The organism is Thermophilibacter sp. ZX-H3, from assembly GCF_052599055.1.
Map to the genome: position 1 here is coordinate 122,739 of NZ_JBQXES010000001.1, position 56,614 is coordinate 179,352.

Consider the following 56,614-nt stretch of genomic DNA (forward strand, 5'->3'; position numbering starts at 1 on the left):
CCTTCTCGCCCGCCGCCATGAGAAGCGCACCGACCGCAAGCAGCGCCGTCCCCGCCAGCTTGAGCGGCAGCCCGTCCGTCTCACCAAAGAGCGCGATGGCGAGAAGGACGGTGAGCGCCGTGCTCGACTTGTCGATGGGCGCCACGCGGCTCACGTCCGCGAGCGCGAGCGCCCGGAAGTAGCAGAGCCAGCTCGCGCCGGTTGCGAGCCCCGAGAGCACGAGAAACGTCGCCGCGCGAGGCGTGACCTGCGCAAGCGTGCCCTGCGAGCCCACCACGAGAACCATGAGCCAGGAGAAGGCCAGCACCACGCAGGTGCGCAGCGCCGTCACCAGATCGGAGTCCGTCTCGCGCACGCCGAGCTTGGCGAGAACCGCCGTCGCGCCCGCAAAGAGCGCCGAACCGCACGCCGCCAGCAGCCACATGTCGCACCTCCCCCAACGAGTCCATCCCGTTGAAACGCGTGGAAAAGGGACTGTCTCTTTTCCACGCGCGTGTTAATGCTCTGGCTACCTCCTGCCGCGCCTCACCGTCGACATGACTATGCCCCATCAATCCCGCGATATGGAAGACAGATACCCATTCACAGCGTAGAGCGGCACGTTCGTGAGCCAATCGCGCTCTTTCCATCCAAGAAGCGAGAACCGCACCGCACGCTCGATACCGTACGTTCGCGCGAACGAGGCGATGCTCCCGCCAGCAGTGTTCTCACCCGCCTTCACCTCGATGGGCAGCGGGCCTCCCGCCCCTTCGACAACGAAGTCAACCTCGCCCTTCTTCTGTTTGCCGTCGGCCGACCAGTAATAGGGCGCAAACCCCTCGGCTACGAGCTGCTGGCAAACGAATTGCTCGGCGTAGGCGCCCTTATATTCCGTAAAGAGACGATTCCCCTTCACAAGTGCGCGTGAGGTAAGTCCGGTCGCCGCACCCAAGAGTCCCACATCGAGCAGGTACAGCTTAAAGTACGTCTCGTCGGCATAGCCCGTGAGGGGAATCCCCGGCTTCGAGACACGCGGCACCTTGGTCACCAGCCCCGCATCAACCAGCCATGCCACCGCATCACGATAATCACGGCCGCGCGCGCCATTGCGAATCGCGGCATACGAAAAACGCTTTAGGTCGCTCTCGCGTGCCAGCTGCACCGGCACCGATCGCCACGTCTGGCGAATGTGCTCCACATCAAGGGCGCTCACCACATGCTTTGAGAAGTCGTGCTCGTAATCGGCAAGAAGCGTCCTCTGAACGGCTCGCGCCTGCGCGAAATCCTTCGTGTCGCTATAGCGCTGCACAACTTCTGGCATGCCACCTACATACAGGTACTCGCGCAAAAGTCCCTCAAGTCGTCCGGCAAACGCCGTGACAAGGTCGCACTCGGCAGAGCGGGTAATGTCTGCGAGGTTTTCGTTGGCAATCTCGCGGACGAACTCATCGAACGTCAGCGGGTGCAGATCAAGATACTCAACCTTACCCACTGGCCACGACGTACCCATGCCGTCTTCCGCGCGCTGCCTGTTGAGCGCCACCCCCAGCAAAGACCCCGCCGCGATAACGGGAACATCGGGACGCTGTTCGCAGAACATCTTGAGCGCAGTGATGGCGCGCGGACATTCTTGGATTTCATCGAGAAACACGAGCGTGTTGCCATCGCGCGGATTCGTGCCCGTTTCCGCCCCAATGAGCATGAGAAGGCGATCGGCGTCCAGACTGCCCTCAAAGGCGCGCTTCATGTCCTCGTTATCAAGAAACACCACATGTGCGAGAGCGGCGAATTCGGCCTGCGCAAAGGCCCTCACCAGCCAGGTCTTGCCCACCTGCCGCGCACCGTTAACGATAAGCGGCTTGCGCGTAGGCGCGTTTTTCCACGCTTTCAGCCTGTCCATGGCATTGCGGTACATGACCCCTCCTCCTGGCGGATACCGGCATCGGTTTACACAATTTTTTGGCGGATACCGATGCCTGCTTCAACCGTATTATGGTCGATACCGACATCGGTATCAGCCAAAAAATGGCGGATACCGAAAACGGTATTCGCCATATCTCATCGTTTACGCAGCTGATCTACAGCGAGCGCCCCAGCTCGAAGGCGCGCCGCGGGGCGTCCGTGGCGCGCGTCATGGACGGCGTGCCACAGCCGCGTCCGAACACGCGCCCGCAGTCGCGCAGTTCGAGGTAGCGGACCAGCGTGTCGTAGTGCGCCTCGAGGGCGTCGAAGGTCCAGCCGTCAGCGTTCCACGCCACAGCGAGAAGGACGGAGCGCAGCCGCCGTGCCGTGATGGCGGAGTTCTCGGAGCAGAAGCGGTCGATCACGGCCTTGAGCTGGGCCGACATACCGTAATAGTACAAAGGCGTCGCCAGGACCAGCACGTCGGCCGCGAGGATCTTCTCCAGGATCGCGGCCATGCCGTCGCGCTGGACGCACGGACGCGCGCCGTAGCCGCAGGCCACGCAGCCCGTGCACGGCCTCACGTCCGCCTGCGCCACGTCGATGCGCTCGACCGCGTGCCCCGCCTGACGCGCCCCACGCGCGAACTCCTCGCAGAGGATGGCAGTGGAGCCGTCGCGGTTGGGGCTCCCCCGCAGAATGACGATGTTCATGATCTTCTCCCTACAGCGCCAGGCCGGCCGCCCAGTCAGCCGCCTCGTCGCCGGCGCCGGACGAGAAGCGCTCGCCCTCGAGCCAGTCGCCGGCACCCGCCGCCTCAGCCAGAAGCTCGCCCGAGCGGCCGATTCCCGAGGAGGCGGAGGTGCAGAACGGCACCACGGTCTTATCGGCAAAGTCGTTGCCCGCCACAAAGGTGCGCAGGGGCCAGGCGGCCTCGCCCCACCAAATCGGGTAGCCGAGAAGGACCGTGTCGTAGTCGGCCCAGCCGTCGGGCGTGACCTGCGCGAGCTCGGGATTGGTCCCGTCCGCGCGCTCGACGCTCGTGCGGGAGGCGTCGTCGTTGTAGTTGAGGTCCTCATCTGTGTAGGGATCTGCCGCCTCAATGGCAAAGATATCCGCGCCTAGGCGCTCGGCTATTGCGGTAGCCACACCCTCCGTATTTCCCGTCGCCGAGAAGTACGCGACGAGGGTCGAGCCTGCCGGCGTCGCCTCTTCGTCGGCGTTGCCACCGGTGTCGGCCGCGGGCTCGTCGCTAACCGTCGGCTCGTCCTGGGCCTGCGGCTCGGGCTCAGGGTCCGATGCGCACCCGGCGAGCAGCGCGGTCGCACCCGCGGCGGCTATGGTCAGGAAGTTCCTTCTTGTCAGCATGATTCCCCTCATTCCAATCCACTCGATTAACATACAGAATCCGATTTCATTTCATATATCGGCAGGAAAGAATTTCGGTAAGGTCTGATTTTGTACGTTAATCCTGACCGCACTACGCGCGTGTCACCGTGATCGCACCGGACATGCCCGCAACGTTCTCCGCACCCGCCGTGGCATGCCCCAGCTCGAAGAGGCTGCCGTTGCCGGAGAAGTCGTCGTAGAACATCACGACGTCACCCCACGGCTCATAGTAGGCAAGCACGCCGGCTCCACCCTCGGCGAGCGGGGCGTCCGAGCAATCGAGCTCCTCGGGCGGGTAGAAGGTCTGCTCGTTGCTGCCGAAAGGCTCGACGTCACAGGTCAGCGGCAGCTGCTCGTAGAGTGCTCGAACCGCCGCGGAGCCGTTGAGCTCGTAGGTCACCGTTGCGCCCGCGCAGGTCACGTTGATGGTCATGGTCTCCTCCTCGGTCGTTTCGACGTCCAGATCAACCAGGTTGTAGGTCTGAGTACCAAGGCCGATGACCTCCGCGTGGTCGAGCGTGTGGGCGCCATTCCTGCTCTCGATGCGCTCCACGAGCGCCGCACCGTCCCCAGCCGCGTACACGAGGTCAACGCAGGCGCGGTCGAGCGCCACCGGGTCCAGCGACGCCAGGATGCCGATGTCGGCCATCTCGGGCTCGGCGGGATGAGAATCGCAGTCGCAGTCCACCGAGAGGCGGTTCATCACGTTGACGTACGCCATCGCACCGCCCACGCCGCCAAAGTGGTCGCTCACGGCCTTGGCCGCCTCGGCCATGGACTCCAGGAAGTCGTCCTGCGCGGGGCTGCCCCAGCTCGTGGTCGAGGCACCCGCACTGTGGATGAGCATCTTGCCCTCGCGGCTGGCGATGCCGATCGAGCAGTTCTTGATGGCACCACCAAAGCCGCCCATCGCATGGCCCTTGAAGTGCACGAGCGAGACCACGGAGTCGTAGTTCGCCAGGTGCGCGCCCACGAGGTCCTCCGCGAGGTGCGTCCCGCCCGCGACGGGCAGGCTCATCGAGCCGTCGGCGTCCATGATGTCCACGTCAGCGATGGCGGTAAAGCCGTGGTCGGCGGCTGCTTGAAGGTGGCTCTCCGTGGTGCCGCGCGCCCCGCCATAGGCCGTGTTGCATTCCACGATCGTGGCGCCCAGGTCTTGCACCAGGCCGCCGATGAGGTCCGGCGAGAGGAAGTTGTGCCCGCCCGGCTCGCCCGTGGAGAGCTTCACGGCCACGTTGCCCGCGGGCGAGAAGCCCAGGGCGTCGAAGGCCCGGCGCAGGCCATCCGGCGAGATCTCGCGCGTGAAGTAGACGGGCGTCGCCGCAGGGGTCGCAGGTGCCGGGGGCTCGTCGGGCTCTGGCGAGGCCGCCTCGGGCGCATTCCCCGTCGCCCCGCAGCCCGCGAGCGCCGCCGTTGCCGCGGTCGCGGCCAACGCGTTCACGAACGTTCTTCTCGTCAGCATGTTCTTCTCCGTCCTCCCTTGGCGAGAAGGACCGCAGGCTCGAGGTCCTTCTCGCCAGTTCGGGCTAGTCCATGACGTCCTTCGCCTTGCGCGCCTTGGCAAGGCTCAGGCAGTCGGCGATCTTCTCGCCCGCGGCCAGGTAGGCGTAGGTAGGCATCTCAAAGAGCACGGGTCTGAGCGCCACCACGTCCACCTTGCCGTCCTCGGTCACGATGGAGTCGTCCGCGTAGGTGCCCGCGATCGAACAGATGAAGTTCTCGAAGTGGTCGATCTCGTAGACGTCCTCCACGCGGCACTCCATGGAGAGCTTGGCATCGTCGATGAGCGGGGCGCCGGCCTCGCCCGCGGTCCAGGCGAAGACGTCAGCCTTGCTCTGGCGCGCGCCGCTCACGCTGCCGCAGAAGTCCGCACGATCGAGCCAGGACCCGTCGACCACGTTCACGGAGAGCACGCCGGCCTGCTTGATGTGCTCGTTGATGAAGTGAGCGCCGGCGAGGCTCACCATGATCTTGCTGTGACTGGGGATGCCCGTGTGCGCCACGAGCGTCCAGGTGGGCTCGTCGCCGTTCATGGCGCCCACCACGATCACGGGCGCGGGATAGAGCGCGGGCTTGGACCCGATGTTCCTCTTCATGGCTCTCCTTCCGAGAGGCAGGCTCGGTCGAGACCTGTCCCATCTTTCCTGAGAGAAAAAACCTGTCCCCTATTTGCGCGCCGCTTATAGGTTACGTGACGTCACGTATCTTGTAAAGGGGTTAGATGAGATTCGGGAAATTTTTCCGAGGAGGACGCTATACTAGGCAGAAGGAGACACGCGGAGGGTTCCATGGCCGATTTCATACGGGCGCGCAGCGCCGAGCAGAAGGAGCAGCGCCTCGAGGAGATCAAGGGGGCCGCCCGCAGCCAGTTCCAGACGCACCCCTATCATGAGATCACCCTCACCACGATCGCCGACGAGCTGGGCTGGTCGCGCGCCAACCTCTACAAGTACGTGACCACCAAGGAGGAGATCTTCCTGCTCCTCGCCGGCGACGAGTGCGCCAGCTACTTCGAGGCCCTTCTCGCCGCGCTCCCCGAGGGCTGTGGCCTCGCGCCCGACGTCGTGGCCGAGGTCTGGGCCGGAATCGCCAACGCCCATCAGGAGTACTTCCGACTGGGCGACCTGCTCACCACGATCATCGAGACCAACGTGACGGTGGAGCGCCTCGCCCGCTTCAAGAGCGGGTACTACGCGCACGTCAGCCCCATGGAGGAGCGCCTCCCCCGCATCCTCGACATCAGGGCGGAGAGCGTCGAGCCCCTGCTTTTGGCCATCTACTATCATGCCGTCGGGCTCGTCAGCGGATGCTGGCGCAACCCGCTCGTTGCACAGGCGCTCGAGTCCATCGGCAGGGAGCGGCGCCAGGTCGACTTCCGCGCCGAGATGTGCGACTTCATCGGGATGTGCCTCGCGCACTACGCGGGGTAAGCGCGCGATTCCGGCGACTCCCGGGGCACCCCGCCGCCTGAGTGACTGATTTCGAACAGACGGGGGCCCTCAGGGCGGCCCATCCGTTCAAAACGCGTCACTCGAACGCAAGGGAGGGCGGGGCTCACCCAGGCGCGAGGGGGACACAGAGCGTCCCCGCCCCTGTCGTTCTTGGGGCGGGGACGTACTTCTCGCGACGTTCTTCTCGCCAGGATCTTCTCGCCGGGCTCTTCTCGCCGGGCCCCTGGCTCGCGACTATGCGACGGCGGCCTCGTAGCCCGCCTCGACGACGGCTGCCACGAGCGCGTCGTCGGCCACGGAGTCGGCGGCCTCGACGGTAGCGGTGCCGGCCTCGAGGTTCACGTCCACAGCGCTCACGCCGTCGACGCCCTCGAGCGCCTTCTTCACGTGCGCGACGCAGTGCTGGCACATCATGCCGGTGACGTTCAGGGTCTTGGTCATGGTTGGTTCCCTTCTCTCGGTCGCGGGCGCGGGCGCGCCTGCGACGCTCTCAACGGACACGGCCACGTCAGCGGCCGGGGTTGCCTCGGACGCCGGGCGCTCGCTCGGCTTCCAGGTGCGCAGGCGCAGGGCGTTGCTCACCACGAAGACGGAGCTGAAGCCCATGGCGGCCGCGCCGATCATCGGGTTGAGCGTCACGCCCCAGGGCGAGAGCACGCCCGCCGCCACGGGGATGCAGATGGCGTTGTAGAAGAGCGCCCAGAAGAGGTTCTGCTTGATGTTTCTCATCGTGGCGCGGGAGAGCTCCATGGCGGTGGCCACGTCGGCCGGGTCGGAGTGCATGAGCACCACGTCGGCCGAGGAGATGGCCACGTCCGTGCCGGCACCGATGGCGATGCCCACGTCGGCGCGGGCAAGCGCCGGCGCGTCGTTGATGCCGTCGCCGACCATGGCAACGGTGCGCCCCGCCTCCTGGAGCTCGCGAACCTTGGCCTCCTTCTGCGCGGGCAGCACCCCGGCGATGACCTCGTCCACGCCCACCCGGCGCGCCACGGCGGCCGCGGTGCGCTCCTGGTCGCCGGTGAGCAGCACCGTGCGGGCACCCATCGCGCGCAGCCGCGCGATGGCGGGGGTGCTCGTGGGCTTGACGGGGTCGGCCACGGCGATCATGCCCAGCGCACGACCGGCAAGCGAGAAGAACAGCGGGGTCTTGCCGTCGTCCGCGAGCGTCGCGGCCGCCGCCTCGAGCTCGCCGAGCCCCACTCCGCGCGCGGCCATGAGGCGCGCGTTGCCGGCGAGCGCCGGAGCGCCGTCCACCGTCGCGGAGAGACCGCCGCCCGCCACCTGCTCAAACCTCTCGACGCGGGCGCCCTTCTCGGCATCCGGGCCCTTCTCGTCGGCATAGGAGCAGATGGCGCCGGCCAGCGGGTGCTCGCTCTTGCGCTCGATCGCCGCGGCCACGCGCAGCAGCTCCGCCTCGGGCACGCCCGGGGCGAGAAGGACGTCGGTCACACGCGGCTCGCCCGCCGTCACGGTGCCGGTCTTGTCCAGCACGACGGCGTCCACGTTGCAGGCGGTCTCGAGCGCCTCGGCGGACTTGATCAGGATGCCGTTGGCGGCGCCGCGGCCCGTGCCCACCATGATGGCCGTGGGCGTGGCCAGGCCGAGCGCGCACGGGCAGGAGATCACGAGGATCGAGATGGCGTGCGTGAGCGCCGTGGCAACGTCGCCCGCGAGCGCGAGCCACGCCACGAACGTCACCGCGGCGATGGCGATGACCACGGGCACGAAGACGCCGGCGATCTTGTCCGCCATGCGCTCGATCGGGGCCTTGGAGCTCGTGGCCTCGTCGACGAGGCGGATGATGCCCGCGAGCGTGGTGTCGTCGCCGACGGCGCGAGCCTCCATCGCAAACCAGCCGCGCGTGGAGACCGTGGCGCCGGTGACGCGGTCGCCCACGCCCTTCTCGACGGGCACGCTCTCGCCGGTGATGGCGGACTCGTCCACGGCGGCCGCGCCCTCCACCACCACGCCGTCCACCGGGACGGACTCGCCGGCGCGCACGATCACGCGCTCCCCCACCTGCACGTCCTCGGTGGGGACCTCGACCTCCTCGCCGTCGCGCACGACCGTGGCTGTCTTGGGAGCCAGGTCCATGAGGGCGGTGATGGCGTCCGTGGTGCGGCCCTTGGCGCGGGCCTCGAAGAACTTGCCCAGCGTGATGAGGGTGAGGATCATGCCGGCGGAGTCAAAGTAGAGGCTGTGCGCGGCGTCGTGCAGCGTGGCCACGTCGCCCGCGCCCGCAGCCCACGCCATGCGGTAGAGCTGCGCGACGCTCCAGACGGCGGACGCGGACGAGCCCAGCGCGATGAGCGAGTCCATGTTGGGCGCGCGGTGTGCCAGCGTCTTGAAGCCGGTGATGAAGTAGTGACGGTTCACAAAGAGGATCGGCGCGCAGAGCAGGAGCTGCGTGAGGCCGAGCGCCACGAGGTCGGTCTCCCCCGCGAGCGCGGGCGGCTGCGGCCAGCCGAACATCGGGCCCATGGCCACGTAGAAGAGCGGGACCGAGAAGACCGCGGAGACTATCAGCTGGTTGCGCTTCTCGCGGATGGCCCTCTCGGCGGCCGCGCCGGGGCGCTCGGCGGGTGCGGAGCCGCGGCCCTTCTCGCCCGATCGCGCGCGACGGGCGGCGCCGTAGCCGGACTTCTCGATGGCCTCCACCACAGCCGCCGCCGTCTCGGGCGAGCCGTCGTAGTCGAGCTCCATCGAGTTCTTGAGCAGGTTCACGTTGGCGCAGGCGACGCCGGGCACCTCGCCCGCCGCCCTCTGCACGCGTGACGAGCACGCCGCGCAGGTCATGCCCGTTATGTCAAAGGTCTCTCTCATCGCACCTCCCAGCGTGCAAAGGGGACAGTCACTTTTGCACGCATCACATGAACTTCTTGAAGAGGTCCATGACCTCGTCTGTGACCTCGGTGTCGCCGGCCTGGATGTGCTCGACGACGCAGGTCTCCAGGTGGTCGCGCATGACCTCGCGCGAGATGGCCTTCACCGCGGACTCCACCGCCGCGAGCTGCGTGAGGACGTCTCCGCAGTAGCGGTCCTCCTCAACCATCGCCCGGATGCCGTTCAGCTGCCCGACGGCACGGTTGATGCGCCGCGTGACGCTCGCCTTGAGCTCCGGCGAGCGCGGCGTGTGCTTGAGCTCGCCGCAGTGCGGGCAGGCGCGCTGGTCGACGTCCTTATCGACGCTTCCCTCGGTCATGGCTTCCCTCCCTGTCAGATACCCCCTCGGGGTTTCCGTCTCGATGCACTCTATACCCCATGGGGGTACCTGTCAAACGGCAGATTGGCGATTGGTGGCGAATCGTCGCGAATCCGACGCCCGTGGCGAGGCCGACGCCCCGCCTCCATACGCCCGGGGCGAGAAGGACGCCGCCCGCCGATTGCGCCCGGCTCGCCGCAGGCCGGGCCGGCCCCGCCACCTGCGCCGTCAGCGACCGGTCAGCAGGCGGGCAGACAACGCCGCGACCAGGGCTGCTAGGCTCGTCTCCCACGGGAGAAGGGAGCTACGATGTACCGCAACTACGACGACTTCGACCTCGACTTCGGAAGCGGCTACGGATACGGCCTCGAGTGTGGCCGCGGGCGCGGCCCTGGGTACGACCGAACGTCCGAATCCGCACATGGCCGCAGGTCCGATACGCTGAACGCCCGCCTGGGTGACATCTTCACCCTCGTTCTGCTCTATCTGAATCCCGACTACGAGCTCTCTTGCTTCGACACCATCGTGTCGCCGCGCACCCACGCGTTCGGCTCGCTCCAGCGCCTCGCGGAATGCGGCCTCATCCACCGCCTCCCCGACGAGGCGAACGTCTCCCTCACCGGGGAGGGCATGCGGGAGGCACGGGGGATTCTCAAGTTTCTGCAGCTCGCCCTGGGGCCGCACATCGGGGCGAGCCTCGACGACATACGGGACGCGGAACCCGAGCTCCTCGCGCACGAGATCGTCGACGGCGCCGGCCCCCTCACGATGGACGAGATCGCCCGCGCCCTCTCAGGCAGGCCTGTCGCGGAATCGCCCGCGCCCCCAGACCCGACCATGCTTGCCGATCCGCCCGCGTCCTACCATCGCGCGACGGGCGACGAGAGGGCCTTCCTCCTCATGGTCCGCCTGCCCCTCGTGGCCGGCGGGCCCTACGGCAGGAGCTTCACGTGCTGGAGGAAGATTCTCGTACCGGCGGGCCTCACCTTCCTCGACCTGCACATCGTGATACAGCGCTGCTTCTGCTGGCTCGACACGCGCCCCTTCGGGTTCGAGCTCAGGCACGGGGGGAAGAACCACCTCATCGGGGAGCCCGAGGTCCTCGGCGAGGTCCCGAGGGTGGAGTCGCGCCGCCACGCGTTCCTGCACGAGGACGCCTCGGAGACGCGGCTGGGCGACCTGCTCGCCCGCGCGTGGGGAACGGTGACGTACTGCTATGGGCTCGGGGGCCTATGGCGCCACGATATCGAGGTCCTCGACGTCGCGGACGGCCTCGCCGCGGCGGGCCCCCAGCTGCTCGACGGCATCGGCGACGCTCCCGGCGACTGGATGCGCAGCGCCGACGAGCTCGTCGAGTTCACGGAGGGCCTCCTCCGGGACGAGCCGAGCCAGCTCAAGGCGCTCGCGGATGCGGGAGAGCGAGGCTTCGAGCCCTTCGAACTCCCGGGCGCGCGAAGGAGGCTCATGGGCTTCGAGGAGCACCGCGCGCGCTGGCAGGAGCGCCTCGACGCGAGGGGCGAGCCCCCGTCCCCTGACCCGGCCGCCTAAGGCGACCCCGCCCTCGGCCCGAGATCCCGCCCTCGCCGGGGAGCGCTCACGCGCCGAACGGCCAACTCTGCGGGCACGAGGGGCGGCGGATGTGCGATGCTGTGGTGAGCCGATTGGAGGCAGCCATGACACAGCACCTCGAGACCACGCGCCTGACCCTGCGGCCCTGGAGGGAGTCCGACGCCGACGCGCTCTTCCGCTACGCGCGCGACCCCGACGTGGGCCCGCGCGCCGGATGGGCCGCGCACGAGAGCGTCGAGGAGAGCCGCCGGGTGATCCGCGAGGTGCTCGCCATGCCGGAGAGCTACGCCATCGTGCTCAAGCGACGCGCGGGGGACCTGCCCGTGGGCGCGATCGCCCTCATGCTTGGCGCGGCATCCGACCTCGCGCGGTCGAGCCGGGAGGCGGAGCTGGGCTACTGGGTCGGCCGGCCCCTCTGGGGGCAGGGCATCGTGCCCGAGGCGGCTGCGGCCCTGCTCGAGCACGCCTTCCTAGACCTGCGCCTCGATGCGGTCTGGGCGAGCTACTACGAGGGCAACGAGCAGAGCCGGCGCGTGCAGGAGAAGCTCGGCTTCATCCCCGACCGCGTCATCGAGTCGCTGCCCCGGCCGCGCCTCGGCGACGCGGCGCGTGCCCACGTCAACGTGCTCAGCCGTGACCGCTGGGCCCACATGCGCCACGCGCACCGCGGCCTCATCGACGAGCAGCAGGCCGAGAAGCACGACATCGTGGGGAACCTGTCACTGGTGGCCCTCGTCCGCTCGGGAGGCCAGACCGGGGCGGACCGCGGCGCGCTCGACGCCGCCCGCGAGATGGGCGTCGCCCTGTGCGGCTGGTGCCCGGCGGGCGGCCTCGCGGAGGACCTCCCCGAGGCCCCCGGCCTGCTCGGCCCCTACCCCGAGCTCAGGGAGACGCCGAGCGCCGGGTACATCCAGCGCACGGCGTGGAACGTCCGCGACTCCCATGCGACCCTCATCGTGTCCCCGGGCGGCCTCGAGCCCAAGAGCGGCACCGAGGCCACGGTCGACTTCGCCCGCGCGTACGGGCGCCCCGTGCTCGTGATCGAGGGTCCGGGTGAGGTTGCGCGGGCGCGGACGTGGCTCGAGGGCATCGGCCGAGAGCTGACGCTCAACGTGGCGGGCCCCCGCGCCTCCAAGGTGCCCGAGGTCTACGAGGTCACGCGCGGGGTCGTCCGCGAGCTTCTCTCCTAGGCGACGCCCCCTCGAGAGGCCGGCGAGAAGAACGGCGAGAAGAACGGCGGGGGGTCAGGCGCCCCGCTCCGCGCGGCTCAGCGCGGCGCCGCATCCCGCGACGAGGGCGCTCGCGGCGGTGGCGGCGAGCGCGTCGGCGGAGGGCGAGAGAAGGAGCAGCCCGAGCCCCAGCGCCGCCCCGGCGCCACAGAGAAGGGCCGCAAGCGCGCCGAGCCTTCGCAGGTACGATGCGTTCCTGCCAAGCAATGCCTCAGCCATGCCCCTCAGCCTCCTCCTGCGGCAACCCCAATGCTGCCCTTACGATAGACGTGCCGCGTAACGCGCGCGTAAGCCGCGCGGCAGGAGACGGCAAGCTCGGCGGGAGCGGGGCGCAAGCGCTAAGCTCTTCTCGACATTCCGTCGAAAGGACCGCCATGAACGACTTCACGTTCCTCTGCCCCACCAAGTTCGTCTTTGGCCGGGGCGTCACCGACCGCGTGGGCGCGGAGCTCACGGCACTCGGCAGGCACCGCGCGCTCGTGGTCTACGGCCAGGGCTCGGTCGTGCGCACCGGGACGCTCGGCAGGGTGCTCGCCGCGCTCGACGCGGAGGGGATCGCCCACGAGGAGCTCTCCGGCGTCCGGCCCAACCCCGAGGTCGGCCTCGTGCGCGCGGGCGTCGAGCGAGCCCGCGACATCGGGGCGGACGTCATCCTCGCCGTCGGCGGCGGGTCGGTCATCGACACCGCCAAGGCAATCGCGCTCGGCGTCCCCTACCAGGGCGACGTCTGGGACCTCTTCTCGAGGGCAGCCGAGCCCGTCGCCGAGGGCAAGCCTCCCGTCGCCTGCGTCCTCACCATCCCCGCCGCCGGCTCCGAGGCCTCGGCGAGCTGCGTCATCACCAACGACGAGCTGCGCCTCAAGCGCGGGCTCTCGAGCGAGCTCCATCGCCCCGCCGTCTCCGTCATGGACCCCGAGCTCACCTTCACCCTCCCCTCCTACCAGACGGCCGCCGGGGTCACGGACATGATCGCCCACGTCATCGAGCGGTACTTCTCCTCGGCGGGGCCGGTCCCGGTGACCGACGGCATCGCGTGCGCGATTGTGCGCTCGCTCGTGGAGGAGGCGCCGCGCGCCCTCGCCGACCCCGCTGACTACGACGCCCGCGCCAACATCATGTGGGCGGGCATGCTCGCGCACAACGACATCGCCGGCCTCGGCAGGAACGCCGTCGCCGGCGGCCGCGCGGGAGGCTGGGAGAGCCACGCCCTCGAGCACGAGCTCTCCGCCCACGACGCGCGCATCACGCACGGCGCCGGGCTCGCCGTCATCGTGCCCGCCTGGATGCGCCACGTGTGGCGCGAGAACCCGGACCGCTTCCTCTCGTTCGGCCGCGACGTCTTTGGGATCGAGCCCGTCGACCCCGCCGAGGACGCCGTGGACGTGACGGCCGAGGAGGCCGTCGCCGACGCCGTGGGCGCGACGATCGACGAGCTGCAGGGCTTCTTCGTCTCCCTCGGCATGCCGAGGACGCTCTCGGAGCTCGGCGTCACGAGAGGGCAGATTCCGGCGCTCCTCGAGACCCTGGAGAAGAACAAGGGGCCCGTCTTCGGCGAGTTCAGACGCCTGACGATGGAAGATGCGCGGCAGATCTACGAGTCCGCGCTGTAGGCGAGAAGGACGACGCATGGCGGCCCTCCGTCCCGGCAAATGGGGCGGAGGGCCTTTTCCATGGCTTTGAGCTGCAACGATACGAATCCTTACAAAAACGACGCCCATGTCTGCAGAGACGGTGAAGGCCCTCCGCCCACAGGCGAGAAGGACGCGCCTGCCGATAGGTTCTGAAATCGATTGCCGTTGACGGCCGCCCTCACCTGCCCCGTCAGCAGCCCGTCAGAGGGCGGGAAGACAACGTCGCGAGGCCCCTTGGTACGCTCGCCCGGCCCATCGGAAATCGATTGAGAGGAGCCTGCATGGAGCAGTTCAGGACAGCCATCGGACGTCGTCGCGAGGGGGTGACGGGCGTCGCGAGGGTCGCAACCCTCGTCGCGGCGCTCCTTCTCCTGCTCTGCGTCGCGTGCGGGGCGGCGCCGCGGGAGGCGCTCGCCATCGGCGACGCCGTGACCGTGCGCAGCGTGACGTCACCCAGCAACGAGGACGGCTTTGACGCCGGCACCCACTACTTCGACGTCATGGACGGCACGGGCACCACCGTCGCCGTGGGGTACTGCATGAACCTCGGGCGCGTGAACCCGGAGACGCTCTCCTACGACGCGGGCTGGGAGTACGCCACGGGCGCGCTCGCCTACATCGCCTACCACGGCTTCCCGGGCACCAGCGTCATCGCCGGCCACCAGCTGAGCGAGCTCGGGGCGCGCACCGCCACGGCGCTCGCGGTGTACATGCAGCAGGGCTACATCGAGCCCGGCGTGGAGTGCTACGTCCCCGTGGGCGCCTGGGAGGGAGGCGGCGGCTACAGCTTCGCCGACCGCGGCCCCACCAGCGCCGAGGTCCGTCAGGCGGCGCTCGACCTCTACCTCGAGGCGCAGGCGCACGCCGGCGAGGACGGACCCTGGAACCACGCGGTCCGCGTCTACCACGCCCCGCGCGGCGACGTGCAGAACATGCTCGTGATCGAGCGCAGCGCCTCCGCGACGCTCGTCAAGCATGACGCCGAGAGCGGCGAGGCCCTGGCGGGCGCGGAGTTCGACGTCGTCGCGAGAGGGGACGTCGTCGCCCCCGACGGGACCGTCCAGGCAGCGGACGGCCAGGTCGTGGCGCATGTGAGCACGGGCGCCGACGGCGCGGCGCGCGTGGGCGGGCTGCCGCTCGGGTCGGGCACCGCCACCTACGCCTTCGTGGAGACGAAGGCGCCGGACGGCTACGTCCTCGACGGGACGCCCCATGAGTTCACGGTGTCGACGGGCGGCGAGCAGACCTCCGTCGTCACGGTGACCGTCGAGGCCACGAACGAGAAGAACTCGCTCGTCGTGACGAAGTCGGAGTTGGGAAGCGAGGACGCGACCCTCCCCGGGACCGAGTTCGCCTGGTGGAACGCCGCGGAAGGCGACGACCCCGCGGCGGCGGCGAGCGCCCGGACGCTTGTCGTGGGCGATGACGGGACCCTGAGGATCGAGGGGCTGGCCCCGGGAGACTGGCACCTCATGGAGACCAGGCCCGTCCCCGGGCACCTGCTCGACCAGACGGTGCGGACCGTCCACGTCGACGAGGCCGGGCTCGTGTCCGGGGACTGGCTCGCCGGGGGCGCCCATGCCAGCGCGAGGCTGGAGAACGACTACACCAAAGTCGACGTCTCCAAGCGCTCCGCGACCGGCGAGGACGAGGTGCCCGGGGCGACGCTCACCGTGCGCGACGGGGAGGGGAACCTCGTCGAGACGTGGGTCTCGGGAACCGAGCCGCACCGCATCGAGCGCCTCGAGCCGGGCACCTACACGCTGACGGAGGAGATGACGCCCCGGAACTACGACCGGGCGGAGACCGTCACCTTCACCGTCGAGGGGACAGGTGAGGTGCAGACCGTCGTCATGCGGGACGACCCCATCGAGGTGTCCGGGCAGATCGACAAGCGGCAGGAGATCGCCGACCCCGTCGCCGCGCGCACGGAGGCCAACGGCGACGGGGCCAACCGCGCCGCGCTCACCGTCTCCGACGACGGGTCGTACGAGTACGGGATCGACTTCAGGAGCACGAGCGCGACCTGGGCCGACGAGCTCACGATGACCGACCGGATCGACGCCGCGGCACGCGGCCTCGCCGTGCTCACGTCGATCGTCACCCCACGCGCGAGCGGGGACTACGACGGCCTCATGAACGTCTGGTACCAGACCAACCTCACCGACCCCGCCCGCGTTGACGAGAGCGGCGCCAACGCCACGCGCTCGGACGGGCATGAGAACCCCTGGCTCGAGGGCGAGGGAAGGCAGCTCGGCTACGAGGGATGGAGGCTCTGGCGCGCCGACGTGCCCGCCGACGAGGCGGTCGAGCTCGCGGTCTCCGAGCTCGGGCTTGACGAGGGCGAGGTCGTGACCGGCATCCGCCTCGAGTATGGGCGCGTCGAGGCGGGCTTCACCACCCGGACGGGCGACTGGGACCGAAATGGCCTCAAGGACGCGCACGATGACGTCGACGACCTCGCGGCATCTCATGACGATGGCCTCTCCCCCGCCGTCCTGCGCATGCGCGCCACGGAGTCCTACGTCGAGGGGACCTCGCTCGACAACGCCGCTCGCGTCGACCTCTACCGCAACGGAGGGGGCGAGGGGCTCGAGGCGCACGACGAGGACGCGGTGACGCAGACGGCCGCCACGGCGCCCGAGTCCCCGGAGGGCCTGCCCGGCACCGGCGAGGACGCGCTCCCCGCGCTGCTCGTCGTCCTTCTCGGCGCGAGCTGCGTCGCCGTGCCCCTGCTGCGCGGGCGCCATCAGCGAAGATAGATCCCGGCGCCCCGGCCTCCCGCGGCCGGGGCGCAACAAAACATTAGCAGTGCTAATATCTGAGGTGATTCTTCTCGGCCAAGAGGCGAGGCCTCGAGCGCGAGCTCACCCGCGCGGGATGGGTCAAGCTCGCGGGCAGGGGGTCCAAGCATGACAAGTTCCGAAAAGGGGAACGTGTCATCACCGTTCCCCGACACAGGGAGCTGCGAGACACGACCGCCCTCGGAATACTGCGCGAGGCGGGTCTGAGATGATCGGGGGCATGGCGTTGGTCTACGTCCAGGAGTTCGAGTTCGTGGAGGAGGAGGGGGCCGTCATCGCCCTTCCCTGCGGCCTTCCGGGAGCAACCGAGGGGGCGGACCTTGCCGACGCGGTGGGCATGGCCGCGGACTGGCTGTACGAGCACGTGATCTCCGACCTCGCTGCCGGACGCGCCCGGCAGCCCGCAAACGTGGGCAACGCGCCGGAACGGGGTGGCACCGTGATCGCCGTCGCCGTGAGGGCGGGCATCGAGGACGTCCCGGCCATCACTGCCGCCGAGGCGGCGCGCCGCCTCGGCGTGAGCACCGCCCGCGTGGCGCAGCTCTGCCGCGCGGGGGAGCTGGACTCCTGGCGCGTCGGCTCGGCGCGCATGGTCTCCATCGAGAGCGTCGAGTACCGTCTGGCGGCGCGCCCCCACGCCGGCAGGCCGCGAAGGGCGGCGCTCGCCTGACCTCCCCGAGCCAAGCCGCCGCGAGGGAGGGCCGACGTCCGCGGTCCCAGTTCTGTGCAATCGTTGATTATTCCTCCGAGCTGGCCGGGGACTGGGATAATGTCCTCGTTTGTGCCGTCGAGCAGAAGGAGCCCCATGGAGGACGTCTTCACCAACCTCATCAGCCAGTTCGGCTACATTGGCGTCTGGTTTCTCATCTTCTTCGAGAACGTGTTCCCGCCCATTCCGTCCGAGCTGATCTTGCCCCTCTCGGGCTTCTTCACCACGACGACCGACCTCACGCTCCCCGGCGTCATCATCGCCGCCACCATCGGCTCGATCACCGGAGCCTACATCCTCTACGGCGTCGGCCGCCTCCTCTCCCGCGAGCGCCTCATGACGTTCTTCGGCACGCGCCCGATGCGCCTTCTGGGCTTCAAGCCCGAGGACATCTCGAGCGCCGTCGACTGGTTCGACCGCAAGGGCCAGGCAACCGTGCTCATCTGCCGCTGCATCCCCGTCGTGCGCAGCCTCATCTCCATCCCCGCCGGAACCGCCAAGATGGGCGTCGTGCGCTTCTCGCTCTACACGCTCGTCGGATCTGCCGTCTGGAACAGCGTGCTCTGCTCGCTCGGCGCGGCTGCCGGCAGCGCCTGGGAGACGGTGACCGCCCAGGCGGAGTGGGTCTCCGACGTCGTCAAGTACGTGATCATCGCCATCGTCATCGTGGCCGTGATCTTCTGGGTCGTCAAGCGCATCATCCCCGCCCTGCGCGAGCATAAGGACAACGAGGGCCAGCAGGAGTAGCCCCCGCACCCCGCACGCACCACCGACCTGGGCGGCTCCCGGACGCTCCCGCGAGGGCAGTCCGGGAGCCGCCCTCTTCGTCCGTCCCGTCCTCCCGCCCGGATACATGCCCTTGCGTCGCCCCTCTCCGGCCTTAAAATGAACGTGTTCATAAACGCCCGGCGAGAAGGGCGCTCATGCCCAAGATCATCGAGAACCTGCGGGAGCGCGTCCTCAAGGCCGCGCGCGAGACCCTCGTCACCGAGGGCTACCAGGCCCTCTCCATGCGCTCCCTCGCCCGACGCGCGGGCGTCGCCCCCGGCACCCTCTACAACTACTTCCGCGACAAGGAGGAGATCGTCGCCACGCTCGCGCTCGCCGACTGGCAGGGCGCGCTCGCGCGCATGGGCGCCGCCGCGGCCCGCGCGAGCGACCTCGAGCGCGGCCTCGCCGCCCTCTGTGACGAGCTCAATTCCTTCTCGGACGCATACCGCCCCACCTGGGAGCAGTACGAGGGCGGGCGCGCCGCAGGCTACCTCGCTCGCCATCACCGCATGCTCCGCGAGCAGGTCGCCCGCCCCGTCCGCACCGTGCTCGAGCGCTCGGGGCGCGCCGACCTCGCGCCCCTCGCGGACGTGCTCGCCGAGGTCCTTCTCGCCTGCTCGGTCAACGCTGACCTCGGCACCGCATCCATCGGCAAGCTGGCGGCCGCCCTCGCGGCGGGCGCCCCGCACACAGAAGGAGGACAAGAATCGTGAGCAGCTTCAAGGACCTGAGGATCGTCGACAACTTCTACCAGACGTCGGCCTTCTTCCCCATGCCGACGGTGTGCATCTCCACGATGAACCCCGACGGCTCCCTCAACATCGGCTCGTACTCGCTGTGCTTCCCGTACTACATCGCCGGCAAGGACCGCTACGCGATGCTCCTGGAGTGCCGCAACACGTCCAACACCTGCGCCAACCTGCTCCGCACGCACAAGTGCGCCCTGAACTTCATCCCCGACGACCGCGAGAGCTTCAAGGAGGCCGTGCGCCTGGGGTTCCCCGGGCCCTCCGCAGAGAAGATGGGCGACCTCAAGTTCGAGATGGAGCCCGGCCAGGCCGACCCCGCAGACCCGCTGCGCCCGCCCGTGATCAAGAGCGCGTTCCAGGTCTTCGAGTGCACCTGGGCCGCCAAGCTTGAGGGCGCGGACAAGTTCCGCGTGGAGGACATCGACGACGGCCACCCCGGCCCCTACAACGACTTCAACGGCATCACGTCCAAGTACGGCGCGCACTTCATCCTTCACATCGACAAGATCCTCATGAAGGAGCGCTACTACGACGCCATCGTGAACGGCGTCAACAAGACGAGCTTCCCGCCTGTGCCCGTGGACTACGGCTACCGCGACTCCACCAACTTCTGGTACACGCGCTTCCCCAAGCTCGCCAGGCCCATCGCCGAGCCCGTCCCCGCGCCCAAGGAGGTGGACATCGAGTCCATCCGCTACGCGGCCAACCGCGCGGACGACACGGTCAAGTTCACCGACGAGGCGCTCAGGAACTTCGTCAAGGTGCCGCGCCCGTTCCTCAAGACCGTCCTCAACGGCTGCGTGGCCTGGGCCAAGGAGAACGGCGTCACGCTCATCACCGACGAGCACGTCAAGATCATCAACGACAAGCGCCGTGCCGAGAAGGACAAGCGCTGATGGGCGCCAGGGGGACGGAGCGGCGGCAGCCCCTCCGTCCCCCTGGCACGCGTGCAGCTTACGCCGCCCATCCGACCGCTTGTGACAGGTCGGCCGCCCTTCTCGCCCCGCGCGTCTACGCTAATGGCGTGAGGGCGAGCGCCAATCGTGTCTGCAGACGCGCCAATCGTGTCAGTGCGCCCGGGGAAGGGCTCGGCCTCAATATATTTGAGATGATGCCGAGCCTGTCGAAGGGGAGAGACATGAAACACGAGGACATCATCAGGAAGCTCTCGCTCGCCGAGAAGTGCGCGCTGCTCCAGGGCGGCACCACCTTCGGGAGCTGGCCCAACGAGCGTGCCGGCATCCCGGCCATCGAGTTCTCGGACGGCCCCTCGGGCGTCCGCCACCAGGCCGGCGCGGCCGACCACCTCGGCCTCAACGGCTCCGAGCCGGCCACGTGCTTCCCCACCGCCGTGACGATGGCCAACACGTGGGACACCGAGCTCGAGGAGCGCGTCGGCGCCGCGATGGGCCAGGAGGCCGCCGTCCAGAAGGTGGGGACGCTGCTCGCCCCCGGCCTCTGCATCAAGCGCAACCCGCTCTGCGGCCGCAACTTCGAGTACTTCTCGGAGGACCCGCTCGTCTCCGGCAAGATGGCCGCCGCCTTCGTCCGGGGCGTCCAGTCCAACGGCATCGGCGCCTGCCCCAAGCACTACGCCGTCAACAGCCAGGAGGCGCGCCGCCAGGCGTCCGACTCCGTCCTCGACGAGCGCACCCTGCGCGAGATCTACCTCGCCGGCTTTGAGACCGTGGTCCGCGAGGCCGACCCCATGACCATCATGAGCTCGTACAACCTCGTGAACGGCGTCTACGCCAACGAGAACGAGCACCTGCTCCAGGAGATCCTGCGCGACGAGTGGGGCTTCGACGGCTCCGTCGTCACCGACTGGGGCGGCTCCAACGACCACGCCGCCGGCGTGGCGGCGGGCTCGACCTTCGAGATGCCGGCCCCGGGCCTCGGCTCCACCCGCGAGCTCATCGCCGCCGTCGAGGCGGGCACCATCTCCGAGGCCGACGTCGACGCCCGCGTGGACGAGGTCATCGACCTCGCGCTCAAGGTGACCCCGGCCGTCGAGGCGGCGCCGGCATCCTTCGACGTCGACGCGCACCACGCGCTCGCCCGCGAGGCCGCCGCGGCCGGCTGCGTCCTGCTCAAGAACGACGGCCCCATCCTGCCGCTCCCCGCGCACGCCAAGGTCGCGCTCATCGGCGACTTCGCCAAGACCCCGCGCTACCAGGGCGCCGGCTCCTCCGCCGTCAACTGCACCAAGGTCGACAGCCTGTTCGACCTCATCGGCGAGACCGACCTCGACCTCGTGGGCTACGAGCCCGGCTTCGAGCGCCACGGCGGCGAGAACGCCTCCAAGCGCGCCGCGGCGCTCGACCTCGCGCGCCACGCCGACGTCATCCTGCTGTGCCTCGGCCTCGACGAGATCGCCGAGTCCGAGGGCGCCGAGCGCCTCACCATGCGCCTGAACGAGAACCAGGTCGAGCTCGCCCACGCCGTGGCCGAGGTCAACCCCAACGTCATCGTCCTGCTCTCCGCCGGCTCCTGCGTGGAGACCGACTGGGTCCAGGACGCACGCGCCGTGCTCTACTGCGCGCTCGGCGGCCAGGCGGGCGCGGGCGCCGCGCTCGACGTGGTCACCGGAGCCGTCTGCCCCTCGGGCAAGCTCGCCGAGACCTGGCCGGTGCGCCTCGAGGACGTCCCCTCCTCCGCCAACTTCCCCTCCGAGGAGAAGAGCGCCGAGTACCGCGAGGGCCTCTACGTGGGCTATCGCTACTTCGACACCGCCAAGGTGCCGGTGGCCTTCCCCTTCGGCTTCGGCCTCTCGTACACCTCCTTCGCCTACTCGGGCCTCAAGGCCACGGCGGACGCGGTGAGCTTCACCGTCACCAACACCGGCGCCGTGGCCGGCGCCGAGGTGGCCCAGCTCTACGTGGCCAAGCCCGACCACGAGGTCTTCCGCCCGGAGCAGGAGCTTAGGGGCTTCGCCAAGGTCGAGCTCGCCCCCGGCGAGTCCAAGGTCGTCACCATCCCGCTCACCGAGCGCGCCTTCAGCTACTTCAACGTCAAGACGAACCGCTGGGAGGTCGAGGCGGGCACCTACGAGCTGCGCGTGGCCGCCGCCTCCGACGACGTCCGCCTCACCGCCGAGGTCGAGCTCGCCGGCACCGGCGCCCCCAACCCGTACGCCGGCGTCGACGTGGCACCCTACGAGTCCGCCGACGTGCTCCGCGTGGACGACGCGCACTTCGCCGCCCTCCTCGGCCACGCCATCCCGAGCAACGAGGCCAAGATCGAGCGCAACATGTGCTTCCGCGACCTCAACCACGGCCGCTCCCTCATCTTCTGGGTCGTGTGGCTCGTCCTGCGCGCCCTGAAGAACGCCGCCGACAAGTCCGGCCACCCCAACCTCAACGTCCTCTTCATCTGGAACATGCCGCTGCGCGCCCTCGCCAAGATGACCAACGGCATGGTGGACATGGGCCTCGTCGACGCGCTCGTCCGCGAGGTCAAGGGCTACGGCTGGGCGGGCATCGTCCTTCTCGCCCTCTCGATCGCCCTCGGCTGGGGCGTCGGCTTGGGCATCCTGCTCTGGCTGCTGTGGGTGCTCGCGCCCATCCTCTTCGCCTTCGTCATGAACCTCGTGCGCAACAACGCGCTCGCCAAGCAGATCGCCGACGCCTCGCGCGCCCGCTAGCCCCCGTCAACGACCGTCAGAACGTCACAGAAAGGACCCGCCATGAGCTTCAAGACTTGGACCGAGGAGCACCAGGGAATCTGGGAGTTCATCAAGTTCAACATCCTGTCGAACGTCTCCACCATCTCCCGCTTCGTCTTCACGTGGATCGGCACCGCCATCTTCATCAACGCGATGCAGATGACCCAGCCCTTCCAGTTCCTCATCTTCAACTACACCGAGCCGAGCTCCAACGGCCTGGGCGGCTTCATCACCTTCCTCATCGCCGAGGTCGTGGCGCAGGTCGTCAACTTCTTCGTCCAGATGAAGTGGGTCTTCAAGTCCGATGCCTCCTTCAAGGACGCCGCCTGGAAGTACGCCATCCTCGCCGTGATCATCGTCGTGGTGAACCTCATCCTCCCCGGCTACGTGATGAGCTTCTGCCAGACCACCTTCGGCTGGGACGCCGGCCTCTCCGGCACCGTGGCCTCCGTCGTGAACACGCTGCTCGCCGTTGTCGTGAGCTTCCCGCTCCTCAAGTTCTGGATCATGCCGAGCAAGTAGTCCCCAAGGGACACGGCCTTCCTCCTGGCGCCCCGACCACCCCGAGGTCGGGGCGCTCTTCTGTGCCGGGGCGCCGCGGGCCGGCGCGACACGATGGCGAAGCCGCCCTTGCACCATCGCGGACGCTCCGCACCGCGGGTTCTTCTCACCCGAGGGATAACGTGTGCAAAAGTGCCTGTCCCTTTTGCACGCTTTTGCACGACGCCCCTCCCCCGCTGGCTCCGCCCGTATGTGTGTTTTGCCAGATGTCACCATCAACTAACTTTTCTCAGCTCCATCAAGTTCTCATATCTGGTAGTTTGAAGAGTGCCGTTATCCCGCGGCGGGCGCAACGCGCCCAACCTCAGATAAAGGAGCGTGAGCAGTGAGTCAGCAGGAGGCCTGGGCCGGCTTTGTCGGCGGCAACTGGGAGCACGAGATCGACGTCCGTGACTTCATCCAGAAGAACTACACCCCCTACGACGGCGACGAGTCCTTCCTCGCCGACCCCACGGAGAACACCACCAAGCTCTGGGACGAGGTCATGGGCCTCTTCGCCAAGGAGCGCGAGGCGGGCGGCGTCCTCGACATGGACACCGACCTCGTCTCCACGATCATCTCGCACCCCGCGGGCTACATCGACCAGCCCCTCGAGAAGATCGTCGGCCTGCAGACCGAGAAGCCGCTCAAGCGCGCCCTCATGGTCAACGGCGGCATCCGCATGGCCGTGGCCGCCTGCAAGCAGAACGGCTACGAGGTCGACCCGGAGATCGTGAACATCTACACGAACTACCGCAAGACCCACAACGCCGGCGTCTTTGACGCCTACACCCCCGAGATGCGCGCCTGCCGCCACAGCCACATCATCACCGGCCTGCCCGACGCCTACGGCCGCGGCCGCATCATCGGCGACTACCGCCGCGTCGCCCTCTACGGCGTCGACCGCCTCATCGAGGAGAAGAAGGCCGAGCACGCCGGCACCCAGAAGACCATGAACGAGGCCACGATCCGCCACCGCGAGGAGCTCGCGGAGCAGATCCGCGCCCTCCAGGAGCTGGGGCAGCTCGGCAAGATCTACGGCTTCGACATCTCCAAGCCGGCCAAGAACTTCCAGGAGGCCGTCCAGTGGCTCTACTTCGGATACCTCGCCGCGGTCAAGGAGCAGAACGGCGCCGCCATGTCCATCGGCCGCAACTCCACGTTCCTCGACATCTACGCCGAGCGTGACCTCAAGGCCGGCGTCATCACCGAGGCCGAGGCCCAGGAGATCATCGACCACCTCGTCATGAAGCTCCGCATGGTCAAGTTCGCCCGCACCCCCGAGTACAACGAGCTCTTCTCCGGCGACCCGCAGTGGGTCACCGAGTCCCTCGGCGGCATGGGCGTCGACGGCCGCTCCATGGTCACCAAGACCGCCTTCCGCTACCTCCACACCCTCGAGAACATGGGCACCAGCCCCGAGCCCAACCTCACGGTGCTCTGGTCCACGCGCCTGCCCGAGGCCTTCAAGCGCTACTGCGCCAAGATCTCCATCACCACGAGCTCCATCCAGTACGAGAACGACGACCTCATGCGCGTCTACCACGGCGACGACTACGCGATCGCCTGCTGCGTGTCCTCCATGCGCATCGGCAAGGAGATGCAGTTCTTCGGCGCCCGCGCCAACCTCGCCAAGTGCCTCCTCTACGCCATCAACGGCGGCCGCGACGAGAAGACCGGCGAGCAGGTCGGCCCGAAGTTCCGTCCGGTCGAGGGCGACTACCTCGACTACGACGACGTGGTCTCCAAGTTCCGCGACATGATGCAGTGGCTCGCCGAGGTCTACGTCAACGCGCTGAACATCATCCACTACATGCACGACAAGTACTGCTACGAGCGCCTGCAGATGGCCCTGCACGACGAGCACGTCCACCGCTGGTTCGCCACGGGCATCGCCGGCCTGTCCGTCGTGGCCGACTCCCTCTCCGCGATCAAGTACGCCAAGGTCAAGGTCATCCGCGACGAGACCGGCCTGGTCACCGACTACGAGGTCGAGGGCGAGTTCCCCAAGTACGGCAACGACGACGACCGCGTGGACCAGCTCGCCCACGACGTGGTCGAGGTCTTCATGAAGTACGTCCGCGAGACCGACACCTACCGCAACTCCGTCCCGACGACCTCGATCCTCACGATCACCTCGAACGTCGTCTACGGCAACGCCACCGGCAACACGCCCGACGGCCGCCGCGCCGGCGAGCCCTTCGCCCCGGGCGCGAACCCCATGCACCGTCGTGACACCCACGGCGCCGTGGCGTCGCTCGCCTCCGTCGCCAAGCTCCCGTTCAAGGACGCCCAGGACGGCATCTCCAACACGTTCTCCATCGTGCCGAACGCCCTCGGCAAGGGCGACGCCGTCATGTTCGACGAGCTCGACCTCGACGCCCTCGGCGTGGACATCCAGATCGAGAACCCCGCCCCCGACTGCGGCTGCTGCTAGCCACCTGCGCATCGGGGACAGCCCCGACGCGCGGAGCCGTTCGGGCGGATTCGATAAATGTCACTGACTTGGTGACACTTATCGGGTACACTGTGGTTACAGGAGGGTCGCCCCGCTCCGGGGCGACCCGTACGAGAAAGGATTCCATCATGAGCGCAACCTCTTCCGCCGAGCAGGTCGACAACCTCGTCAGCATGATCGATGGCTACGTCGAGGAGGGCGGCCACCACCTCAACGTCAACGTCTTCACCAAGGAGACCCTGCTTGACGCCCAGGCCCACCCCGAGAAGTACCCGCAGCTGACCATCCGCGTCTCCGGCTACGCGGTGAAGTTCAACTCCCTCACCAAGAAGCAGCAGGACGACGTCATCTCCCGTACCTTCCACGAGGCGATGTAAGGTCAACATGACCTGTTAGGCCAACGGCCCGGGCAATTGCTCCGCAAAGTGCTTCGCGCTCCGCGCTCAGGAACTTTGCTTCGCAATTGCCCGGGCCGTTCGCTCTATCATGGTTGTAATACGTGTCCGGGTGGAAGGTGCGGATGTGAGCGATCGAACCGACGGGATGAGCGAGAAGAACCTTGCGGTCGTGGGGAGGCTGCACTCCATCGAGTCCTTCGGGACCGTCGACGGTCCCGGGACGCGGCTCGTGGTGTTCTGCCAGGGCTGCCCCATGCGCTGCCAGTACTGCCACAACCCTGACACCTGGGAGTTCGGTCGCGCCGGCGGCACCGGCCCCGGCACCGACGTCACCGTGGCGGAGGTGCTCGAGCGATTCGAGCGCAACCGCCCCTTCTACAAGTCGGGCGGCATCACCGTCACGGGCGGGGAGCCCATGGCCCAGCCGGACTTCGTGGCCGCCCTCTTCGAGGAGGCCCACAGGGCCCCTGCCGGGCGCATCCACACCTGCCTGGACACCTCTGCCGCCACCTTCTCCGCGGAGCACGCAGAGCGCTTCTCGCGGCTTCTCGATGCCACCGACATGGTTCTTCTCGACATCAAGACCTCAGACCCCGTCCTGCACGAGTCGCTCTGCGGCATGTCTGCGAGCCACGCCCTCGAGCTGGGCGGCGAGCTCGCGCGGCGCGGCATACCCACGCTCATCCGCCACGTCATCGTCCCCGGCCTCACGGACTCCGAGGAGGAGTGCGCCGACGTGGGCCGCATCATCGGAGACTGGGACAACGTCGTGGGGCTCGACTTCCTCCCCTACCACACGTTGGGAAAGACGAAGTACGAGAAGCTCGGCATCCCCTACCCGCTCGAGGGCGTGAAGGCCATGGAGGCCGCGCGCGCCAAGGAGCTGCGCGAGGTTGCGCTGCGCGCCTTCGCGCGACGCCGCTCGGAGCGCCGGGGAGAGCGGCGACCCGAGCGGCGGGACTAGCCTCGGAAGTTACGCGGCGGGCTCGAGCGTGGCCGCATGAGCGGCCTCCCCGGAAATCGGGTCGCCCGTCGTCCCCGAGACCTCCACGCTCACGACCTCGGAGGTGCCGACCAGGCGCGTGAACGTGTAGTTCGAAGAGCCGTCGTCGAGCAGGTTGGCGGTGTAGTAGCCCATGGTCATGGCCTTGTCTTCGGACACGACCACATACGTGCTGCCGTCCGCGAGGTGCAGCGCAACCTCGTCCACGCTGGAGTCCCCCGCCTCCTTCCATGACGGGTCCACGTGGATGCTGAAGGGGCTCACCGTGACGACGCTCCCGTCCTCGGCGACAAACTCGCGCGCGCCCACGACCTTGCTCGGGATGAAGACGTCCGACTGCGCGTCGCAGTTCTCAAAGTCAGCGGACACGTTCCCCTCCTCGTCGACTGCCCCCGTGTGCCACGAAAGCGACCACGAGACCCCGGAGAGCACGTTGTCGAGATTCCCAAAGGCCGAGAAGTACACGGTCCCCCTGGCGAGCGTGTCCGTGGACAGCTCCTGATCGTAGATCCATTTGTAGTCGAGCAGCGTCGAGGTGCCCTCTCCGGTCGCAGACATGCCGAGCGCGTCAAGGGGGGCGTCGTCGTCGGGCACGAGCTCCCCCGGAAGGCCGTACTCCGGGTTGTTTCTGATGCCCTCCGGATTCTCCAGCGTGAAGCTCGCGACGCCGCACCCGTTCTCGTCCACGAGCATGTCCTCGATGGTGAGGGTATAGCCATTGCCCGTGACGGAGAGCCCCACGTGCTCGACGGAGGCCGCCAGGTCGTCGGACACGGCCCCAGGGTCGAGCGTGCCAAGCTCCAAGCTGAAGTCATTGCCCGCGTAGCTCCACTCCACGCGCTCGCCCATCCCGTGGTCTCCCCAGGCGGAGAAGATGTCGCCGCCGGACACGGCATACGCCACCCCTCCTGTGACGAGCACGCCCGCCATCGCCGCGCCCATCACTGCGGCCGCAGGCAGCGGCCCCCTGCGGGAGCGTCGGCGCCCCGCCTGTGCCCGCTCCATCACGCGCTCGTACGTGTCTTCGGACGCATGCATGTGCTCCATCGCCTCATGCAGCTCATTCTTCCTCATCGCACGACCTCCATCTCCCTATTGGAAATGTCATCAGCTTCCAGCATCTTCCGCAGACGACCGCGCGCCCGGGCGAGCCTCGTGCGCACCGTCGCGGCGGGCACGTGCAGCATGCTCGCGACCTCGCCGGTCGAGAAGCCCGCATAGTAGTGAAGCACCAGCGGAACGCGGTACTTCTCGGGCAGACGCATCACGCTCGTGAGCAGCTCGACGTGCTCGCGGCTCGGCATCTCGAGCGTGTTCGCGTATCCCTCGATGTCCTCAACGCGCCGCCATGGCCGCCGGAAGAGCGACCGGCACTCGTTGACGCACACCCGGACGAGCCAGTTGCGCAGGTGGGCGTCGCTTGCAAAGTCGTCATCGTGCCGTAGGAGCTTGACGAGCACGTCCTGCGTCACGTCATCTGCGTCCGCCGCATCGCGCAGGTAGGTGTACGCGACGCGGAACACGAGGTCGCGGTTCTTCTCGACGGCTCGTCGGAACTCATCGTCCTGCACGCCCCCTCCTCTCTCTTGTGTGCCATTGGAAAGGCGCCTATCAGTAATACTCGCGAGGGGGCGGAAATGTTTCAGCACGCAAAAAGGGCGGGCCCGAAGACCCGCCCCGTCAGAAGCTCGCGCTCTCACGCCTATGCGCGCTCCGCGATCTCCCTCACCAGGCGCTCGGTCTTCTCCCAGCCAAGGCAGGCGTCGGTGATGGACTTGCCGTAGACGGTCCCGCCCACCGGCTGGTTGCCGTCCTCGAGGTAGGACTCCACCATGAAGCCGCGCACGAGGCGGCGAATCTCGGGCGCGCGGTGCATGGAGTCGAGCACCTCGTGGCAGATGCGAATCTGCTCGAGGGGGCGCTTGCCCGAGTTGTCGTGGTTGCAGTCGATGATTGCCGCCGGGTTGGAGAACTTGTCGGCAGTGTACTTCTCGGCCAGGCGCTCGAGGTACTCGTAGTGGTAGTTGGGGTAGTTGATGCCGTCGAGGCCCACGTAGCCGCGCAGCACGGCATGGGCGAGCGGGTTGCCCGTGGTGTTGACCTCCCAGTTGCGGAAGATGAAGGTCTGGCGCTGCTGCGCGGCGTAGATGGAGTTGAGCATGACGTCGGTGGAGCCGCCGGTGGGGTTCTTCATGCCCACCGGCATGGGGACGCCCGAGGCCACGAGACGGTGCTCCTGGTTCTCCACGGAGCGCGCGCCCACCGCGATGTAGGCGAGGAGGTCGATGAGGTACTGGTAGTTGGTGGGATAGAGCATCTCGTCGGCGGTGAACAGGCCCGTCTCCTCGACCACGCGCACGTGCATGCGGCGGATGGCCTTGACGCCCTCGAGCAGGTCGTCGCCGGACTCGGGGTCGGGGTTGTGGAGCAGTCCCTTGTAGCCGATGCCCTTGGTGCGCGGCTTGTTGGTGTAGACGCGCGGGATGACGAGGATGCGGTCCTCGACCGACTCGGAGAGCTTGGCCAGGCGGACGGCGTAGTCCAGCACCGAGTCCTCGCGGTCCGCCGAGCACGGGCCGATGATGAGCAGCAGGCGCTCGTCCTCGCCGCGCAGGATCGCGGAGACCGCCGCGTCGAAGCCCGCCTTTCGCTCGGCCATCTCGGACGAGAGCGGCATCTCGGCGCGGATGTCCTTGGGGATGGGCAGAAGGCGCTTGAACTTCATCGACATGCAGGCTTCCTCTCACGATTGGGCGAACGCCAACGAATTATTGCGCTCGTGCGCCCCTGAGGCAACGCGTGGCGCGACTTCGTTACACAATGATGCCCTTCGCGCAGCGTCGTTCGGACTCCCCAAAGATGCAATCAGGGGGATAGTGCGAAGAAATGCCGCTGATCCCTGCAATCACCGGGATAGTGCGAAGCCCTTTCCCGCATGGGTCGCGTATCGCGCCTCTCACGAGCAGGGAATATATTCAATCTAATTAGATGCTACTCGGCAAGAGGGGCATTTGAGGCCAAAAACGCTTCGCACTATCCCGGTGATTGCAGACGAGCGCGCCGTTTTTTCACACTATCCGCCCAACTGCACGCGAGGGGCCGACTCGGCCTCGCGAGACGCTACCATGAACCCGGAACAAACCCGTCCCCCGAGGAGGCACCATGCCCTGCACCACCATTCTCATCGGCAAGAGGGCGAGCTACGACGGCTCCACGATCGTGGCCCGCAACGAGGACTCCCCCAACGGCGAGTTCTCCCCCAAGCGCTTTGTCTCCCGTCCCGCGCCCAAGGCCGGAGACGTCTACAAGAGCGTGATATCGCACCTGGAGATCGAGCTTCCCGAGGGCGGCGTCCGCTACACCGCCGTCCCCAACGCCGACCTCAAGGAGGGCCTCTGGGAGGAGGCCGGCTTCAGCGCCCGCAACGTGGGGATGAGCGCAACCGAGACCCTCACCTCCAACGAGCGCGTGCTCGCCGCAGACCCGCTCGTGCGCTACGACAAGGACGCCGGCACGCCCGGCGGCATCGGCGAGGAGGACATGGTCACGCTCGTCCTCCCCTACATGACGAGCGCCCGCGACGGCGTGCTGCGCATGGGGGCGCTGCTCGAGCGATACGGCACCTACGAGATGAACGGCATCGCGTTCTCTGACGCGGACGAGATCTGGTGGATGGAGACCGTGGGCGGCCACCACTGGATCGCCCGCCGCGTGCCGGACGACTGCTACGTCACGATGCCCAACCAGCTCGGCATCGACGACTTCGACCTCGAGGATGCCTGCGGGCGACAGGAGGAGCACCTCTGCTCCGCCGACCTGCGCGAGTGGATGGCGGCCAACCACCTGGACCTGACGATCGGCGTTGCGGCCGGGCACTTCAACCCGCGCGATGCCTTCGGCAGCCACTCCGACTCCGACCACGTCTACAACACGCCGCGCGCCTGGGCCATCCAGCGCGCCCTCAACCCGCACGCCGGCCCCTGGGACACCGCGGCGCCCGCGGCCGACTTCGGTCCCGAGAGCGACACCATCCCCTGGTGCCGCGAGCCCGAGCGCAAGCTCACCGTCGAGGACGTGAAGTACGTGCTCTCGCTCCACTACCAGGGCACGCCATACGACCCCTACGCCGGCGGCGAGAAGGCCGGCCTCTACCGCCCCATCGGCATCAACCGCAACAGCCAGCTTGCCGTGCTGCAGCTGCGCCCCTACGTGGCTCCGGAGCGAGCCGCGCTGCAGTGGATCGCCTACGGGTCCAACGCCTTCAACGCGCTCGTGCCGCTCTATGCCAACGTCGACGAGACTCCGGCCTACCTCGAGGACACCACCACGCGCGTGACCAGCGAGAACTTCTACTGGGCCAACCGCATCGTCGGGGCGCTCGCCGACGCCGCCTATGGGCCGTGCCTTCCTCACGTGGAGCGCTACCAGGAGGCGCTCACCTCACGCTGCGCCGCGCTCGTGCGCGCGTGCGACGCCGAGGGCGGCAGCCTCGCGGACTGCAACCAGGCCATCGCCGACGAGTGCCGCCGGCAGACCGAGGCCCTTCTCGACAAGGTCCTCTTCGAGGCGAGCATGCACATGAGAAACGGCTTCTCCCGCAGCGACAACTAGCCGGCGGGCCCTCGCAAAGACAAGGGGCGGGGCGAGAAGGACCAGCGTCAGGTCCTTCTCGCCCCGCCTTTTGCTACGTCAGGAGACGCCCCGGGGCTACTCCATCACGCGGATGGCGTGGTAGCCCTCGTGGACCGCGGTGAGGATCTTGCGCGGCGCCACGGCGTCGCCCACCACGGACAGGTCGTCGACGAGGCCCTCGAGCTGGTCCTCGAGCTCGTTGTTGGAGCGATAGCCCGCCGCGATGATCACGGTGTCGGCCGGGACGCTCACGGTCTGCCCGTCCTTCTCGTAGACGACGGCGTCATCGGTGACCTGCGTCACCTTGGCGCCGCACGCCTTGTTGACGCCGCGCTCCTCGAGCATCGCCTTGAGCGCCTGATCGTTGTTCAGGCAGTGTCCGGCCGTGAGCAGGACGTCATCGAGCATCTCGACGATGGTCACGTTCTCGGCCTTCTCGGCCATGAACGCCGCGGTCTCGCAGCCCACGAGGCCTCCGCCGATGACCACGACGTCCTTGCCGGGCTCGCGCGTCCCCAGCAGGTAGCCGTCGGAGACCTCGGCGCGCTCGATGCCCGGGATGGGCGGCACGACGGAGTGGGAGCCGCAGGCCAGGACGACCTTGTCGGCGCCGTAGGCCGCGATCTCGGCCGCGCTGGCGTCCTTGTTGTAGACCACGCGCACGCCGAGCTTGTTGACCTGCGTCTTCATGTAGTCGATGAGGCGCAGCACGTCGTGCTTGAACGTGGGCGAGCCGGCGGCCCAGAGGTTGCCGCCGAGCCGCGAGCTCCTCTCCCAGAGCTCGACGTCGTAGCCGCGCTCGGCCGCGGCGATGGCGGCCTCCATGCCGCCGGGGCCGCCGCCGACCACGAGGACGCTGCGCATGTCGTCGAGGTCCTCGACGGGGGCGGGCAGCGCGTAGTCGCGCTCGGCGTAGCACTGCGGGTTCACGGCGCAGTAGTAGTGCTTGCCGGAGAAGCCGGCCAGCAGGCACTCGTTGCAGCCGATGCAGGGGCGGATGTCGTCGACGCGGCCCTCGCGGACCTTGTTGGCCCATGCCGGGTCGGCGAGCGTCTGGTGCGCCAGCACCACGTAGTCGAGGGTGCCGTCCTCAACGGCGGCCTCGGCGCGGGCCGGGTCGAAGAGCTTGCCCTGGCCGAAGACCGGCACCTTCACGGCGTCCTTGATGGCGCGGACCACGCGCAGCTGGTGGCCCTCGGGCGCGTAGACGGTGGAGATGGCCTTGTACCACGCCTCGTAGCAGCCCACGTCAACGTGGAGCGCGTCCACGCCGGCGCCCTCGAGGATCTTGGCCATCTCGACGCCCTCGTCAAGCTCGCGGCCGCCGGGCACGCCGTGGTACGGCGTGAACTTCACCTGGACGGGGAAGCCCGCCGGGACGTTCTTCTTGATCGCGTCGATGCACTCGAGCGTGAAGCGCATGCGGTTCTCGAGCGAGCCGCCGTACTCGTCCGTGCGGTCGTTCCACATCGTGGACTGGAACTGGTCGAGCAGGTAGCCGCCGTAGGCGTGCAGCTCGAGCGCGTCGGCGCCGGCAGCCACGGCCAGCGAGGCGGAGTAGCCCACGCGCTCCACCAGGTAGGCGATGTCCTCCTTGGCGAAGGGCTTGCAGATGAGGCTCGGGAACCAGAACGAGGAGCACGCGCCCGCGGAGTACGGCGGCGTGAAGGGGTCAGTGAACTGCTGGCGGCCGAGGCCCGGGGAAAGCTGCACGCACACCTTGGCGCCCCAGTGGTGGCAGCGGTCGACGAGCATGTTCAGGCGCTCCACGTGGTGGAAGTTGCTGAGCTCGGTGCAGGGGCGCGGCTCGTACTTGGTGGAGACCACGTTGGCGCCGGTGATGATGAGGCCGCAGCCGCCCTTGGCGCGCTCCTCGAAGTAGTAGACGCCATCCATGGTGTAGGCGCCGTCCGCCTCACCGGTCGTGCCCATCGGGCCCATGACGATGCGGTTCTTGAGCCGCATGCTCCCGATCTGGGTCTTCTCGAACAGCCTGTTTGCCATGCGTTCCTCTCGCTTTCCCCTCGGTATTACCACGGTAACGCCTTTCGTTACCCGAGTTAAAGTTACACCCCGCGGGGCGAGGGGGACGTGGCGAGGGCCGCTTTTCGGCGGGCGTCGCGTTTCGCGCCGCAGCCGTCTTCTCGAGGGCGACCGCGGACGGCCACGGTGTAAAGTAGGTCGAACGACCCGCCGCGTGACCGGCCCCCACGACGCGAGGAAGACGCATGAACCGCACCATCATCTCCGCCCAGGCGCTCCGGCTCTTCCAGGAGCGCGGCTACGAGAACGTGACCGTCCAGGACATCTGCGACGCGTGCGAGATAACCAAGCCCACCTTCTATCGCTACGTGCCCTCCAAGGAGGAGCTCGTTCTGGAGGTCTACGACGACATCACGATCCGCCTCTCGCAGCGGCTGCTCGCCGTGGCGGGCTCGGGCAACTACTGGGAGCAGCTCGTCACGTGCTTTGACACCCTCTACCAGGAGAGCTCCAAGCTGGGGGCGGGCCTTTTCAGCCAGGCCATGATCGCCAACCTGCAGGAGGATCGCCACACCTTTGACATGCGCCCCTACCTCACCGAGGTCGCGGTGGACATCATCCGCCACGCCCAGGAGGCCGGCCAGGTGCGCAACCCCGCGCCCGCCGAGCGGCTCTACGAGGCCGCGTCGCACATGTTCAGCGGCTACGAGCTCCTCTGGTGCATCCGGCGCGGTGCCACCGACTGGCGCGAGGACCTTCTCGCCAGCCTCGAGGCGATCTTCGAGGTCCCCGAGGAGTGGCGCGTGAGATAGCCCTGGCGCGCTTCCTGCCCGCGCGCCCTTCTCGCAAGCGCGTCCTTCTCGCCGGCACCCCCCTCGCCGAAACAGAGCCAATCGACAAAAACGTGCCCTCGGGGACGTCATTTTGCCGATTGGCTCTGTCTGGGCGCCGGGGCATGCCCGGACGCCCGCTACGCCGCCACGAGCTCCGTCGCCAGCACCCTCCACCCGCCAAGCTGCATCAGCTCCGCGCGCCTAGTCGTGAACGGAGCCGGGACCGCCGGGTCGCCCGATTGCCTCGGAACGCCGAACGAGTCGAGCAGCGAGCCGAGAAGGGCGGGGTCGCGCGCCACATCGTAGCCAAATCGCACGACCGCGGGGCGAAGCGCCGAGAGGTGAGACTCGCGCAGGCGCTCGTCCTGCAGCACCCGTACCGCGCTGCGGCCACCCATGAGCTCGGGACGCTCGGTCTTCTGCCTGCCGTCCATCTCTCCGATGATGACGGACCCATCAGGAAGCAGCCAGAGGAAGTCGACGCGGAACCACGTTCCCGGCTCAACGGGATCCTCAATCCACACCTGCAGCTCAGGAGGCTCAAATCCGGCTTCGAGCATCGTCCAGCGGGCGATTGACTCCCCTCCGCTCTCGGCACGCGCGTCGGCGAGGGCGGCGACGCGCACCGCCCCGCGCACCCCGCGTCGGCCACGGTGCGCCGAGCGCAGGTAGTCGACGACCTGGCGTGCAGACGCCTGGCTCAGCCGGAGCGCTCGATCAGCGATTGCCAGCGCGTCAGGAGGAGGAAACGCCACGAGACAGTCGAAGACGGTCCTCCAGAACGACGTCACAGGAAGACCTTGGGCGAGTGCGGGACCCTCGGGATCGCTCACACAGCGTCGGATGACGCCCGGAACGGACTTGTCATGTGAGCCCCGCCCCGCCGCCACCCACACGTGCGTGAGCAGCCCCCACGTCACCGGAAGGCCATATGCGACCGCGGCCGACGCCCCGCAGAAGCGCCAGCCCGGATGGCGCGCGGCAAGTCCCCGCATGAGCCAGAGCGACCGCTCCGCAGGGTTAAGCCGCCTCCAGGTCCCTCTGCGGACGAACTGTCCGGCAAGCGGCTGCACCAGCTCGAGCCCGCGGCGCAGGAGCGCCTTGCGGCCCTTCTCGTCCGACGGCACCAGGGGGCTCTCCCCGCGCTCCGCCGCGTCCAGCAGCGCATCAATTCGTCGTCTCACTGCCTCGCCCATCGCCCCTCCCTCGTCCAGGCAACCGGACCTCCATTGTTCCTCCGGACGAGGGAACATCCGCGACTCGACAAAAAGAACGCGGGGTCTCTGGTACGTTTCCGGACAGCATGGGAATTCGAGCGCGCTTTTCCGCCGCGACGCGCACCGCCGTCGGCGCGACGGCGGCCCTTCTCGCCTAGCGCGACGACGGCCCTTCTCGCCGGCGGCGCCTCGCCGAAACAGAGCCAATCGACAAAAACGTGTCCTCGGGGACGTCATTTTGTCGATTGGCTCTGTCTGGGCGCCGGGGCATGCCCGGTTACGACCGGCCGAAGAACCGCCTCAGCAGCTCGGGATAATCCCGCGCCATCAGGTCCTCGTCCAAGGCCGCGCCGAGCCGCACGCGCTTGCGCTCCGTCGGGACCATGCCGAGAAACGCGCAGCCAGCCCGCAGCGAAGTCTCGTAGTCCCGCCGCGTGTCGCCCACGAAGACGGTCGTCTCCGGGCGGCCGCCCATCAGCTCGAGGACGCGCTCGACGCTCCACGTGCTGGGCTTCAGGCGCTCCGGATGCGCGCCGTCCCGGCCCACCACCGGAAGCCGCCCGATGGACAGGCGATCGAGGAAGGCGTCGACCGCGCGGGCGGAGTTGTTGGTCGCCACGCCGACCCGATACCCCGCGGCCCTCCAGAAGTCGATGGCCTCGGCCACGCCCGCGACCGCGGGGCCCGTCCCGGCGGCCAACACCTCTGCGTCGGAGAGGACCTCGTCTGCCTTGAGCAGGGCCTCCGCACGAGCCTCAGGGCGGTCGGCGGTCTGCGCCAGCACGGCGTCGAAGGCATCGAACGCATCCAGTGCCTCGTCGAAGTCGATCGAGAATCGCCTGAGCTCCTCATGCATCCTGCGCCTCGTCGCCGCGAGGTCATGGTTCTGGAAGAGCAGGCACATCGTCCCGTCAAAGTCCAGAACCACGCTTTCGCAGCCCGTGCGGTCAACCCTGAGGTCCACGGCCTACCTCCCCTCTCCCTCGACGTCTTCCGGCGAGATCGGGGCCACGAGGTCGCGCTCCGAAACCTCGCGCAGCACGCGACAGGGCACGCCGGCCGCGATCACGCCGGCAGGCACGTCGCGCGTGACCACGCTTCCCGCCCCGATCACGCTGCCGTCCCCGATGGTGACGCCGCCGCAGACGGTCACGTTGGCGCCCAGCCAGACGTTGTTGCCCAGCGTGATGGGGGCCGAGGTCTGGATGCCCTCCTCACGCTGGGCGGGATGCACCGCATGCCCCGCGCAGGCGAGCACGCAGCCGGGAGCGATGAACGTGCCCTCGCCGATGTTGATGGGAGAGGTGTCCAGGAACGCGCAGTTGTAGTTCACGAGCGCGAAGCCGTGGAAGTGAATGTTGAAGCCGTAGTCGCAGCGGAACGTGGGCTTGACGTTTGCGCGCGGGTGCCACGTGCCGAAGAGCTCGGCCAGGATTTGAGCCCGTGCCTCGGTGTCCGCCGGGTCCAGCTGGTTGAAGCGCCAGCAGAGACGCTGAGCGCGTGGCTGCAGGTCGTTGGGCATGTCGAGGTAGCTCACGGCGTACGGCGCGTCTGAGCGCATGAGGTCGAGCGCGGTCATGGGGGTCCGTTCTTCTTGGCGTGTCCGGCGCGGCCATTGTACAGCGCGCTGCGGGCGACGTAACGGCAGGCGTATCATTGGCGCAGGAAGACAGGTGAGCCACGACCAAGGAGGAGTGACCGAGATGGAGTTCAGGGACGTCATCGCCAAGCGCTACTCGTGCAAGAAGTACGACGAGACCCGTCAGGTGGAGCCCGGGGCGCTCGAGAAGATCCTCGAGGCGGGCAGGCTCGCCCCCACCGCCAAGAACCTGCAGGAGCAGCACGTCTACGTGCTCCAGAGCTCCGAGGCGCTCGCCATCGTGGACGAGCTCACGCCCTGCCGCTACGGCGCGCCCACGGTCCTGGCCGTGGCCTTTGACGCCACGAACGTCTACACCTACCCCGGCGGCGCGCGCGACTCAGGCATCGAGGACGCCGCGATCGTGGCCACGCACATGGTCCTGGCCGCATGCGACGCGGGCGTGGACAGCTGCTGGCTCAACCGCTTTGACCCTGACGTTGCCAAGGAGCGCCTGGGCCTGCCCGAGAACGAGGAGCTCCTCATACTGCTCGACCTCGGCTACGCCGCCGAGGGCACGGGACCGCTGCCCAACCACGAGAGCCGCAAGCCTCTTTCGGAGACGGTGACGTACCGATAGGGGCGAGCCCAACGAGATTGAGAGATACCATGGATAGGCGCATCAGCTCCCAGCAGGCAGAGGACATCTTCGACGAGGGCGGGGACGTCCTTCCCTACGCGGATGATTCGACCTTCGAGCGGCCCCACCAGTCCCCGCGACGTGTGAGCGTTGACATGAACGAGCCCATGGTCGTCCGGCTTGACGGCTACGCGAGCGAGTATGGCGTCACGCGTCAGTCGCTCATGAAAATCTGGCTGGCGGAGCGTCTTGACGAGGAGGACGATCACAAGGCGAGAAGAACGGCGCGTGCCTCACGCTAGGAGGCGCGGAGGGCGGCAGCGCCCCCTACTCCTCGTCCGGCTGCTGGCCGTCGTGGGCATCCCAGACGCACGGGCCATAGTCGAAGCCGCCGAAGCGCGCCGTGAACGACGAGTCCTCTGGAGAGCACGCATAGACGCCAAAGCTCACCGTGCCCGTCGCCGCGGCCAGGTGGCAGATGCGCATCTGCGAGAAGGCCACGCCGTCACGCGAGCACTCGATGCGGAAGTCGTCCCCGCGTCGAGAGAGCCGATACCACATCTGACGCTCGTCGGCGGGAATCTCCGTCGTGGCCCAGTCGGACCAGCCACCGTTGGTGACCACGCTCCCCAAGTGCTGAAAGCGGTCGTTCTCGTACTCCACGGACGCCTTGAGCCAGTTCTCGGAGTCCAGGTACACCACGATCCCGCACTGGTCGAAGCGGTGGTGGCTCTGCGAGAAGTCCGTGCGCACCGTGAAGCTGAAGTACTTCTCGCCCGTGCGCGCCTGGAAGACGGGGGCGTTGTCGTTGCGGAAGTGGTAGTAGGTGCGCTGCCAGAGGTCAGTGCGCGGGAGCGTGGTGACCTCGAGCGCCCCGTCGCGCGCCACGCAGGCCGCCGGCTCTCGCGTCCAGGTGAAGTCATCAAGGCTCATCGCCGCCATGGTCGCCCCCTCGCCCTCATGTCCTTTGGGAGATTGTACCGCTCGTGGGCGACGACGGAGCGACGGGGGGACGGAGCGCCGGCAAGGGCTCCGTCCCCCGTCACGTCAGGAGGCTAGAAGGCCTGGACGGAGTCGCCGAAGGTCTCCCGGAGGTACGCCGCGAAGTCGTCGCCCTTGAGGACCTCGACGAGCGCCGCGACGCACTCGTCGTCCTCCAGCTCGGGGCGTGTGGCGATGATGTTGACGTACTGCTCGCGCACGGCCGTGGAGTCGGCGTTCTCGGTCGCCACGGCGTCGGCGAGCGAGAGGCCCGCGTCGATGGCGTAGTTGCCGTTGATGATGGCAAAGTCCACGTCTGCGAGCGTGGAGGGCAGGACCGCGGCCTCCTGCTCCACGATCTCGATGCCGTGGGGGTTGTCCGTGATGTCGTTCACCGTGGCGGTGACGCCGGCAGCCTCGTCGAGCGTGATGAGCCCAAGGTCCTGCAGCAGGAGCAGCGCACGGCCCTCGTTGGTGGGGTCGTTGGGCACGGAGATCGTGGTGCCCTCGGCAACGTCATCGAGGTCGTTCGAGCGACCGGGGAAGACGCCGAACGGCTCATAGTGGATGGCCCCGACGTTCACGAGGTCGGAGCCGTTCTCCTCGTTGTAGTTGTTGAGGTAGTTGATGTGCTGGAAGTAGTTCGCGTCAAGATCGCCGGAGATCACGTCCTCGTTGGGCTTGAGGTAGTCGGTGTACTCGACGACGTCGAGCGTGATTCCCCGCTCCTCGAGGCGCGGGGCGGCGAAGTCGTTGAGGATCTCCGCATGCGGACTCGGAGAGGCACCGATCCTGAGCGTCCCGTGCTCGTGCGCGGGCTTGCCGGCATCGCATGCCGCGAGCGAGCCGGCGGCCGCAAGCGCGAGGGTGGCGAGAAGGGAGCGGCGGGAAATGTTAGCATAAGCGAACTTCATGGTTCTTCTCCTTACTCGGTAAAGTGGGGACGTCCCCCACATGAGCATGAATGTCTGGTGTTCTAGCCGTTGGTGCGGTGGTCGACGCGGCGGGCCAAAAGGTCGCACGCGCTCTGGATCAGCTGCACGATGACCACGAGGATGACCACCGCGGCGATCATGACGTCGGACTGGTAGCGGTAGTAGCCGTAGCGGATGGCGATGTCGCCCAGGCCGCCCGCGCCCACGGCGCCCGCGATGGCGGTGTAGCCGAGGACCGCGATGAGCACCACGGCCACGCCGCGCACCAGAGACGGCAGGGCCTCGGGCAGGAGTGCCGAGAAGACCACGCGGGGCACCGAGGCGCCACAGGCCTCCACGGCCTCGACGCTCTCGCGCGGGACCTCGGCGAGCGACTGCTCGACCATGCGCGCGATGAAGGGCGTGGCGGAGAGCACGAGCGGCGGGATGGTGCCCAGGATGCCCGAGCCCGTGCCCATGATGAGGCGCGTGAGCGGGATGATCGACACCATGAGCACGATGAACGGGAAGGAGCGGCAGATGTTGACCGCCCATCCGAGCACGGCGTTGAGCGCGCGCATGGGACGCAGCGACCCCGGCGCGGTGAGGTAGAGGACCACGCCCAGGGCGATGCCCAGGACGTACGAGATGAGCGTGGGCACGAGCAGCATGACGAGTGTCTCGCCGGTTCCCTGGAGCAGCAGCTCGCCGTACTCGGCGAGGAACTCTGAGAGGTTAGGCATCCCAATCAACCCTCTCCAGAAGAACCTTGGCTGCCTGCGACTGCGGGTCGGCAAAGACGTCGGCGACGCTCCCCCGCTCCACGACGTGCCCGCGCTCGAGCACCACGACGTTTTTGCAGATCTTCTGGACCACGCCCATCGAGTGCGTGATCACGATGACCGTGACGCCGGTCTCGCGGTTGATCTGGCGCAGGAGCTTGAGGACGGTGTTGGTGCTCGCGGGGTCGAGGGCACTCGTGGCCTCGTCGCAGAGGATGTACTCCGGGTCGCACGCGAGGGCGCGGGCGATGGCCACGCGCTGCTGCTGGCCGCCGGAGAGCTGGCTCGGGTAGGAGTCGGCACGGTCGGCCATGCCCACGAGGTCAAGGAGCTGGAGGGCGCGCTCGCGGTTCTCGGCCGTGACGCGGCCCGTTGCGGCCAGGTACGGGAAGCACACGTTGGCGAGCACGGTCTTCTGGGACAGAAGCCCGAAGCTCTGGAAGATCATCGCCACGCGACGGCGGTACGCGCGAAGCGCCGCGCCGGTGAGCCCGGTGACGTCCTGGCCGTCCACGAGGATCTGGCCGGAGGTGGGCTGCTCGAGCAGGTTGATGCAGCGCACGAGCGTGGACTTGCCGGCGCCGCTCATGCCGATGATGCCCACGACGTCGCCGTCGGCGATGTCTATGGAGACGTCGTCGAGGGCGTGGGGCGCATCCGGCTGCGCGCCATAGGACTTGCAGAGGTTCTTGATCTGGATCATGCGAGAGCTCCGCTCGATGAGTGGGATGGGTCTGGGCGGCCTCCCGCCGGAGGCAGCCCGCGAGGGCGCCCGGTCTCCTAGCGCCCGACCTCGCGGCATGGCGCGTCAGAGTGCCCGGGCTTGGGCATCTGCATGACCACCATGGCCATCATCGAAGTATGTGCGGCAGCAATGTTCATGCGGGCTACCTTATCAGCCCGCTCGCGGGGGCGAGAAAGACGTAACATTCTTGCAAAGTGTTACGACAGTGCCGGCGAGAGGGCAGCGGACCCCCCTACCGCACCGTGGCGCCAAATGGCAGCAGGGCGAGCTTGGCCATCTTGAAGAGCTGCAGGCCAAACGGAATGCCCACGACGGTGACGCAGAAGAGGGCGCCTTCGACGAGGTAGCAGAGGGCCGACCACCAGCCGCCGAGCAGCACCCAGACCACGTTGGCCGCGAGCGACGGGGCGCCTCCCCCGTACTCGATCGTCTTGCCGAAGGGCGCGAGCGTGAGGGAGGCCATCTTGAACGCCTGCCGGCCGAGCGGGATGCCGATGATCGTCACATAGCAGATCACGCCGGTGAGGAAGAACCCGAGCGCCGTGACCCAGCCTCCCGTGAGGATCCAGATGATGATGAAGACCACGCTGAGGCAGCCCATGTCGCTCCTATCGAACGTCCTTCTCGATGCTCGAATTCCTACCCGTCAGGCACCGACGCCAGTCACCCTCCACGAATTATCGGCGCCGCACCACTCCCCCGCGCGGCGACGATACCGCAAGAGGGCGTCACAGCATGCACTCTGCGACCGGACGAGGACGACTCCCCAGATGGCGTCTGGGGAGTCGCGCAGAATGCGTGCTGCTATCTCCTCCGCGCCCTCACGTCAGCGTCAAGGCCCGCGCGCCACGAGTCGCCCATCGCCGAGCCAGGCGCGCCGGAGCGCACGTTCGCCACCGCCATCGCCATCGCGCTGTAGAGCACCTCGGTGCCGCGCCCGTCCGCCACGTAGTCCGCCGCGCGCTCGCTCGCAATGCCGAGGTGAGACGCCTCCGCGGCCGCATCGATGTTCGCCCCGATGAAGAGGAACTCCCAGCCCCGCTCACGATGCTGCTCGATCATCTTCTTGACCTGCGGATACGTGAAGCGTCGGCTCGCGTTTTCCATGCCGTCCGTGGTGATGACGAAGAGCACCCTGTCCGCCGCGTGACCCCTTGGCTGCACGCGCTGGACAAGGTCGACGTGCCCGATGGCGCCACCGACGGCGTCGAGCAGGGCCGTGCAGCCGCAGCAGCGATAGTCGGCGCGCGTGAGCGCGGGGACCTCGCGGATGTCCAGCCGGTCGTGCAGGACGCGTGAGCCGTCCGAGAAGAGAATCGTGGAGACCGTGGCCTCGCCCGGCTCCTCTCGGTTCTTCTCGATGAGGCTGTTGAAGCCACCGACGGTATCTGCCTCGAGCCCCGCCATCGAGCCGCTCGCATCGAGGATGAAGACGATTTCCGTACGCATTGCTACCTCCTTCGTCGTGGTCATGCCCTACGACTGGGAGGTTACGCGTAGCGGCAACACGAGAGGTAAACCACGAGGCGACATTCGCTCGCCGATGGCCCACGCACCGGCGGCCTACTGGGAGCCGAGCAGCGGCTGATCGAAGGCGAAGAGGGCCTCGTTCACGGCAATGACGTCATGGACGCCGCGCATGAGGTAGAACTCCACGATCACGTCGAACTTGCTGCTGTGCGAGAGCGCGAGGCCGGCGCGGGCGAGAAGCTCCCGCGTCTGAGGGAGCGTGAGCTCGAGCGCCAGGGCGAGGGCCACCGCAGTGGGCTTGGTCGGCTGGTAGTCCGCTCGGGACCGGATCTTGGAGAAGAGCTGCCGGCTCAGATTGGCCCGCCGATAGACCTGGGCGTCGGTGAGCCCGCGCTCGTCAATCAGGGCGAGAAGCGCCTGCGAGAAGGACGCGTCGAGGTGCGACAGCCGTTCGGCGAGCTCGTCCGAGGCGGGGGCGAACGCCATGGGCGCGCATGCCGTGTACTTCCGCCCCGCCGCCGTGGACGGCAGCGGGGCACCGAGGGCCTCGAGCTCCCTCTGGCGGTCGCGCAGGAAGGGGCTCGCGTCAACGTATGCGTCGTCGACGAACTCGCACAGCTCGCCGATGAGCGCCACGCTCTCCGCGACCACGTCGCGCGAGAAGACGACGAGCGTGGCATCCACGTCAGGATGCGCGTCGAGAAAGGCCTGCGCCTCGGCGCGCGCGACGTCGAGGGCCTCGTGCACGGGGCAGCCGAAGACGCCGGCGGAGATGAGCGGGAACGCGACGGAGGAGGCACCAAGACGCGCAGCCTCGGAGAAGGCGCTCCGGTAGCAGCTGCGAAGCAGGTCCTTCTCGCCCCGCACGCCACCCCGCCAGACGGGCCCGACGGCATGGACGACCCAACGACAGGGAAGGTCGAACCCCGGCGTGGTCACGGCCTTGCCCGCGGGGCAGCCGCCGATCCGCGCGCACGCCTCCGACATGCGGTCACGCCCCGCGCCGGCAAAGATGGCCCCGCACACGCCGCCGCCCTCCATGAGCCGCTCGTTGGCAGCGTTGACAAGCACGTCCGCGCTCACGCGCGCGATATCGTCGCGAACGATGGAAAACGGCATGGCGGTCCTCCCTCGCAGAGCGGGCGTTGGGCATCGCGACCCCTCACTCGACACTATACCCCGCCCCCCTTGGGCGAGGTGGTGCGCGAGGGGCACGAATAGTCAAGCGTCCTTACGGAAGGATTGCCCACGCGGGACCAACCCTAACGAGAGCCGAGGAACCCTGACCCACAGAAGACCAGGGCGAGAAGGGCAGCTTACGGACGCGCTCAAAAATGAGGTGAGTTTTGTCCATGGGACGCGACCAAAGGGGGACGCATGGAACAGGGCACGGAGCAGGGCACGACGGGCGGGGTCTCCCGCCGCGGCTTCCTCAGGCTGGTGATGACCGCGGGCCTGGGCCTCGTGGCGACGGGGGCCGCTCAGCCGGGAATCGCATGGGCCGACGAGACGGGCCTCTCGCGCGAGGGCGTAAGGGCGCGCCTTCTCACTGGGTCCGACCTGCACGTCAACAACAACACGGGTGCCGAGCCACGCGACGCCGACAAGAAGCTGCAGTTTGCCTTCGACACGATCTATGAGATCGACCCGCAGCTCGACGCGTTCTGTCTGGTGGGCGACCTCACCGACAATGGCAGCAACGACCAGTACGAGCGCCTCATGGCCCTCATCAACGATGGCGGCGCGCACAACGCGGGCTACGCCGACGGCACGGGACACACGCAGATGATCCTCTGCCAGGGCAACCACGAGACGTACAACTGGGGCGTCACCCTCGCGCGCTCCGTCTTTGAGGACCGCACCGGCCAGGCGGCGAACAAGGTCGTGGACGTGAACGGCGTGCGCGTCATCACGATGGGGCCCATCGGTGCGAGCGACGGCGACTACCGCCCCAACTACGACTGGTTCAAGCAGCAGCTCGAGGAGCAGGGCTGCGATGACGGCGTGCCGTTCCTCGTGCTGACCCACCACCAGATGCGCGGGTCCTCCTACACCTCGCCCGAGTGGCACGGCAACTTCGGCCAGGGAGAGGCCAACGACTTCCAGAAGCTCATGGCCCAGTACCCCAACCTGATCCAGGTCTCCGGACACAGCCACGCCACGCTGGAGGACGAGCGTTCCATCAGCCAGGACCTCGGGTTCACCGCCATCCAGGACTCCACGATCGGTGCCTACTACGAGAACGAGACCGGCAAGGTCGACCCCGACTCCGGCAACGGCGCCTCCGTGCCGCCGCAGACGGCCGACGTCTTCACCCCGGGCACCAGCCGTCAGGAGGCGTCGCAGGTCGTCCTTCTCGACTTCATGGAGGACGACACCGTGCGCGCCTACCGCATCTCGCTCGTGCGTTCCCGCGCCGAGGGCGAGGGCGTCGTCTACCTGTACGAGCCGTGGGTCATCGACCCCAGCGACATGACCGCCTACACCACCGCGCGCGAGTCCACCGCCGCCCCCACCTGGCCCGCGGGCGCCGAGGTCACCGTCGACGAGGTCACCAACACCTCCGCCAAGGTGCACTTCCCCGCCGCCCAGCCCGGCTCCGAGCGCGGCGATGACATGGTCCACGAGTACAAGCTCGTCGCCGAGGCCGATGACGGCTCGACCGTCACCAAGCGCATCTTCGGGGACTACTACCGTCCCGCCGCGTACATCCGCAACTCCTGGGCCGTCGCCTTCAAGGGGCTCGTCGCCGACACCACCTACACCATGAGCGTCTACGCCCAGACCTCCTGGAACAAGGAGGCGGGCTCCGAGGGCTCCGGCACCTGGGCCGGCAGCACCGAGCCGGCGCCCAACTCCACCTCCCCGGCCATCGTCTCGGCCGCCTTCACCACCGGCTCCGCGCCCGTGACCCCGCGCGCGATCCTCGACATCGACTACCGCGAGGGCGTGACCGAGGACGCCATGGGCCACACGCCCAACCGCGAGCAGGGCATGGGGCTCGTAGAGGACGAGGAGATCGGCTTTAAGGCGCTCGAGGCCAACGGCTCCACCGGCTGGGGCTACCGCCTCTCCGCCACCGACTACGACCAGTTCGTCGGCGCCTCCACGCACGAGTGCTACTTCAAGCTCGTCGACAACCAGACCGACCAGTGCCTCTTCTCCAACCAGCAGAGCGCCGGCGCCGGCTTCGAGGTGGAGAACGGCAAGATCGAGTTCTGGTACAACAACGACCAGGACAGGCGAATCCTCGGCACCCCCGTCAACACCGACGAGTGGGTCCACGCCGTCGCCACCTATGACGGCACGAACGTCACGCTCTACGTCAACGGCGAGCAGGCCGACCAGGCGAGCGCCGGCAAGATGACCGTGCCGAGCCCCGACCGCTACTACGTCTGCTCCGACGTGAGCACCTCCAACATGCCGGAGATCTGTGCCAAGGCCGGCACCCGCGTCGCCTTCGCGCGCCTCTTCCCCTACGCCATGACGGCCGAGCAGGTCAGGACCGCCTACGCCGCCCGCCTGCTCCCGCCTGCGCCGGAGAAGCTCCTCGACGTCGACTTCGCCGCCGTCGAGCGCGCCGCCGGCATCGCGGACGCCGCCGGGCACGAGGCCGTCCACCCCGAGCTCGCCGCGACCGCCGTCATCGCCTACGACGAGGCCCTGGGCCAGAACGTCTTCGAGTGCGACGGCAAGAGCGCCTTCGGCTTTGCGTTCGACCAGGACGACTACACCTACCTCGGCAACGAGCACGCCCTCGAGTGCGTCTTCATGGCACACGACCTCGACTCCGACCAGTGCTTCATCTCCAACCAGCAGAGCTCCGGCGACGGCCTGGAGATCGCCGGCAACAGCGACACGCACGGCAAGATGGCCTTCTGGTTCAACTCCAACGGCTCCGGCACGCCCAAGCCGGCCGGAGCGGTGACCGCCGACGTCTGGCACCACGCCCTCGGCGTCTACAGCTGCGGCAAGGTCCGCATGTACATCGACGGCAGGCTCTGCGAGGAGGCCGACGCCAAGGGCGGCCTCGAGGTCCCGCCCGAGAACTGCCGGAACTACTACGTCGGCGCCGACGTCTACACCGGCGGCGGGGCGCAGCTCTTCACCAAGCCCGGCACCAAGATCGCCCGCGCGGCCATCCTCTCCAAGGCCCCGTCCGAGGACGAGATCAAGGCCATCGCCGCCGGCTTCCCGCTCGACCCCAACGCCGAGCCCGACACCGTCACGGTGAGCTTCGCCTGGGCCGGCAGCCTCGCCCCCGAGGGCGCCGCGCTGCCCGAGGACATGACCGTGGAGAAGGGCTCCTCCGTGACCCTTCCCGCCTCCCCCGCCAAAGGCGAGACCGTCAAGGGCGAGAAGGACGGCGTCGCCGGCACCTGGACCTTCGGCGGATGGGACCACGAGGACGGCTTCCTCGCGGAGGGCAACGTCATCGTGAGCGGCACCTGGGCCTTTGTCGCCGACGAGGTCATCCCGGTGGTCGACAAGACCGAGCTCCAGAACAAGGTGGACGAGGCCGCCTCGCTCATCCAGGGCGACTACACCGCCAGCTCCTGGGCCGCCTTCGCCGCCGCCCTCTCGCAGGCCAACGCAGTTCTCGCCAACCAGGGCGCCAGCGAGAAGGACGTCTCCGACGCGCTCGCCTCGCTCGACGCCGCCCGCAACGCGCTCGTGAGGAACTCTGGCACCGGCTCTGGCACCGGCAGCGGCTCTGGCACCGGCAGCGGCTCTGGCGCCGGCTCTGGCACCGGCTCTGGCACCGGCAGCGGCGCCGACTCCACCGGCAAGAGGCCGAGCTCCGGCACGGGCTCCGGCTCTGCCGTCCCCGACACCGGCGACGCCACGTCGATGATCGGCTCCGTGGTGGGCGCGCTCGGCGCCCTCTCCCTCGGCGGCGCCGGCATCCTCTCGGGCATCAGCCGTCGCCACGCCAGCGACGACGTGATCATCTACGACGAGGACGACGCCGACCTCGTCGACTAGCGTGACGCAGGGGCGGGGCGACGGCCCCGCCCCCCACGCATCACTCCCCAGATTCACCGAGACAGAGAATCCGGACAGAATCGACCTCCTAGGAGGCGATTTCTGTCCGGATTCTCTGTCTCGCTAGTGCTGGGGTACGGCGGGGACGAGGCAGCGACGGCTTTCCCGCCTCGCTCGCTACTCCGTGCGCGTCTGGACGATCGAGCCCACGATGGTGAGCGCGATGGTGCCCACGAGAATGGGGGTCGCATAGGCCGCGGCGAAGTCCCCGCCCACGAAGGCCGTGAGGGAGTCGAAGGTCGCGAGCGCGTCTCCTGGCACCGCGCACGCGGCGAGCTGCCCGAAGGCCAGCACAGTGGCGAGCACGTTGGGCACGAGGAAGGACGAGCCCGCCCAGGCGGTGCCGAAGCGCACGGCGGCATCGGCCCAGTGCACGGCCGCAAGACCGAGCAGGACGCCCGCCACGACCATGATGATGCCGAGGTAGTCGGTCGTCTCCTGGGGCAGCAGTATGGTGACGATGAAGCCGAGCGCCGCGCCGGCCAGCAGACCGACGATGAAGACGCCCGCCTTGTAGGCGTACTTGGAGAGCAGCGCGGCCACCACGCCGAGCGCCGCGCCGATCGCGAGCGACACGGGCGAGGCGTCCGTGGAGCCCAGCGCCACGTTGAAGACGCCGATGAACACGAGCACGCCGAGCAGCACGTAGAAGAGCCTCTTGCCGAAGAAGCACGCCGCGGCGCCGGCGGCGATGTTGACGAGCAGATAGAGAATGACGAACTCCATGCGCTTCCTCTCCGCGAGAAGGACGGTCACGGGCGAAAAACAGAACTATTAATTATAGCCGAGAAGAACGGGATGCCCCTCAACGCCCGCTTGACCCGCCCTTGTCAGGGACGTCGCCGCCAGGAAGGCCGTCCGGACGAACCGGGACCGCACCAGAGTCGGCGGGAGTCGCGTCCGACCGGACGTCCTTCTCGCCAGCCGCGTCCTTATCGCCAGCCTCGGCGCCGGCGGCGCAGGGACAGGCGCGGACCGGTGCCCACGAGAGCGCGTAGACGACGCCGAGCGCGGCCGGCACGACGGGCGCCACCAGGGCGAGCGAGAACATCGCCAGGAAGGGAGAGAGCCCCATCCAGTCCACCGTGAGGGCAGGCACCAGGGAGAGCGCCACGTTGCCGAGTACGAGCGCGGTCGCCACGCGACAGGCCGTGCGGGCGGGCGCGGGAATCGCCATGTCGCGGCGACGGACCCACACGAGGCCGCCCACCACGCCGACCGCGTACAGGACGCCGGGGAGGGAGTACGCCAGCAGCGCCCGCAGCGAGGGGTCCGTCGACGAGTACGTGGAGCCGTATGCGGAGCCGTACACGTACGAGGGGGCGCTCCCCAGGCGCGAGAAGACGAGGAGCATGCCAAACAGGACGATCACGAGACCCCAGGCGACGAGGTTGATGACGTAGGACCTCTGCTTCATGGCGACCTCCCCGTCCGAGACCGGCAGACCATCGGGATACCACCAGTATTCCCGTCGGGCGATGCGGGCCGCCGGCACATCGCCCAGCGGCTACTCCGCGCGCTCGTCCGGCAGGTGCCTGGAGAGCGGCCCGCGCTTGGCGGCGTCGACCGGCGCGATGCCCAGCGCGTACAGGAACCCGAAGAACATGACCATGATCGGCGCCACCATCGTGACGTAGACGACCACCACCGTCGGGATCATGAGCGCCCCCGCGGTGTCCGGCGCAAGCGCGGGCACCGCGGCGAGCAGCACGAACGCGAGGACGAGCAGCGCCAGCACGAGGCAGGCCGTCCGGGAGACGCGCCCCATCCTGATGCGCTTGAACCACACGAGCAGAAGGCCGATGAGCGCGCCGATCGCATAGAGCAGCAGCGGGGACGCGAGAACGACGCCCAGCTGCACGAGCGCGGAGTCGCCGATGGCGGCGGAGACGACCTCGAAGTCGGTCATGTGGTACCACGCGAGAAACGCGACGGACGCGGCCGCCACGACGACCCACGCGGCAAAGTTACCAATGAACGTAGTTTTCTTCACGACGTCCTCCCTCGACGCGCGTCGGGCTATGCTTTCCCCACGGCGCAACGACAGCGTGCAACGTGAGCATTATACCCGCGTTGCGCACGGCCCTCGTCAGCGGGGAGGAAGCATGGCACACGTCAGGGAAGCCGTGACCAGCGGAATCGAGAAGGTCAAGAAGCGCTACACGCTCGGCGAGGAGATCGCCAACTCCGTCAGCCACGGCGTGGGGGCGCTGCTCGCCATCGCCGCGCTCGTGCTGCTGATCGTGGTGTCCGTCTCGCACGGCGGCGGGGTGAGGCTCGCGGCGGCCCTGCTCATGGGCATCTCGCTCATCATCGAGTACCTCTTCTCCACCCTCTACCACGCGCTCGCGCCCGAGAAGGCCAAGGCCGTGTTCCGGGTCCTCGACCACTGCGGCATCTACCTGCTCATCGCCGGAAGCTACGCGCCCTTCTCGCTGATCACGCTCGCGGACCGGGGAGGCCTCGCGCTGTGCGTGGCCGTGTGGGCCGTGGCGGTGGTGGGCATCGTCGCCGAATGCCTGCTGCGCGAGCGTCAGCCCGTCTGGCTCACCGCGCTGATCTACGTCCTCATGGGATGGCTCGTGGTCTTCCACATCGGCGACCTCTGGGAGCTCCTGCCGCCGCCCGCGTTCTGGCTGCTTCTCGCCGGCGGGCTCAGCTACACCGTGGGGGCGCTTCTCTACGTCTTCAAGAAGGTGCGCTACCTGCACTTCGTCTTCCACCTGTTCACGCTCGGCGGCAGCGTCTGCATCACGCTCTCCGCCCTGCTCTTCGTGGTGTAGGGCGCCCCGCCCGTCCTTCTCGCCCGTCCTTCCCGCCCGCCCTTCTTGTCGGGCACGTCCTGACAGGCCGCTCACCCAGACAGAGCGTCCGGACAAAATCCTCCCCGCGCGGGGGCGTTTTTGTCCGGACGCTCTGTTTCGGCGCGCAACGGGGCGCGGCGCCCGCCGCCATCCTCGGGCGGAACCCGCGCTAAGATGGACGGCGAGAAGAACGCACGCGCCGCGGCGCACGACGTCAGGAGGGCACATGGTGGACGAGCAGTTCAAGCAGCAGGTGGACGCCTACGTGGACGAGGTCTGGGAGGACGTCGTCGCCGACATCGACCGCCTCGTGCGGCACGAGTCCGTGGAGGACCTCTCCGCCGCCGAGCCCGGCAAGCCGTGGGGCCCCGCCTCCAACGCCGCGCTCGTCGAGGCGGAGCGCATGGCGGGGCGCCTGGGCCTCGAGGTCACGGACGTTGACGGCTACCTGGGCTTTGCCGACGTCCCCGGCGCCTCCGGGCCCGAGCGCCACATCGCCACGATCGCCCACACCGACATCGTGCCGCTGGGCCTTGGCTGGAACTTCCCCGCGCTCGAGGTCACGCGCAAGGACGGCTACCTCGTCGGGCGCGGCGTGCAGGACGACAAGGGCCCCTTCGTGCTCTCGCTCTACGCCGCCCACTTCTTCCAGCGCCTCGTCGATGCGGGCCAGGAGCTGCCGTACACGCTCCGCTGCATCATCGGCAACAACGAGGAGACCGGCATGGGCGACGTGCCGTACTACCTCGAGCGCTACCCCGAGCCGCTCTTCTGCTTCTCCCCCGACGCCGACTTCCCGCTGATCTGCGGCGAGAAGGGCCTCTACCAGGGACGCTTCACCTCCGGCCAGGTGGCCGGCGAGATGATTGTGGAGCTCGACGGCGGCACCGTGCCCAACGCCATCTGCGGCCAGGCCACGGCCGTCGTCCGCGCGGACGCGGCGTCGCTGCCCGCCGCGGAGCGCATCGCCGTGGAGCCTGCCGGCGAGGGCCTCGCGCGCATCACGGCCACCGGCATCGGCGGCCACGCCTCGATGCCCGCCGGCACCGTCAACGCCATCGGCGTGCTCGCGCGCTACCTGCTGGCGCAGGGCCTTGCCGGCGAGGGCGAGCGCAGCTTCCTCGAGCTCCTGGTCACCCTCACCGAGGACGCCTACGGCCGCGCCTCCGGCATCGCCGCCGCCGATGACAAGTTCGGCGAGCTCACCTGCGTCGCCGGCACCATCCGCACCGTCGACGGCCGCTTCGTGCAGACCGTGGACTCGCGCTACCCCACCACCACGACCGGCGAGGCCATCACCGCGCGCCTGAGCGAGCTCGCCGCCGCGCACGGCTGCTCCTACGAGCAGACCTCCGGCGACGCGCCGTTCTACATCAGCCCTGACAGCCCGGAGATCCAGGCGCTTCTCGCCACCTACGCCGAGTACGCCGGAAAGCCCAACGCCCAGGCGTTCACGATCGGCGGCGGCACGTACGCCCGCCACTTCGCCCGCGCCTGCGCCTTCGGCCCCGGCGACTTCGACCCCGACAAGCCCGCCTGGGTGGGCAGCGAGCACGGCCCCGACGAGGCGGTCTCCGAGGAGGCCCTGCGCCGCGCGCTCAAGATCTACATCGTGGCAATCGCCCGCCTGATGGAGCTCGAGCTGTAAAAAGGGGACAGGTTTTTTCTCTCAGAGAAAATGGGACAGGTCTCAGAGCGGTCGCTCCGGGGCCTGTCCCCTTGCTGTTGTGCCGCATGACAGAGGGGACGGGGCGGTGACAGAACCTCCGCCCCTTTCGCGTTACGCGCGCATCTCCTCGGTGTCCTCAGCGATGTCGCGCGCGATGCGGTGAAGCTGGCGGTCGTTCTCCAGCGCGTCGGCCGTCCTCTCCGGCAGATAGACCGAGAGGCGCCCGCCGAGCGTGCGGAACGTGGCCCAGCCCTCGGCGTCCACCACCACGTCGTCCTGCTCGCCGATGACGCAGCTCCAGGTCTCGCCGGCGTGGCCCACGCCCACGAACATGCGCTTCTCGCCGCCGGCGCGGTCGGTGAGGACCACGGCCACGCCGCTGCCCGGATGCTCGGCGTCGCCCTCGCGCGTCCAGCCGATCACGTCCGGCGCGTCCAGGAAGTCGTGCTGAGGCCCGTAGGCGAGACGGCGGCGGATCTCCATGAGCAGCGGCAGCTCGCGCACCGCGGGGATGTTGCCGTCGTTGGGCATGCCGTAGAGGTCGCCGTAGAAGACGCAGGGGTAGCCCGCCTCGCGCAGGAGGATCAGCGCGTAGGCGGCGGGCTTGAACCACGTCTGGACAAAGGACTGCAGCGCCTGGCCCGGCTGCGTGTCGTGGTTCTCGGCGAAGGTCACGGCATGCACCGGGTCGCGCTCCACGAGCGTGCCCGAGAAGATCTTGGAGAGGTCCACGTCGCCGTTCGAGCAGCTCGCACGGTAGAGGTTGTAGTGCAGCGGCACGTCGAAGAGCGAGAGGGCCTTCTCGGCACCCAGGTAGGCCGTGAGCTCGTCCGCCGTGCGACCCCAGTACTCGCCCACCGTGAAGAGCTCGCGCCCCGCGTGCTTGCGCACGGCGTCGAGCCAGCGCAGGTAGAAGCCGCGGTCGATGTGCTTGAGCGCGTCCAGGCGAAATCCGTCCAGCCCGCAGGCGTCCACGTACCAGCAGCCCCAGCGCACGAGCTCGTCAAAGACGCGCGGGTCGTTCACGTCGACGTCGGCGCCCATGAGGTAGTCGTAGTTGGCGTTCTCCGTGCGGTCCACGGCGCTGTCCCAGTGCTTGCCGTCAAAGAGGAAGATGGCCTTGCGCTTGGCGCGGTCGTCCCAGTCCACGCCATGGAAGCAGGTCCAGTCCCAGGTGAAGTCCGAGTAGGTGCCCGCGCGGCCGGGGAACGAGAAGCGCGTCCACGCGGAGATGGTCTGCGCGTCCCCGAGCACGACCTCGCGGTTGTTGGACTGCACCTCGCACGCGACCACGTCCTCGCAGCCGTCCGCGCCGAGCCGCTGATTGAGCACGATGTCCGCGAGCGCCTGGATGCCGTTTGCCTGCAGCGCGCGCACCGCGGCCTCGTACTCCGCGCGGGTGCCGTACTTGGTGCGCACGGTCCCCTTCTGGTCGAACTCGCCCAGGTCGTAGGTGTCGTAGACGCCGTAGCCCACGTCCTCGGCGCCCTTCTCGGCCTTGTAGGCGGGCGGCAGCCAGACGGCGGTGATGCCCTGGTAGGCGAAGTCGGCAGCCTGCTCGGCGATGCGGTGCCAGTGCGAGCCGTCCGCGGGCAGGTACCAGGAGAAGCCCTGGAGCATGGTTCCGTTGGTCATGAAAGTCCTTTCTGGTGACGTGATTCAAGGGGGACGGTGAGACAAAGGGGACGGGTTCATTTGTCTCATTACATTATGTAATGAGACAAATGAACCCGTCCCCTTTGTCTCACCGTCCCCCTTGAATCACTCCTCTTGGCCGGAGACGAGCGCGACGCCCGCGGCGGCGGCGAGCTCCTCGGGCGTGGGCTGGCGCAGCACGCGGACGGCCAGGTACACGCACACGCCCATGAACAGCAGGTCAAATACGGCATCGAAGGTGACGCCAAGGATGCCGCGCTCGAGGAACATGCCCACCACCTGCACGAGGTCGAAGGCGCAGACGATCGACGCGAGCACGAGGAAGGGCACGATCTTCTGCGGTCGGTTGGACCCCCGGATGCCAAGCCCGCCCGCGAGCACGCTGACGCCCGACGAGAGCCCGCCGACGGCGAGCAGGGCATAGAGCGTGTCGGAGACGGTCACCGGGACGCCCGAGATGACGGCGCGCTCCCCCTCCCCGTACACGACGAGCGCGGCCGCCAGCACCACGATCACCACGACCGTCACCACGCCCTTGAGGATGATCATCTCGGAGAGCAGGTGCAGGACGCGCTGGTGGCGCGAGCGCAGGAAGGTCTCGCCGCGGACGCCGTTGTCGTGCTCCTCCTTCACCTTGTCGGCAAGACTCGAGCAGATGAGCACGTAGACGATCGTGGTCGTGAGCACGATGGGGTTGAACAGGATGAACGACCCAACCCCCCAGCCCCAGACGATGGTAACGAGCACGGCGAGCCCGACGAGGTAGCACAGGAAGCGGTAGGGCTCGACGCGGGCGGAGTTGTTGGAGGCGGCGATGCCCAGCGCCGCGGTGAGGATGAGCAGGCCCGCCGCGACGACGATCATGACGCCGAAGGTGGCCGCGGTCCAGATGTCGCCTCCCGGGAGCAGCCCCATGACGTTTCCCACGAGCACCGCGACGCCGCCGAGAAGAACGAGCAGGCCGATGATGCCCATGAGGATGGAGACCATGCGAAGCACGGCCTGGGCCGGCGTGCGGGGAATCGAGGGCTCGAGGTCCTCCATGCGCTGTCACCTCCCTGACGGTTGTCTGAACGTAGGGAGTATACCCAAACGTCATGGAGGGACTCGCGCCTTGCCGCGGTCCTTCTCGCCAGGGGCCGGCGGGCATAAGGCTGCGCGAGAAGAACGCGGGGACGCGATCAGGCGGACGCGCGGGCCAGCCGAGCATGCCCTATGGCACGGATTTCGCCCATCGGGACGCGCATCCGTGCGCCGGGGCATGCTCGTCGCGCCCCAGATGCGCGGGCGTCCCGTCAGGAGAAGGTCGCGGCCTCGTAGTCGGTGAGCTCGGCGAGGTAGCCGCGCTCGGAGAGGGCGCGCTCGACGTCGTCCAGCACCTCCTCGCTTCCCGCGCTCACGTGATGGAAGTGATAGCCGCTCGTGACCTCCAGGAGCGGGGCGGAAACGCCGGAGGCGAGCTCGGCCATGAAGCGCTCGACGTCGCGGCGGCTGGAGATGCCCAGCTCGGAGGACACCTTCCCGTAGACGCGATGGTTCACGAAGACGTCCTCCACGCACCCGCCCAGGTCAACGACGCAGGTGAGCTCGTCGGCGGTCTGCTCGGCGGTGTGCCGGCACTTGAACAGGCGCGTGGGACGCACGGGCGCATCATCGGCGAGAAGGACGTAGCCGCGGTTGGTGGAGACGATCTTCTCGCCCCTCGTGCGCAGGAGTGCGATGTCGGTGACCACCACCTGGCGGCTCACGCCGCACTTCTCGGCAAGCGCACCGCCCGAGAGCGGCCCCTCGGCGCCGCGCAGGGCCTCCAAGATCTTCTCGCGGCGGGCGTCCCCGGAGCCGGCGCTCACCCCAGGACCTCCAGGTGCTTGAGCGAGAGGTCGAGGATCGGTGCGGAGTGCGTGAGCGCCCCGCAGGAGACGAAGTCCACGCCTAGGTCGACGTAGCGCCCCACGTTGGCGGCATCCACGTTGCCCGAGGCCTCGGTCTGAGCGCGGCCGTCGATGAGGGCGATCGCGGCGGCCATGTCATCGTGGGACATGTTGTCCAGCATGATGATGTCGGCACCGGCCTCGACGGCCTCGCGGACCATCTCGAGGCTCTCGCACTCCACCTCGACCTTGTCCACGAAGGGCGCCGTGGCACGCGCCATGGACACGGCCTCGGCCACGCCTCCCGCGGCGTCGATGTGGTTGTCCTTGAGCAGGACGCCGTCAGAGAGGCCGTAGCGGTGCAGGCTGCCGCCGCCCAGGCGCACGGCCTCGCGCTCGAAGAGGCGCATGCCGGGCGTGGTCTTGCGCGTGCAGACGAGCGTGGTGGCCGTGCCCTCGAGCGCGGCCGCGATGGCGGACGTGTAGGTGGCGATGCCGCTCATGCGCTGCAGGTAGTTGAGGGCGGTGCGCTCGCCCTCCAGCAGCACGCGCACGTCTCCCTCCACGGCGGCCACGTGCTGGCCCGCGCTCACGCGCTCGCCGTCCGCCACGTCGGCGGTGACGCGCGTGGCGTGGTCGAGCAGCGCAAAGACGCGCGAGAAGACCGCGAGGCCCGCGATCACGCCGTCCGCCTTGGCGATGAGCTGCACGCGACCGGGACGCGGCTCGGGCATCACGGCGGCGGTGGAGACGTCGCCAAAGGGCATGTCCTCGCGCAGCGCCGCGCGGATGTGGTCGTCCATCTGCATCTGGATCATCGGGTCGGTCATCGGGTCTCCTC

General features: G+C 68.3%; 50 protein-coding genes and 3 pseudogenes (1 of these 53 running past the window's edge). 22 read left to right on the forward strand and 31 right to left on the reverse strand.

Annotation, left to right across the window (positions count from 1 at the left end; genetic code table 11):
* The 6 genes from ACULPM_RS00500 to ACULPM_RS00525 all read right to left on the reverse strand — a co-directional run.
* Positions 1–424, reverse strand: the start of a protein-coding gene (locus ACULPM_RS00500) for an EamA family transporter (protein WP_167930110.1). The gene continues 452 nt to the left of window position 1, outside the view; 424 of the gene's 876 nt are visible here — the first part of the coding sequence; it begins with the start codon at positions 422–424; its stop codon lies off the left edge, out of view.
* Positions 425–550: 126 nt separating this feature from the next.
* The gene (locus ACULPM_RS00505) at positions 551–1,894 is read right to left on the reverse strand and encodes an ATP-binding protein (RefSeq protein ID WP_167930111.1); all 1,344 of its coding nucleotides are present in this window, start codon (positions 1,892–1,894) and stop codon (positions 551–553) included.
* Between the two features lie 163 nt (positions 1,895–2,057).
* Positions 2,058–2,594 (reverse strand): flavodoxin family protein, encoded by a 537-nt coding sequence (locus ACULPM_RS00510; protein ID WP_167930112.1) that lies wholly within the window; start codon positions 2,592–2,594, stop codon positions 2,058–2,060.
* Positions 2,595–2,604: 10 nt separating this feature from the next.
* Complete coding sequence (locus ACULPM_RS00515) at positions 2,605–3,249, reverse strand: flavodoxin (RefSeq protein WP_445330873.1); 645 nt, start codon at positions 3,247–3,249, stop codon at positions 2,605–2,607.
* Between the two features lie 112 nt (positions 3,250–3,361).
* Complete coding sequence (locus ACULPM_RS00520; RefSeq protein ID WP_445330874.1) at positions 3,362–4,732, reverse strand: cyclophilin-like fold protein; 1,371 nt, start codon at positions 4,730–4,732, stop codon at positions 3,362–3,364.
* A gap of 64 nt (positions 4,733–4,796) precedes the next feature.
* Entirely contained in the window at positions 4,797–5,366 is a 570-nt protein-coding gene (locus tag ACULPM_RS00525) for a flavin reductase family protein (protein WP_167930114.1), read from the reverse strand.
* A 192-nt stretch (positions 5,367–5,558) separates the two neighbouring features.
* On the opposite strand from ACULPM_RS00525, the gene ACULPM_RS00530 reads away from it, so the two are divergent.
* Positions 5,559–6,200: a TetR family transcriptional regulator gene (locus ACULPM_RS00530; protein WP_167930115.1), complete on the forward strand. Its 642-nt coding sequence runs from the start codon at positions 5,559–5,561 to the stop codon at positions 6,198–6,200.
* A 255-nt stretch (positions 6,201–6,455) separates the two neighbouring features.
* Here ACULPM_RS00530 and ACULPM_RS00535 read toward each other — a convergent pair whose 3' ends face one another.
* Both ACULPM_RS00535 and ACULPM_RS00540 read right to left on the reverse strand, forming a co-directional pair.
* On the reverse strand, positions 6,456–9,047 hold the full coding sequence (locus tag ACULPM_RS00535; protein WP_445330875.1) for a heavy metal translocating P-type ATPase: 2,592 nt from the start codon (positions 9,045–9,047) through the stop codon (positions 6,456–6,458).
* A gap of 43 nt (positions 9,048–9,090) precedes the next feature.
* Positions 9,091–9,426, reverse strand: coding sequence for a metal-sensing transcriptional repressor (locus tag ACULPM_RS00540; protein WP_445330876.1), 336 nt, complete (start codon positions 9,424–9,426; stop codon positions 9,091–9,093).
* Between the two features lie 309 nt (positions 9,427–9,735).
* On the opposite strand from ACULPM_RS00540, the gene ACULPM_RS00545 reads away from it, so the two are divergent.
* Together ACULPM_RS00545 and ACULPM_RS00550 are read left to right on the forward strand one after the other, a co-directional pair.
* A complete protein-coding gene (locus ACULPM_RS00545) occupies positions 9,736–10,974 on the forward strand; it encodes an IS1096 element passenger TnpR family protein (RefSeq protein ID WP_445330877.1) in 1,239 nt (412 codons plus the stop codon).
* A gap of 125 nt (positions 10,975–11,099) precedes the next feature.
* Entirely contained in the window at positions 11,100–12,185 is a 1,086-nt protein-coding gene (locus ACULPM_RS00550) for a GNAT family N-acetyltransferase (protein WP_206109009.1), read from the forward strand.
* Positions 12,186–12,239: 54 nt separating this feature from the next.
* Here ACULPM_RS00550 and ACULPM_RS00555 read toward each other — a convergent pair whose 3' ends face one another.
* On the reverse strand, positions 12,240–12,443 hold the full coding sequence (locus ACULPM_RS00555) for a hypothetical protein (RefSeq protein ID WP_167930119.1): 204 nt from the start codon (positions 12,441–12,443) through the stop codon (positions 12,240–12,242).
* A 155-nt stretch (positions 12,444–12,598) separates the two neighbouring features.
* Here ACULPM_RS00555 and ACULPM_RS00560 point away from each other — a divergent pair, with 155 nt between their 5' ends.
* From ACULPM_RS00560 to pflA, 12 genes and pseudogenes are all read left to right on the forward strand, one after another.
* Positions 12,599–13,834 (forward strand): iron-containing alcohol dehydrogenase, encoded by a 1,236-nt coding sequence (locus ACULPM_RS00560; protein ID WP_167930120.1) that lies wholly within the window; start codon positions 12,599–12,601, stop codon positions 13,832–13,834.
* A gap of 302 nt (positions 13,835–14,136) precedes the next feature.
* Entirely contained in the window at positions 14,137–16,617 is a 2,481-nt protein-coding gene (locus ACULPM_RS00565) for a SpaA isopeptide-forming pilin-related protein (RefSeq protein WP_445332302.1), read from the forward strand.
* A 104-nt stretch (positions 16,618–16,721) separates the two neighbouring features.
* Positions 16,722–16,871: pseudogene (locus tag ACULPM_RS00570) on the forward strand (type II toxin-antitoxin system HicA family toxin); the annotation flags it as partial.
* A complete protein-coding gene (locus ACULPM_RS00575) occupies positions 16,868–17,329 on the forward strand; it encodes a helix-turn-helix domain-containing protein (protein ID WP_445332303.1) in 462 nt (153 codons plus the stop codon). The pseudogene ACULPM_RS00570 and the gene ACULPM_RS00575, both read left to right, overlap by 4 nt.
* A gap of 135 nt (positions 17,330–17,464) precedes the next feature.
* Entirely contained in the window at positions 17,465–18,115 is a 651-nt protein-coding gene (locus ACULPM_RS00580) for a DedA family protein (protein WP_445330879.1), read from the forward strand.
* A 176-nt stretch (positions 18,116–18,291) separates the two neighbouring features.
* Positions 18,292–18,852 (forward strand): TetR/AcrR family transcriptional regulator, encoded by a 561-nt coding sequence (locus tag ACULPM_RS00585; RefSeq protein WP_445330880.1) that lies wholly within the window; start codon positions 18,292–18,294, stop codon positions 18,850–18,852.
* Positions 18,849–19,784, forward strand: coding sequence for a hypothetical protein (locus tag ACULPM_RS00590; protein WP_445330881.1), 936 nt, complete (start codon positions 18,849–18,851; stop codon positions 19,782–19,784). The genes ACULPM_RS00585 and ACULPM_RS00590 overlap by 4 nt, the downstream gene beginning before the upstream one ends.
* A gap of 242 nt (positions 19,785–20,026) precedes the next feature.
* Positions 20,027–22,531, forward strand: coding sequence for a glycoside hydrolase family 3 C-terminal domain-containing protein (locus ACULPM_RS00595; protein ID WP_167930126.1), 2,505 nt, complete (start codon positions 20,027–20,029; stop codon positions 22,529–22,531).
* A 42-nt stretch (positions 22,532–22,573) separates the two neighbouring features.
* On the forward strand, positions 22,574–23,074 hold the full coding sequence (locus tag ACULPM_RS00600) for a GtrA family protein (protein WP_167930127.1): 501 nt from the start codon (positions 22,574–22,576) through the stop codon (positions 23,072–23,074).
* Positions 23,075–23,438: 364 nt separating this feature from the next.
* Positions 23,439–25,529, forward strand: a complete 2,091-nt coding sequence (pflB, locus tag ACULPM_RS00605; protein ID WP_167930128.1) for a formate C-acetyltransferase — start codon at positions 23,439–23,441, stop codon at positions 25,527–25,529.
* Positions 25,530–25,678: 149 nt separating this feature from the next.
* Positions 25,679–25,927 (forward strand): autonomous glycyl radical cofactor GrcA3, encoded by a 249-nt coding sequence (grcA3, locus tag ACULPM_RS00610; RefSeq protein WP_167930129.1) that lies wholly within the window; start codon positions 25,679–25,681, stop codon positions 25,925–25,927.
* Between the two features lie 166 nt (positions 25,928–26,093).
* Complete coding sequence (pflA, locus tag ACULPM_RS00615) at positions 26,094–26,912, forward strand: pyruvate formate-lyase-activating protein (protein ID WP_167930231.1); 819 nt, start codon at positions 26,094–26,096, stop codon at positions 26,910–26,912.
* A gap of 9 nt (positions 26,913–26,921) precedes the next feature.
* Here pflA and ACULPM_RS00620 read toward each other — a convergent pair whose 3' ends face one another.
* The 3 genes from ACULPM_RS00620 to ACULPM_RS00630 all read right to left on the reverse strand — a co-directional run bounded on the left by ACULPM_RS00620 (position 26,922) and on the right by ACULPM_RS00630 (position 29,682).
* Positions 26,922–28,025, reverse strand: coding sequence for a DUF4179 domain-containing protein (locus ACULPM_RS00620; RefSeq protein WP_167930130.1), 1,104 nt, complete (start codon positions 28,023–28,025; stop codon positions 26,922–26,924).
* A complete protein-coding gene (locus ACULPM_RS00625; RefSeq protein WP_167930131.1) occupies positions 28,022–28,522 on the reverse strand; it encodes an RNA polymerase sigma factor in 501 nt (166 codons plus the stop codon). The genes ACULPM_RS00620 and ACULPM_RS00625 overlap by 4 nt, the downstream gene beginning before the upstream one ends.
* Positions 28,523–28,653: 131 nt before the next feature.
* The gene (locus tag ACULPM_RS00630) at positions 28,654–29,682 is read right to left on the reverse strand and encodes a 3-deoxy-7-phosphoheptulonate synthase (protein ID WP_445330882.1); all 1,029 of its coding nucleotides are present in this window, start codon (positions 29,680–29,682) and stop codon (positions 28,654–28,656) included.
* Positions 29,683–30,113: 431 nt separating this feature from the next.
* Here ACULPM_RS00630 and ACULPM_RS00635 point away from each other — a divergent pair, with 431 nt between their 5' ends.
* Entirely contained in the window at positions 30,114–31,562 is a 1,449-nt protein-coding gene (locus ACULPM_RS00635) for a C69 family dipeptidase (RefSeq protein ID WP_445330883.1), read from the forward strand.
* A gap of 96 nt (positions 31,563–31,658) precedes the next feature.
* Here the strand turns inward: ACULPM_RS00635 and ACULPM_RS00640 are convergent, their stop codons facing one another.
* A complete protein-coding gene (locus ACULPM_RS00640) occupies positions 31,659–33,587 on the reverse strand; it encodes an oxidoreductase (protein WP_445330884.1) in 1,929 nt (642 codons plus the stop codon).
* Between the two features lie 224 nt (positions 33,588–33,811).
* Here ACULPM_RS00640 and ACULPM_RS00645 point away from each other — a divergent pair, with 224 nt between their 5' ends.
* Positions 33,812–34,378, forward strand: coding sequence for a TetR/AcrR family transcriptional regulator (locus tag ACULPM_RS00645; RefSeq protein ID WP_445330885.1), 567 nt, complete (start codon positions 33,812–33,814; stop codon positions 34,376–34,378).
* A gap of 158 nt (positions 34,379–34,536) precedes the next feature.
* Here ACULPM_RS00645 and ACULPM_RS00650 read toward each other — a convergent pair whose 3' ends face one another.
* The 4 genes and pseudogenes from ACULPM_RS00650 to ACULPM_RS00665 form a co-directional block, all read right to left on the reverse strand.
* The gene (locus ACULPM_RS00650; protein WP_445330886.1) at positions 34,537–35,595 is read right to left on the reverse strand and encodes a hypothetical protein; all 1,059 of its coding nucleotides are present in this window, start codon (positions 35,593–35,595) and stop codon (positions 34,537–34,539) included.
* A gap of 298 nt (positions 35,596–35,893) precedes the next feature.
* A complete protein-coding gene (locus ACULPM_RS00655; RefSeq protein ID WP_445330887.1) occupies positions 35,894–36,580 on the reverse strand; it encodes an HAD family hydrolase in 687 nt (228 codons plus the stop codon).
* A gap of 113 nt (positions 36,581–36,693) precedes the next feature.
* Positions 36,694–36,799 (reverse strand): annotated as a pseudogene (locus ACULPM_RS00660) (DapH/DapD/GlmU-related protein); the annotation flags it as partial.
* A gap of 240 nt (positions 36,800–37,039) precedes the next feature.
* A pseudogene (locus tag ACULPM_RS00665) lies at positions 37,040–37,339 on the reverse strand (maltose acetyltransferase domain-containing protein); the annotation flags it as partial.
* Here ACULPM_RS00665 and ACULPM_RS00670 point away from each other — a divergent pair.
* A complete protein-coding gene (locus tag ACULPM_RS00670) occupies positions 37,320–37,835 on the forward strand; it encodes a nitroreductase family protein (RefSeq protein WP_445330888.1) in 516 nt (171 codons plus the stop codon). The pseudogene ACULPM_RS00665 and the gene ACULPM_RS00670 sit on opposite strands and share 20 nt — an antisense overlap.
* Positions 37,836–37,864: 29 nt before the next feature.
* On the forward strand, positions 37,865–38,137 hold the full coding sequence (gene brnA / locus ACULPM_RS00675; protein WP_445330889.1) for a type II toxin-antitoxin system BrnA family antitoxin: 273 nt from the start codon (positions 37,865–37,867) through the stop codon (positions 38,135–38,137).
* Positions 38,138–38,162: 25 nt separating this feature from the next.
* On the opposite strand, the gene ACULPM_RS00680 is transcribed toward brnA, so the two are convergent.
* From ACULPM_RS00680 to ACULPM_RS00710, 7 genes are all read right to left on the reverse strand, one after another.
* Positions 38,163–38,777, reverse strand: coding sequence for a DUF1349 domain-containing protein (locus ACULPM_RS00680; RefSeq protein WP_286163301.1), 615 nt, complete (start codon positions 38,775–38,777; stop codon positions 38,163–38,165).
* 113 nt (positions 38,778–38,890) lie between these two features.
* Positions 38,891–39,730, reverse strand: coding sequence for a MetQ/NlpA family ABC transporter substrate-binding protein (locus ACULPM_RS00685; protein WP_445330890.1), 840 nt, complete (start codon positions 39,728–39,730; stop codon positions 38,891–38,893).
* Between the two features lie 62 nt (positions 39,731–39,792).
* The gene (locus ACULPM_RS00690; RefSeq protein ID WP_445330891.1) at positions 39,793–40,473 is read right to left on the reverse strand and encodes a methionine ABC transporter permease; all 681 of its coding nucleotides are present in this window, start codon (positions 40,471–40,473) and stop codon (positions 39,793–39,795) included.
* Entirely contained in the window at positions 40,466–41,215 is a 750-nt protein-coding gene (locus tag ACULPM_RS00695; protein ID WP_445330892.1) for a methionine ABC transporter ATP-binding protein, read from the reverse strand. Before ACULPM_RS00695 ends, ACULPM_RS00690 begins: the two co-directional genes overlap by 8 nt.
* Before the next feature lie 274 nt (positions 41,216–41,489).
* Positions 41,490–41,858, reverse strand: coding sequence for a YccF domain-containing protein (locus ACULPM_RS00700; RefSeq protein ID WP_445330893.1), 369 nt, complete (start codon positions 41,856–41,858; stop codon positions 41,490–41,492).
* 203 nt (positions 41,859–42,061) lie between these two features.
* Entirely contained in the window at positions 42,062–42,706 is a 645-nt protein-coding gene (locus tag ACULPM_RS00705; protein ID WP_273448083.1) for a vWA domain-containing protein, read from the reverse strand.
* A 114-nt stretch (positions 42,707–42,820) separates the two neighbouring features.
* A complete protein-coding gene (locus tag ACULPM_RS00710; RefSeq protein ID WP_445330894.1) occupies positions 42,821–43,846 on the reverse strand; it encodes a macro domain-containing protein in 1,026 nt (341 codons plus the stop codon).
* Between the two features lie 258 nt (positions 43,847–44,104).
* Here ACULPM_RS00710 and ACULPM_RS00715 point away from each other — a divergent pair, with 258 nt between their 5' ends.
* Complete coding sequence (locus ACULPM_RS00715) at positions 44,105–47,713, forward strand: LamG-like jellyroll fold domain-containing protein (protein WP_445330895.1); 3,609 nt, start codon at positions 44,105–44,107, stop codon at positions 47,711–47,713.
* 177 nt (positions 47,714–47,890) lie between these two features.
* Here the strand turns inward: ACULPM_RS00715 and ACULPM_RS00720 are convergent, their stop codons facing one another.
* The 3 genes from ACULPM_RS00720 to ACULPM_RS00730 form a co-directional block, all read right to left on the reverse strand.
* Positions 47,891–48,499: a hypothetical protein gene (locus ACULPM_RS00720; protein ID WP_445330896.1), complete on the reverse strand. Its 609-nt coding sequence runs from the start codon at positions 48,497–48,499 to the stop codon at positions 47,891–47,893.
* A gap of 79 nt (positions 48,500–48,578) precedes the next feature.
* Positions 48,579–49,190: a hypothetical protein gene (locus tag ACULPM_RS00725; RefSeq protein ID WP_445330897.1), complete on the reverse strand. Its 612-nt coding sequence runs from the start codon at positions 49,188–49,190 to the stop codon at positions 48,579–48,581.
* Positions 49,191–49,280: 90 nt separating this feature from the next.
* Entirely contained in the window at positions 49,281–49,766 is a 486-nt protein-coding gene (locus ACULPM_RS00730) for a hypothetical protein (RefSeq protein ID WP_445330898.1), read from the reverse strand.
* A gap of 112 nt (positions 49,767–49,878) precedes the next feature.
* Between ACULPM_RS00730 and trhA the strand changes: the two genes are divergently transcribed.
* Together trhA and ACULPM_RS00740 are read left to right on the forward strand one after the other, a co-directional pair.
* Positions 49,879–50,556 carry a PAQR family membrane homeostasis protein TrhA gene (gene trhA, locus ACULPM_RS00735; protein ID WP_445330899.1) on the forward strand — a complete coding sequence of 226 codons (678 nt, stop codon included), beginning with the start codon at positions 49,879–49,881 and terminating at the stop codon, positions 50,554–50,556.
* 247 nt (positions 50,557–50,803) lie between these two features.
* A complete protein-coding gene (locus ACULPM_RS00740) occupies positions 50,804–52,225 on the forward strand; it encodes a Sapep family Mn(2+)-dependent dipeptidase (RefSeq protein WP_445330900.1) in 1,422 nt (473 codons plus the stop codon).
* 132 nt (positions 52,226–52,357) lie between these two features.
* Here ACULPM_RS00740 and ACULPM_RS00745 read toward each other — a convergent pair whose 3' ends face one another.
* The 4 genes from ACULPM_RS00745 to nadC all read right to left on the reverse strand — a co-directional run bounded on the left by ACULPM_RS00745 (position 52,358) and on the right by nadC (position 56,603).
* Entirely contained in the window at positions 52,358–53,881 is a 1,524-nt protein-coding gene (locus ACULPM_RS00745) for an alpha-amylase (RefSeq protein ID WP_445330901.1), read from the reverse strand.
* A 126-nt stretch (positions 53,882–54,007) separates the two neighbouring features.
* Entirely contained in the window at positions 54,008–54,946 is a 939-nt protein-coding gene (locus tag ACULPM_RS00750) for a hypothetical protein (RefSeq protein WP_445330902.1), read from the reverse strand.
* A 251-nt stretch (positions 54,947–55,197) separates the two neighbouring features.
* On the reverse strand, positions 55,198–55,752 hold the full coding sequence (locus tag ACULPM_RS00755) for a transcription repressor NadR (protein ID WP_445330903.1): 555 nt from the start codon (positions 55,750–55,752) through the stop codon (positions 55,198–55,200).
* Positions 55,749–56,603 (reverse strand): carboxylating nicotinate-nucleotide diphosphorylase, encoded by an 855-nt coding sequence (nadC, locus tag ACULPM_RS00760; protein ID WP_445330904.1) that lies wholly within the window; start codon positions 56,601–56,603, stop codon positions 55,749–55,751. The genes ACULPM_RS00755 and nadC overlap by 4 nt, the downstream gene beginning before the upstream one ends.
* Positions 56,604–56,614 lie beyond the last annotated feature (11 nt).

What these genes read in the sequence shown, in the direction of transcription:
- ACULPM_RS00550 (WP_206109009.1), top strand. Translation starts at nt 11,100, where the DNA reads ATGACACAGCACCTCGAGACCACGCGCCTGACCCTGCGGCCCTGGAGG.
- ACULPM_RS00580 (WP_445330879.1), top strand. Translation starts at nt 17,465, where the DNA reads ATGGAGGACGTCTTCACCAACCTCATCAGCCAGTTCGGCTACATTGGC.
- ACULPM_RS00640 (WP_445330884.1), bottom strand. Translation starts at nt 33,587, where the DNA reads ATGGCAAACAGGCTGTTCGAGAAGACCCAGATCGGGAGCATGCGGCTC.
- ACULPM_RS00560 (WP_167930120.1), top strand. Translation starts at nt 12,599, where the DNA reads ATGAACGACTTCACGTTCCTCTGCCCCACCAAGTTCGTCTTTGGCCGG.
- ACULPM_RS00545 (WP_445330877.1), top strand. Translation starts at nt 9,736, where the DNA reads ATGTACCGCAACTACGACGACTTCGACCTCGACTTCGGAAGCGGCTAC.
- ACULPM_RS00710 (WP_445330894.1), bottom strand. Translation starts at nt 43,846, where the DNA reads ATGCCGTTTTCCATCGTTCGCGACGATATCGCGCGCGTGAGCGCGGAC.
- brnA (WP_445330889.1), top strand. Translation starts at nt 37,865, where the DNA reads ATGGATAGGCGCATCAGCTCCCAGCAGGCAGAGGACATCTTCGACGAG.
- ACULPM_RS00635 (WP_445330883.1), top strand. Translation starts at nt 30,114, where the DNA reads ATGCCCTGCACCACCATTCTCATCGGCAAGAGGGCGAGCTACGACGGC.
- nadC (WP_445330904.1), bottom strand. Translation starts at nt 56,603, where the DNA reads ATGACCGACCCGATGATCCAGATGCAGATGGACGACCACATCCGCGCG.
- ACULPM_RS00670 (WP_445330888.1), top strand. Translation starts at nt 37,320, where the DNA reads ATGGAGTTCAGGGACGTCATCGCCAAGCGCTACTCGTGCAAGAAGTAC.
- ACULPM_RS00750 (WP_445330902.1), bottom strand. Translation starts at nt 54,946, where the DNA reads ATGGAGGACCTCGAGCCCTCGATTCCCCGCACGCCGGCCCAGGCCGTG.
- ACULPM_RS00700 (WP_445330893.1), bottom strand. Translation starts at nt 41,858, where the DNA reads ATGGGCTGCCTCAGCGTGGTCTTCATCATCATCTGGATCCTCACGGGA.
- ACULPM_RS00575 (WP_445332303.1), top strand. Translation starts at nt 16,868, where the DNA reads ATGATCGGGGGCATGGCGTTGGTCTACGTCCAGGAGTTCGAGTTCGTG.
- ACULPM_RS00745 (WP_445330901.1), bottom strand. Translation starts at nt 53,881, where the DNA reads ATGACCAACGGAACCATGCTCCAGGGCTTCTCCTGGTACCTGCCCGCG.
- ACULPM_RS00695 (WP_445330892.1), bottom strand. Translation starts at nt 41,215, where the DNA reads ATGATCCAGATCAAGAACCTCTGCAAGTCCTATGGCGCGCAGCCGGAT.
- ACULPM_RS00620 (WP_167930130.1), bottom strand. Translation starts at nt 28,025, where the DNA reads ATGAGGAAGAATGAGCTGCATGAGGCGATGGAGCACATGCATGCGTCC.
- ACULPM_RS00540 (WP_445330876.1), bottom strand. Translation starts at nt 9,426, where the DNA reads ATGACCGAGGGAAGCGTCGATAAGGACGTCGACCAGCGCGCCTGCCCG.
- ACULPM_RS00645 (WP_445330885.1), top strand. Translation starts at nt 33,812, where the DNA reads ATGAACCGCACCATCATCTCCGCCCAGGCGCTCCGGCTCTTCCAGGAG.
- ACULPM_RS00515 (WP_445330873.1), bottom strand. Translation starts at nt 3,249, where the DNA reads ATGCTGACAAGAAGGAACTTCCTGACCATAGCCGCCGCGGGTGCGACC.
- ACULPM_RS00585 (WP_445330880.1), top strand. Translation starts at nt 18,292, where the DNA reads ATGCCCAAGATCATCGAGAACCTGCGGGAGCGCGTCCTCAAGGCCGCG.
- ACULPM_RS00685 (WP_445330890.1), bottom strand. Translation starts at nt 39,730, where the DNA reads ATGAAGTTCGCTTATGCTAACATTTCCCGCCGCTCCCTTCTCGCCACC.
- trhA (WP_445330899.1), top strand. Translation starts at nt 49,879, where the DNA reads ATGGCACACGTCAGGGAAGCCGTGACCAGCGGAATCGAGAAGGTCAAG.
- ACULPM_RS00530 (WP_167930115.1), top strand. Translation starts at nt 5,559, where the DNA reads ATGGCCGATTTCATACGGGCGCGCAGCGCCGAGCAGAAGGAGCAGCGC.
- grcA3 (WP_167930129.1), top strand. Translation starts at nt 25,679, where the DNA reads ATGAGCGCAACCTCTTCCGCCGAGCAGGTCGACAACCTCGTCAGCATG.
- ACULPM_RS00715 (WP_445330895.1), top strand. Translation starts at nt 44,105, where the DNA reads ATGGAACAGGGCACGGAGCAGGGCACGACGGGCGGGGTCTCCCGCCGC.
- ACULPM_RS00720 (WP_445330896.1), bottom strand. Translation starts at nt 48,499, where the DNA reads ATGGAGTTCGTCATTCTCTATCTGCTCGTCAACATCGCCGCCGGCGCC.
- ACULPM_RS00690 (WP_445330891.1), bottom strand. Translation starts at nt 40,473, where the DNA reads ATGCCTAACCTCTCAGAGTTCCTCGCCGAGTACGGCGAGCTGCTGCTC.
- ACULPM_RS00505 (WP_167930111.1), bottom strand. Translation starts at nt 1,894, where the DNA reads ATGTACCGCAATGCCATGGACAGGCTGAAAGCGTGGAAAAACGCGCCT.
- ACULPM_RS00525 (WP_167930114.1), bottom strand. Translation starts at nt 5,366, where the DNA reads ATGAAGAGGAACATCGGGTCCAAGCCCGCGCTCTATCCCGCGCCCGTG.
- ACULPM_RS00535 (WP_445330875.1), bottom strand. Translation starts at nt 9,047, where the DNA reads ATGAGAGAGACCTTTGACATAACGGGCATGACCTGCGCGGCGTGCTCG.
- ACULPM_RS00595 (WP_167930126.1), top strand. Translation starts at nt 20,027, where the DNA reads ATGAAACACGAGGACATCATCAGGAAGCTCTCGCTCGCCGAGAAGTGC.
- ACULPM_RS00510 (WP_167930112.1), bottom strand. Translation starts at nt 2,594, where the DNA reads ATGAACATCGTCATTCTGCGGGGGAGCCCCAACCGCGACGGCTCCACT.
- ACULPM_RS00520 (WP_445330874.1), bottom strand. Translation starts at nt 4,732, where the DNA reads ATGCTGACGAGAAGAACGTTCGTGAACGCGTTGGCCGCGACCGCGGCA.
- ACULPM_RS00565 (WP_445332302.1), top strand. Translation starts at nt 14,137, where the DNA reads ATGGAGCAGTTCAGGACAGCCATCGGACGTCGTCGCGAGGGGGTGACG.
- ACULPM_RS00650 (WP_445330886.1), bottom strand. Translation starts at nt 35,595, where the DNA reads ATGGGCGAGGCAGTGAGACGACGAATTGATGCGCTGCTGGACGCGGCG.
- ACULPM_RS00740 (WP_445330900.1), top strand. Translation starts at nt 50,804, where the DNA reads ATGGTGGACGAGCAGTTCAAGCAGCAGGTGGACGCCTACGTGGACGAG.
- ACULPM_RS00680 (WP_286163301.1), bottom strand. Translation starts at nt 38,777, where the DNA reads ATGGCGGCGATGAGCCTTGATGACTTCACCTGGACGCGAGAGCCGGCG.
- ACULPM_RS00555 (WP_167930119.1), bottom strand. Translation starts at nt 12,443, where the DNA reads ATGGCTGAGGCATTGCTTGGCAGGAACGCATCGTACCTGCGAAGGCTC.
- ACULPM_RS00725 (WP_445330897.1), bottom strand. Translation starts at nt 49,190, where the DNA reads ATGAAGCAGAGGTCCTACGTCATCAACCTCGTCGCCTGGGGTCTCGTG.
- ACULPM_RS00630 (WP_445330882.1), bottom strand. Translation starts at nt 29,682, where the DNA reads ATGTCGATGAAGTTCAAGCGCCTTCTGCCCATCCCCAAGGACATCCGC.
- ACULPM_RS00600 (WP_167930127.1), top strand. Translation starts at nt 22,574, where the DNA reads ATGAGCTTCAAGACTTGGACCGAGGAGCACCAGGGAATCTGGGAGTTC.
- ACULPM_RS00705 (WP_273448083.1), bottom strand. Translation starts at nt 42,706, where the DNA reads ATGCGTACGGAAATCGTCTTCATCCTCGATGCGAGCGGCTCGATGGCG.
- pflA (WP_167930231.1), top strand. Translation starts at nt 26,094, where the DNA reads ATGAGCGAGAAGAACCTTGCGGTCGTGGGGAGGCTGCACTCCATCGAG.